This is a genomic window from Microcoleus sp. Pol12A5, from assembly GCF_036701435.1.
Classification (GTDB): domain Bacteria; phylum Cyanobacteriota; class Cyanobacteriia; order Cyanobacteriales; family Microcoleaceae; genus Microcoleus.
The window spans coordinates 1-57,671 of record NZ_JAUBQU010000029.1 but is presented as its reverse complement, the minus strand read 5'-3'; the positions used below and the strand labels follow the sequence as shown (position 1 = coordinate 57,671).

The 57,671-nt window shown below is 45.1% G+C and carries 48 protein-coding genes and 1 tRNA gene (1 of these 49 running past the window's edge); 25 read left to right on the top strand and 24 right to left on the bottom strand.

Annotation, left to right across the window (positions count from 1 at the left end):
• Window positions 1-158, top strand: the 3' end of a protein-coding gene (locus tag QUA45_RS10695; protein WP_190663350.1) for a Dps family protein. The gene continues 382 nt to the left of window position 1, outside the view; the window shows 158 of its 540 coding nt (coding positions 383-540); its start codon lies off the left edge, out of view; it ends in the stop codon at window positions 156-158.
• Window positions 159-304: 146 nt separating this feature from the next.
• Here QUA45_RS10695 and QUA45_RS10690 read toward each other — a convergent pair whose 3' ends face one another.
• Window positions 305-1,417: a glycosyltransferase family A protein gene (locus tag QUA45_RS10690; RefSeq protein WP_333100263.1), complete on the bottom strand. Its 1,113-nt coding sequence runs from the start codon at window positions 1,415-1,417 to the stop codon at window positions 305-307.
• Window positions 1,418-2,022: 605 nt separating this feature from the next.
• Here QUA45_RS10690 and QUA45_RS10685 point away from each other — a divergent pair.
• From QUA45_RS10685 to QUA45_RS10670, 4 genes are all read left to right on the top strand, one after another.
• Entirely contained in the window at window positions 2,023-3,054 is a 1,032-nt protein-coding gene (locus QUA45_RS10685) for a glycosyltransferase family 2 protein (protein WP_333220637.1), read from the top strand.
• A 128-nt stretch (window positions 3,055-3,182) separates the two neighbouring features.
• Entirely contained in the window at window positions 3,183-4,634 is a 1,452-nt protein-coding gene (locus QUA45_RS10680) for an NAD(P)/FAD-dependent oxidoreductase (RefSeq protein ID WP_333100265.1), read from the top strand.
• A gap of 281 nt (window positions 4,635-4,915) precedes the next feature.
• Window positions 4,916-6,310, top strand: a complete 1,395-nt coding sequence (locus tag QUA45_RS10675) for a branched-chain amino acid ABC transporter substrate-binding protein (RefSeq protein ID WP_333220635.1) — start codon at window positions 4,916-4,918, stop codon at window positions 6,308-6,310.
• A gap of 127 nt (window positions 6,311-6,437) precedes the next feature.
• Window positions 6,438-7,514 (top strand): branched-chain amino acid ABC transporter permease, encoded by a 1,077-nt coding sequence (locus QUA45_RS10670; RefSeq protein ID WP_333220633.1) that lies wholly within the window; start codon window positions 6,438-6,440, stop codon window positions 7,512-7,514.
• Between the two features lie 133 nt (window positions 7,515-7,647).
• On the opposite strand, the gene QUA45_RS10665 is transcribed toward QUA45_RS10670, so the two are convergent.
• Window positions 7,648-8,220: a Uma2 family endonuclease gene (locus QUA45_RS10665; protein WP_333220631.1), complete on the bottom strand. Its 573-nt coding sequence runs from the start codon at window positions 8,218-8,220 to the stop codon at window positions 7,648-7,650.
• A gap of 266 nt (window positions 8,221-8,486) precedes the next feature.
• On the opposite strand from QUA45_RS10665, the gene QUA45_RS10660 reads away from it, so the two are divergent.
• The 3 genes from QUA45_RS10660 (at window position 8,487) to QUA45_RS10650 (ending at window position 11,860) form a co-directional block, all read left to right on the top strand.
• Window positions 8,487-10,052 carry an ABC transporter permease subunit gene (locus tag QUA45_RS10660; RefSeq protein ID WP_333100269.1) on the top strand — a complete coding sequence of 522 codons (1,566 nt, stop codon included), beginning with the start codon at window positions 8,487-8,489 and terminating at the stop codon, window positions 10,050-10,052.
• Window positions 10,053-10,196: 144 nt separating this feature from the next.
• A complete protein-coding gene (locus QUA45_RS10655) occupies window positions 10,197-11,012 on the top strand; it encodes a class I SAM-dependent methyltransferase (protein ID WP_333100270.1) in 816 nt (271 codons plus the stop codon).
• Between the two features lie 68 nt (window positions 11,013-11,080).
• Entirely contained in the window at window positions 11,081-11,860 is a 780-nt protein-coding gene (locus QUA45_RS10650) for an ABC transporter ATP-binding protein (protein WP_333100271.1), read from the top strand.
• Window positions 11,861-12,096: 236 nt separating this feature from the next.
• Here the strand turns inward: QUA45_RS10650 and QUA45_RS10645 are convergent, their stop codons facing one another.
• Window positions 12,097-12,927: a PEP-CTERM sorting domain-containing protein gene (locus QUA45_RS10645; RefSeq protein WP_333220629.1), complete on the bottom strand. Its 831-nt coding sequence runs from the start codon at window positions 12,925-12,927 to the stop codon at window positions 12,097-12,099.
• A 316-nt stretch (window positions 12,928-13,243) separates the two neighbouring features.
• On the opposite strand from QUA45_RS10645, the gene QUA45_RS10640 reads away from it, so the two are divergent.
• Window positions 13,244-13,951, top strand: coding sequence for an ABC transporter ATP-binding protein (locus QUA45_RS10640; protein WP_333100273.1), 708 nt, complete (start codon window positions 13,244-13,246; stop codon window positions 13,949-13,951).
• 180 nt (window positions 13,952-14,131) lie between these two features.
• Here QUA45_RS10640 and QUA45_RS10635 read toward each other — a convergent pair whose 3' ends face one another.
• The 3 genes from QUA45_RS10635 to QUA45_RS10625 all read right to left on the bottom strand — a co-directional run bounded on the left by QUA45_RS10635 (window position 14,132) and on the right by QUA45_RS10625 (window position 22,876).
• Window positions 14,132-19,630, bottom strand: a complete 5,499-nt coding sequence (locus QUA45_RS10635; RefSeq protein WP_333220627.1) for a response regulator — start codon at window positions 19,628-19,630, stop codon at window positions 14,132-14,134.
• Window positions 19,631-20,179: 549 nt separating this feature from the next.
• Complete coding sequence (locus QUA45_RS10630; protein WP_333100275.1) at window positions 20,180-21,622, bottom strand: hypothetical protein; 1,443 nt, start codon at window positions 21,620-21,622, stop codon at window positions 20,180-20,182.
• A gap of 24 nt (window positions 21,623-21,646) precedes the next feature.
• Window positions 21,647-22,876 (bottom strand): acyltransferase family protein, encoded by a 1,230-nt coding sequence (locus tag QUA45_RS10625; protein WP_333220625.1) that lies wholly within the window; start codon window positions 22,874-22,876, stop codon window positions 21,647-21,649.
• Window positions 22,877-23,776: 900 nt separating this feature from the next.
• On the opposite strand from QUA45_RS10625, the gene QUA45_RS10620 reads away from it, so the two are divergent.
• Complete coding sequence (locus QUA45_RS10620) at window positions 23,777-24,196, top strand: pyridoxamine 5'-phosphate oxidase family protein (RefSeq protein ID WP_333100277.1); 420 nt, start codon at window positions 23,777-23,779, stop codon at window positions 24,194-24,196.
• 130 nt (window positions 24,197-24,326) lie between these two features.
• Here QUA45_RS10620 and QUA45_RS10615 read toward each other — a convergent pair whose 3' ends face one another.
• A complete protein-coding gene (locus tag QUA45_RS10615; protein WP_333100278.1) occupies window positions 24,327-25,199 on the bottom strand; it encodes an alpha/beta hydrolase in 873 nt (290 codons plus the stop codon).
• Between the two features lie 387 nt (window positions 25,200-25,586).
• Here QUA45_RS10615 and QUA45_RS10610 point away from each other — a divergent pair, with 387 nt between their 5' ends.
• The gene (locus QUA45_RS10610; RefSeq protein ID WP_333100280.1) at window positions 25,587-26,081 is read left to right on the top strand and encodes a GAF domain-containing protein; all 495 of its coding nucleotides are present in this window, start codon (window positions 25,587-25,589) and stop codon (window positions 26,079-26,081) included.
• Window positions 26,082-26,118: 37 nt separating this feature from the next.
• Here the strand turns inward: QUA45_RS10610 and QUA45_RS10605 are convergent, their stop codons facing one another.
• On the bottom strand, window positions 26,119-26,256 hold the full coding sequence (locus tag QUA45_RS10605) for a hypothetical protein (protein WP_333100281.1): 138 nt from the start codon (window positions 26,254-26,256) through the stop codon (window positions 26,119-26,121).
• Window positions 26,257-26,576: 320 nt separating this feature from the next.
• Here QUA45_RS10605 and QUA45_RS10600 point away from each other — a divergent pair.
• A protein-coding gene (locus QUA45_RS10600) for an ISKra4 family transposase (RefSeq protein ID WP_445305002.1) occupies window positions 26,577-27,634 on the top strand; the annotation gives its coding sequence in 2 pieces (ribosomal slippage) (window positions 26,577-26,733 and window positions 26,733-27,634; 1,059 coding nt in all).
• A gap of 139 nt (window positions 27,635-27,773) precedes the next feature.
• On the opposite strand, the gene QUA45_RS10595 is transcribed toward QUA45_RS10600, so the two are convergent.
• Window positions 27,774-28,031 carry an element excision factor XisI family protein gene (locus QUA45_RS10595; protein ID WP_333100435.1) on the bottom strand — a complete coding sequence of 86 codons (258 nt, stop codon included), beginning with the start codon at window positions 28,029-28,031 and terminating at the stop codon, window positions 27,774-27,776.
• Between the two features lie 47 nt (window positions 28,032-28,078).
• A complete protein-coding gene (locus tag QUA45_RS10590; RefSeq protein WP_333100434.1) occupies window positions 28,079-28,435 on the bottom strand; it encodes an element excision factor XisH family protein in 357 nt (118 codons plus the stop codon).
• Between QUA45_RS10590 and QUA45_RS10585 the strand changes: the two genes are divergently transcribed.
• On the top strand, window positions 28,429-28,596 hold the full coding sequence (locus QUA45_RS10585; RefSeq protein ID WP_333100433.1) for a hypothetical protein: 168 nt from the start codon (window positions 28,429-28,431) through the stop codon (window positions 28,594-28,596). The genes QUA45_RS10590 and QUA45_RS10585 overlap by 7 nt on opposite strands.
• A 952-nt stretch (window positions 28,597-29,548) precedes the next feature.
• Here QUA45_RS10585 and uvrA read toward each other — a convergent pair.
• The 4 genes from uvrA to QUA45_RS10565 all read right to left on the bottom strand — a co-directional run bounded on the left by uvrA (window position 29,549) and on the right by QUA45_RS10565 (window position 34,664).
• On the bottom strand, window positions 29,549-32,509 hold the full coding sequence (uvrA, locus tag QUA45_RS10580; RefSeq protein ID WP_333220623.1) for an excinuclease ABC subunit UvrA: 2,961 nt from the start codon (window positions 32,507-32,509) through the stop codon (window positions 29,549-29,551).
• Window positions 32,510-32,582: 73 nt separating this feature from the next.
• Window positions 32,583-33,026: an aspartyl protease family protein gene (locus QUA45_RS10575; protein WP_333220621.1), complete on the bottom strand. Its 444-nt coding sequence runs from the start codon at window positions 33,024-33,026 to the stop codon at window positions 32,583-32,585.
• Window positions 33,027-33,147: 121 nt separating this feature from the next.
• Window positions 33,148-33,780, bottom strand: a complete 633-nt coding sequence (locus QUA45_RS10570) for a 7-carboxy-7-deazaguanine synthase QueE (protein ID WP_333220620.1) — start codon at window positions 33,778-33,780, stop codon at window positions 33,148-33,150.
• Between the two features lie 185 nt (window positions 33,781-33,965).
• Entirely contained in the window at window positions 33,966-34,664 is a 699-nt protein-coding gene (locus QUA45_RS10565) for a class I SAM-dependent methyltransferase (protein ID WP_333100428.1), read from the bottom strand.
• 952 nt (window positions 34,665-35,616) lie between these two features.
• On the opposite strand from QUA45_RS10565, the gene QUA45_RS10560 reads away from it, so the two are divergent.
• Entirely contained in the window at window positions 35,617-36,387 is a 771-nt protein-coding gene (locus QUA45_RS10560; protein ID WP_333100427.1) for a hypothetical protein, read from the top strand.
• Between the two features lie 366 nt (window positions 36,388-36,753).
• A complete protein-coding gene (locus QUA45_RS10555; protein ID WP_333100425.1) occupies window positions 36,754-37,200 on the top strand; it encodes a hypothetical protein in 447 nt (148 codons plus the stop codon).
• 225 nt (window positions 37,201-37,425) lie between these two features.
• Here the strand turns inward: QUA45_RS10555 and QUA45_RS10550 are convergent, their stop codons facing one another.
• Both QUA45_RS10550 and QUA45_RS10545 read right to left on the bottom strand, forming a co-directional pair.
• Window positions 37,426-37,980 carry a cyclic nucleotide-binding domain-containing protein gene (locus tag QUA45_RS10550; protein WP_333100424.1) on the bottom strand — a complete coding sequence of 185 codons (555 nt, stop codon included), beginning with the start codon at window positions 37,978-37,980 and terminating at the stop codon, window positions 37,426-37,428.
• A 328-nt stretch (window positions 37,981-38,308) separates the two neighbouring features.
• Window positions 38,309-39,301, bottom strand: a complete 993-nt coding sequence (locus tag QUA45_RS10545) for a DUF1517 domain-containing protein (RefSeq protein ID WP_333100423.1) — start codon at window positions 39,299-39,301, stop codon at window positions 38,309-38,311.
• A 439-nt stretch (window positions 39,302-39,740) separates the two neighbouring features.
• Here QUA45_RS10545 and hemB point away from each other — a divergent pair, with 439 nt between their 5' ends.
• Together hemB and QUA45_RS10535 are read left to right on the top strand one after the other, a co-directional pair.
• Window positions 39,741-40,724, top strand: coding sequence for a porphobilinogen synthase (gene hemB, locus QUA45_RS10540; RefSeq protein ID WP_333068624.1), 984 nt, complete (start codon window positions 39,741-39,743; stop codon window positions 40,722-40,724).
• A gap of 513 nt (window positions 40,725-41,237) precedes the next feature.
• The gene (locus QUA45_RS10535) at window positions 41,238-41,726 is read left to right on the top strand and encodes a GNAT family N-acetyltransferase (protein ID WP_333100422.1); all 489 of its coding nucleotides are present in this window, start codon (window positions 41,238-41,240) and stop codon (window positions 41,724-41,726) included.
• 180 nt (window positions 41,727-41,906) lie between these two features.
• Here QUA45_RS10535 and QUA45_RS10530 read toward each other — a convergent pair whose 3' ends face one another.
• From QUA45_RS10530 to QUA45_RS10495, 8 genes are all read right to left on the bottom strand, one after another.
• Window positions 41,907-42,842, bottom strand: a complete 936-nt coding sequence (locus QUA45_RS10530) for a HAMP domain-containing sensor histidine kinase (RefSeq protein WP_333100421.1) — start codon at window positions 42,840-42,842, stop codon at window positions 41,907-41,909.
• 25 nt (window positions 42,843-42,867) lie between these two features.
• On the bottom strand, window positions 42,868-43,461 hold the full coding sequence (locus QUA45_RS10525) for an L-threonylcarbamoyladenylate synthase (RefSeq protein WP_333220617.1): 594 nt from the start codon (window positions 43,459-43,461) through the stop codon (window positions 42,868-42,870).
• 6 nt (window positions 43,462-43,467) lie between these two features.
• Entirely contained in the window at window positions 43,468-44,205 is a 738-nt protein-coding gene (locus tag QUA45_RS10520) for a YcxB family protein (RefSeq protein ID WP_445305302.1), read from the bottom strand.
• Between the two features lie 637 nt (window positions 44,206-44,842).
• Window positions 44,843-45,823 carry a HemK/PrmC family methyltransferase gene (locus tag QUA45_RS10515; RefSeq protein WP_333100418.1) on the bottom strand — a complete coding sequence of 327 codons (981 nt, stop codon included), beginning with the start codon at window positions 45,821-45,823 and terminating at the stop codon, window positions 44,843-44,845.
• Window positions 45,824-45,936: 113 nt separating this feature from the next.
• Window positions 45,937-46,773, bottom strand: coding sequence for a Tic22 family protein (locus tag QUA45_RS10510; RefSeq protein ID WP_333220615.1), 837 nt, complete (start codon window positions 46,771-46,773; stop codon window positions 45,937-45,939).
• Window positions 46,774-46,937: 164 nt separating this feature from the next.
• Window positions 46,938-47,011, bottom strand: a tRNA-Pro gene (locus QUA45_RS10505).
• Between the two features lie 270 nt (window positions 47,012-47,281).
• Window positions 47,282-47,503 carry a hypothetical protein gene (locus tag QUA45_RS10500; RefSeq protein WP_333100416.1) on the bottom strand — a complete coding sequence of 74 codons (222 nt, stop codon included), beginning with the start codon at window positions 47,501-47,503 and terminating at the stop codon, window positions 47,282-47,284.
• On the bottom strand, window positions 47,488-48,039 hold the full coding sequence (locus QUA45_RS10495; RefSeq protein ID WP_172187348.1) for a GNAT family N-acetyltransferase: 552 nt from the start codon (window positions 48,037-48,039) through the stop codon (window positions 47,488-47,490). Before QUA45_RS10495 ends, QUA45_RS10500 begins: the two co-directional genes overlap by 16 nt.
• A gap of 243 nt (window positions 48,040-48,282) precedes the next feature.
• On the opposite strand from QUA45_RS10495, the gene QUA45_RS10490 reads away from it, so the two are divergent.
• From QUA45_RS10490 to QUA45_RS10455, 8 genes are all read left to right on the top strand, one after another.
• Window positions 48,283-48,462, top strand: coding sequence for a hypothetical protein (locus QUA45_RS10490; protein WP_333220613.1), 180 nt, complete (start codon window positions 48,283-48,285; stop codon window positions 48,460-48,462).
• An 85-nt stretch (window positions 48,463-48,547) separates the two neighbouring features.
• Window positions 48,548-49,273 (top strand): hypothetical protein, encoded by a 726-nt coding sequence (locus QUA45_RS10485; RefSeq protein WP_006631881.1) that lies wholly within the window; start codon window positions 48,548-48,550, stop codon window positions 49,271-49,273.
• A 1,070-nt stretch (window positions 49,274-50,343) separates the two neighbouring features.
• Window positions 50,344-51,213, top strand: coding sequence for an alpha/beta hydrolase (locus QUA45_RS10480; protein ID WP_333100413.1), 870 nt, complete (start codon window positions 50,344-50,346; stop codon window positions 51,211-51,213).
• A 361-nt stretch (window positions 51,214-51,574) separates the two neighbouring features.
• Window positions 51,575-52,717, top strand: a complete 1,143-nt coding sequence (gene hrcA / locus QUA45_RS10475; RefSeq protein ID WP_445243266.1) for a heat-inducible transcriptional repressor HrcA — start codon at window positions 51,575-51,577, stop codon at window positions 52,715-52,717.
• Between the two features lie 834 nt (window positions 52,718-53,551).
• Window positions 53,552-55,144 carry a methionine--tRNA ligase gene (gene metG, locus QUA45_RS10470; RefSeq protein WP_333220612.1) on the top strand — a complete coding sequence of 531 codons (1,593 nt, stop codon included), beginning with the start codon at window positions 53,552-53,554 and terminating at the stop codon, window positions 55,142-55,144.
• 105 nt (window positions 55,145-55,249) lie between these two features.
• A complete protein-coding gene (locus QUA45_RS10465) occupies window positions 55,250-55,855 on the top strand; it encodes a LabA-like NYN domain-containing protein (protein WP_006631885.1) in 606 nt (201 codons plus the stop codon).
• A gap of 183 nt (window positions 55,856-56,038) precedes the next feature.
• The gene (gene lptC, locus QUA45_RS10460) at window positions 56,039-57,235 is read left to right on the top strand and encodes an LPS export ABC transporter periplasmic protein LptC (RefSeq protein ID WP_333100410.1); all 1,197 of its coding nucleotides are present in this window, start codon (window positions 56,039-56,041) and stop codon (window positions 57,233-57,235) included.
• 85 nt (window positions 57,236-57,320) lie between these two features.
• The gene (locus QUA45_RS10455) at window positions 57,321-57,482 is read left to right on the top strand and encodes a hypothetical protein (RefSeq protein WP_333100409.1); all 162 of its coding nucleotides are present in this window, start codon (window positions 57,321-57,323) and stop codon (window positions 57,480-57,482) included.
• The last annotated feature ends 189 nt before the right edge of the window (window positions 57,483-57,671 follow it).

The window sequence follows — 57,671 nt, the reverse complement described above, 5'->3', positions numbered from 1 at the left end:
AAGAGTTTAAGGATGACGGAACTGCAGACTTTTTGACGGGTTTGATGGAACAGCACGAACAAATGGCTTGGATGTTGCGCTCGTTTATTGAAGGGGAATCCCTTGCGCCAGACGGCCAACAGCCACAAGCTCAAACTCCTACAGCTTCTCACGCTTAGAGAAATTAAGTAGGAGGAACAAGGAAAAAGGGAAAATTTATATTTTTTATTTAACCCTCTTTCCTGATTCTCGATCGACCAATCAGGCAGAATTAAACGCTCTCTAGCTTCCTCAAAAACCCGGTTTCTTCAAAAAACCGGGTTTTTTAATGTCGGGTTGATGTAGATTTTCTATTTTCTAAACTATGAAATCGCATTCTTTCGTATACCTGCGATGGCAACATTCTGTGAGCTTTCGTCCGCGTCTCAATCCTGGCCAGTGTCGTCCCTTCACTCGATTCTGATGCTTGTTTTAACTCTAACCTTGATTCAGTTAGCGGTGTAACTATTATTTTTAATATACTTTCTATTAAGAGCAGGTACAAATTGTGGCGCAAAAGTGCCATTAATAAATCTTCTTTGAAAGCTCGATACAGCCAAGATAATGTACTCCGGTGATTGCCGCTGCGGTTGCTTTTGACAGCTAAGTAAATGTAAAAATTGCTGCTAGACCACCGATAAATGCTGCTGGGAATGTCGGGATGTTGCTGCAGGATATCTGCCATAATTAAAGAATGAGATTTTGCCATTGCTGCATAGTTGCTAGACATACTGCTGGCAATCTGCCGATAGCCAACTAAGTATTCTGGTACGACTTTAAATTGATAATGTTCGGCTATGCGGAGGTGAAGTTCCCAGTCTTCGCAGCCTTGAGCGTTTTCTAGTTTAAGTTTGCCGTTGTAACCGCCGACTTTTGCAAAACAAACGCGGCGGATTAGAGATGAGCTGGCATTGCCTATAAAATATTTATAAATTAATGATGTGTAAACTTCTCCTTCGATGGTGGAGTTATAAAATCCACCTGTGAGCAAGTCTTTTTCATTTATATCAACCGACCAGGAATAGACAACTCCGACAGAGGGTGGTGAGAAAGTCAGGCATTTTACTTGTTTTTCTAGGTTTTGCGGATACCAAATATCATCGGCATCGATGGGAGCAATATATTCGCCTTTGGATTTTTCAATTGCTAGGTTGCGGGCGACGGCGACGCCGGCATTTGATTGGTGGAATAAGCTGAGCCTGCTATCTTTTTGAGCAAAAGATTGGACTATTTCGGCTGTTGTATCTGTAGAGCCGTCATCAACTACTAAAACTTCTATGTTTTGATAAGTTTGAGATAAAACAGACTCTAAGGTTTTAGCAATAAAATTGTCAGCGTTGAAAGCTGGTATGATGACTGAAACTAATGGCTGATTTAAAGTGTTTTGTGAGGAATTCATGTAATGTAAAAAATGGTTTAGGTAAAACTTTTGGTTCACAGGGAGCTGGCTAAGGGTATGTTAGCAAATTACCAAAGCTCGATCGTACAACGTCGGAAATTTTAAGACGTATATTTAAAATATATTGCCAAAACTCATAAAATGTGCATTGAGTCCGCAGTCGCGATCGAGACTTGGTGCAGGAGTATCTCGCGGATGAGGTCTCTAAAATAAATTGTACCGCGCAAGTCCTGACAGCTTCCGGGTGTCCGTATAAACGATGTTTGATTTTATACGGTGTGCTTACTTATAAAATCAAAGTCTTGTGCATTGCAACACAGCGGCATCAAAATGCTGCTGGGGCTTTTTCCCAAGTTTACACAAACAATGATATATTTAAAGATTTTGTAAAGCTGTTGTCTACCTCAGGTCAGTCTCAGCAAGATATGGCGTAAAATAGAGGTAAGAATGGGGAAAATCAAATCGAAAATACCAAAAAAAATCTAGTTGAAGACAAACAGAAATCGAGTTATAAATAAAAAAGTAGAGCTGATTTTACCCTTCGTAAAGTAGCACCAATAAAATTCCAGCAAATTTTAGCCCCTGCAATTTAAACAATTTAGGTAATGATTTCTACCGCCGACCCCACTGTATCCGTTATTATCCCAGTCCACAACGGGGGCGCTTACTTCCGCACCTGTTTGTCAAAACTGGCTCAAGCTGTGCCCAGGCCGATCGAGATTATTGTAGTAGCAGATGGCGAAAGCGACGGTTCTTGGCGTCTGGCCAAGGAATTCGGCGCCAAAGTCATCAGGATTCCCGAGTGCGGGGGGCCAGCGCGGGCAAGGAATTTGGGTGCCCAAGCTGCAAAGGGAGATATTCTATTTTTTGTGGATGCTGATGTCGCTGTTTGTCCAGAAGCCGTGGGCTATGCGATTTCGGTGTTCAAAAATAATCCTTACTTAGCTGCTTTCATTGGTTCTTACGACGATGCTCCTGGAGATCCTGATTTTCTATCGCAGTACAGGAATTTGCTGCATCACTACGTACACCAAACAGGTAACGAAGAAGCTTCGACTTTTTGGGGCGCTTGCGGAGTGATTCGCCGGGAAATTTTTTTGCAAATGGGTGGCTTTAATGAGAGTTACCGCCAAGCTTCGATCGAAGATATTGAGTTCGGCTACCGTTTGAAACAAGCAGGTTATAACATTCGGCTGTGCAAAACCTTGCAGGTGAAGCATTTAAAGCGGTGGAAACCTATGGGTATGGTGAAAGCTGACTTTTTCTACCGAGCACTGCCTTGGACAGAACTGATTTGGCGCGATCGCAAATTGAATAACGACCTCAACTTGCAAGTTTCAAACCGCATCAGCGTGATTTTAATTTATGCAGTCCTGCTGGCAATTTTGGGAACCTGCTGGTCGCTGAGCTTTTTGCTACTGGCTGGTTTGCTGGCTATACCACTGGTAGCAATTAATGCACCACTTTACAGATTTTTTCACCGTAAACACGGTATCCTATTTGCCCTGAAAACTATTCCGTGGCACTGGCTTTTCTATTTTTACAGCGGACTGGCATTCGCGATCGGGACAGGTCGCTACTTATACCAAAAAAAGCCTGTGACTGGGAAAGTTAGGTTGCCGGTATCGGCTCAATAAATTAAGGCAAATTGTACTTAAACATCAAATCGATCGAGAGTTTCTCAGGGTATTCACGGGTGCATCTATCCCTTTGACAAGTTATAAATAACTGTATAGTTTTGATAAAAAAGCTGGAGGTAGGCTGAGTGAAACATTATCCTGTTGCGATCGTCGGTGCAGGTCCTGCGGGCTTGACTGCTGCCTACGAGCTAGTCAAGCAAGGCATTATCCCTGTTGTACTAGAAAAAGGTGATAAAGTTGGGGGAATAGCTCGCACCGAAAGCTACAAAGGCTATCGTTTCGACATTGGCGGCCACCGCTTTTATACTAAAGTTGAAGCCGTGCAGCAGTTGTGGCAAGAGGTGCTGGGAAATGAGTTTATTAAAGTGCCGCGATTGTCGCGAATTTTTTATCAAGGTAAATTTTTTAACTATCCTATCAGTGCCTTCAATACTCTCTTTAATTTGGGCATAATTGAGAGTACGCTGATTATTTTGAGTTATCTGAAAGTGAGAATTTGGCCGCTTCGGGAAGAAAAAACTTTTGAACAGTGGGTGATCAATCGTTTTGGCGAACGCTTGTATAAAACATTTTTTAAGACTTACACTGAAAAAGTTTGGGGCATTCCTTGTTCGGAAATTCAAGCAGATTGGGCGGCGCAGCGGATTAAAGGATTGTCGCTGACGACAGCAATTATTAATGCTTTGTTTGGCAGCAACGACACTAAAACATTAATCAAAGAGTTTGATTATCCGGCTTTGGGGCCGGGGATGATGTGGGAAAAGTTCGCGGAAGCTGTGGAGAATAAAGACGGCAAAGTTTATCTCGATACTAAAGTCATTAGCTTTGAGCGTGAAGGTAATAAGATTAAAAGTATTACTGCGGAGCAAAACGGAGAAGTAGTTCAATATTCGGCGGATAATTTCATTACGAGTATGCCGATATCGGCACTGGTAGCAAGACTGAAACCGCAGCCGCCAGAAGAGGTATTGCACGCCGCGCGATCGCTCAAATATCGAGATTTTTTGATTGTATCGCTGATTGTCAATCGCAAGGATTTGTTTCCTGACAACTGGATTTACATTCACTCCCCCGAAGTCAAAGTTGGACGAATTCAAAACTTTAAGAATTGGAGTGCCGCTTTAGTTCCCGACGCCAGCAAAAGTTGTTTAGGAATGGAATATTTCTGTAGCGTAGGCGACGACGTTTGGGAAATGTCGGATGCGGAACTTATCGAATTAGCAACTCGCGAGTTGGTTGGTTTGGGTTTAGCAACAACTGCCGAGGTGGAAGATGGAGTTGTCATACGCCAACCCAAAGCTTATCCAGTCTATGATGGCGAATATCGAGGACACTTGCAGGTACTTGAAGGTTTTGTGAAGGGAATTGAGAATTTGCAGACGATCGGGCGAAACGGTATGCACCGATACAACAACCAAGACCATTCCATGCTGACGGGAATGCTGGCTGTGAGAAATATTCTCGGCGAAAAGCACGATTTGTGGGATGTGAATACTGAGCGATCGTACTATGAAGATTTTAGTGTCGATCGATCAAAAGAAAAAAAAGATTCGTCTTTAATCTCGCAATCAACCTGATTTGACGCTGGAGGGTTGAGAAAGGGAAAGGAAATCTGTATTTTCCTTTCCCTTTTAGTTTTTAACTGATTTAACTGGTTTTAATTGGTTTTAACTGCTTCCCCGGAAGATCCTGGAAACCCATTGAGCGAGGCTCTGCCTCGTTTGCTGGCTCGGTACGCCTTCCCAGGAAGAGCACGGGAACGAGAGAAACAGCTTGTTGCAGTGGTGTGTCTGAATAGTTCAAGTAAAACTTGAAAATCTGTGCTAACTCTTGACTTACAGACTTACAGAGTGAAAATATGCTAAAACGCAAGCAACAAACAAACCAACCTATGAACTTTTCCCAGAAATCAGGGGGCAAAAGTGCCACACCCCCAAAAACCAACTCAACACAGAATCTCGGCGTCGCAGGATTGCGGAAATTACTTTTTGCCGCCGGAATAGCCTCTCTGTGCGCTAGCTGTCAAAATCCTCCAGCACCCACCGCCACAACTCCCGGAGGCAGCCCCGGAACCAGTCCCGCAGCCACTCCCGTCGCAGTCAGCAGCCCCGGAGACCCAAATACTGTCAAAATTGTCTCCATGCTGCCGATGACAGGCAGCGCCTTGGGCCAAGCTCAAACAATGGTCAACGGCATCCAACAAGCACTCGCCGAAACCGATTCCAAAGCTTGCGACGGCAAAATCAAAATCCAATACGAAGTTTACGATGACGCCACCGCCGCCGCCGGCAAATGGGACCCAGCCCAAGTAACGTCGAACTCCAACAAAGCCGTCGCTGACGGTTCGGTAGTTGCCGTCATCGGTCACTATAACTCCGGTGCCGCGAAACTTTCCATTCCCGTGCTCAACCAAGCTAACATCGTCATGATCAGTCCGGCCAACACTTATCCGGGACTGACTAAACCAGGAAAAGGCGAAGCCAAAGAACCCAACGTTTATTATCCCGCAGGCACTCGCAATTTCACCCGCGTTGTCCCCGCTGACGACCTTCAAGGGGCTGTAGCTGCCAACTGGGCGAAATCTTTGGGCGTGCAAAAAGTCTACATTCTCGACGACCAAGAACTCTACGGCAAAGGCATCGCTGATGTTTTTGAAGCAACTTCTAAAAAGTTGGGAATTCAAGTCCTCGGAAGAGAGGGAATTGATATTAAAGCTAGCGACTACAAGGCGTTAATGAATAAGATCAAAGCTTTAAATCCCGACCTGATTTACTTCGGTGGCACTACTCAGAGCAATGCCGGACAAATAATTAAAGACATGAGAAATGTCGGGATGGCGGCTGATGCAGTTAAGTTCATGGGACCCGACGGCATTAAAGAGCAAGCTTTAATTGACGCGGCGGGCAAAGATGCCGAAGGAATTTACGCTACTTTTGGCGGCTTGCCTCCTCAAGAATTGACTGGTGTCGGTGCGAAGTGGTACGAAAGTTACAAGGCAAAATATAATGCTGAACCGGAAGCTTATGCAGCTTACGCCTATGAAGCTGCTAAAGTTGCGATCGGCGCAATTAATAAAGTTTGCAAAAATGACCGCGCTGCTATCCGCGAAGCTGTATTAGCCACTAAAGATTTTAACGGGGTACTCGGCACTTGGAGTTTTGACACCAATGGCGACACGAGCTTGACTACAATGTCAGGAAATGTTGTTAAAGGTGGCAAGTGGGAGTTCGTGAATGCGCTCAAGACCGAATAATTAATCAGAAGGAAGAGGGAAGAAAGAAGAGGTAAGAAGGAAGAAAAATTTTTCAAGTTTTTTAATTTCCAAATTTCCAATTCCCAACTCCCAATTCCCAATTCCCAATTCCCAATCACTCAAAAATATGAAGAACTGGAAAAGTATTCTCTTATATCTAGCTGTAGTTTATATAATTTTGCTATTAGGTCCGATCGCAGGATTTGATTTGCCAAAAATTGTGGGGGAAATAGTCAGCAGTCCTGAAGTTTTGATTCAACAATTATTAGTTGGTCTTGTCAACGGCGCGCTGATTGCAATTATTGCTTTGGGTTACACTATGGTTTATGGCATTATTGAGTTAATCAATTTTGCTCACGGCGATTTGTATATGTTAGGTGCTTTTGCTTCCCTAACCATGTTCGGGGCTTTTGGGATGCAAGATGGCGCACCTTTAGGTATTGCTATACCGGTGATGTTACTCGCTTTAATTGTATGTTCGGTATTTTGTGCGGGGCTGAATATTGTTGTAGAAAAGTACGCTTACCGGCCTTTGCGAAATGCTCCTCGTTTAGCTCCTTTAATTTCAGCGATTGGAGTTTCTTTTATTTTCCAAAATATGGGCTTGTTTTGGGGAGGGTTGAAAGCTTTTATCCCGGTGATGGGTTCTAATTCTGCTGCGCCGAAAAGTTTTCCCGATTTGTTGCCGCGAGTTGATATTTTCAAAGCTTTGGGAATTCAAACGAGTATTGTATTTACTACGAAAGATTTAATTGTGTTGGTGGTGGCGGTGGTATTGATGGTTTTGCTTCATGTGTTTGTCCAGTACACTCGTCTGGGAAAGGCGATGCGGGCAACGGCTCAAAGCCGCGATGCTGCTAAAATTATGGGCATTAATGTGGATCAGATTATTGCTCTAACTTTTTTGATCGGGGGAGCTTTGGCGGGTTCTGCTGGGATTCTGGTTGGTCTGTACAATAATACTATTGTTTTTACGATGGGGTTTACGGCGGGCTTGAGGGCTTTTACGGCGGCGGTTTTGGGGGGTATTGGCAATATTGTGGGGGCGATGTTAGGAGGGGTTTTGATTGGGTTGCTTTCGTCTTTGAGCGATCAGTATTTGTCGAGCCGCTGGACTAATGCTTGGGTGTTTGGCGTTTTGGTGGTGATTTTGGCTTTTCGGCCAGGCGGTTTGTTGGGCGAGAATGTTCAGGAGAAGGTTTGAAGTTGCGCGGTTAAAATAATGGCAAGAGACATTTAAGTATATCAAAAAAAACATCGCACCCAAACCCCCGACTTCTTTAAGAAGTTGGGGAACTAAAAGCGATAGCGTTTTACGTTTTAGGTTATTTTACGTTTTAAATATTCCCAGGTTTGATCCAGGCAAAAACTTCGCCTAAAGTCAACTGCATTTCCGGCATAAAATTGGGGATCGGAAGTATATCTGTTGGTTCTTGCAAAGAAATAGGCTGCTGCCTTGCGGGATAGGCTAAAATGTTTTTTTCATCGGGATCGAGCAACCAACCCATCTGACAACCGGCATTCAAACAGTGCAAAATATTGTTTGTGACTTTGGTTTGGCTTTGGGCTGGGGACAATATTTCTATTGTCCAGTCTGGGTGAGCATTAAATGTATTGGCAATTTCGCCGTCAGCGTCTAGGGGAATGCGATTCCAAACAAAAATCGCGACATCGGGAACAATAGAACGTCCGCCAAAGGTGCAGCGAAGTTCTGGAAATGCCCAAACAATCCGCTGAGGTTTGCCCGCTGCATTAACCCTCGTGATGAGTTCTCCCTGAATTGTGCTGTGTTTTCCTTGCGGCATAGGTTTTTGTAAAATCGCACCTTTGATGTATTCGCTAGCGGGTTTGGTTTCTGGGAGTTGCAAAAACTCGTCGAGGGTGATAGTTTTTTGAGGTGCTTGTACCATATAGCGATCGCCCGTTTGAAGTGTGTTGCGGTAACAGTTCCAGTATATTTGAAGTTTCGATCGCTGTGGTGAAACAATCGCTCTCAAAAGACTCTAAACTGTAGCTAGCCCGCTCACCAGTTTCCCGAACCAGCCGTCGATCGAGTTGCTTGAGGCAGAAATTGGCACTGCCCGCGTCAGTCGCATCTATAAAACTGCGATTCCTAGCAATCTGGCATCTAACTACTGACTGCTGACTAATAACTAATGACTAATAATTTATTCCTATGTCAAAAAAAATAATTAATGCGATCAAATCGAGCGGTATTTTAGGGGCGATCGGCTCTTTGACTGTTCTGTTATTCGGGGGTTGGAGCGGCACCGTGATCGGCTGGCTGATGGGTACGGCGGCAGGGTTTATGAGTTGTCGGGTTCAGAAGGTTTACAGCCCGAAAATGGGTGCGACTATCGGCAGTTTAGCAGGATTGGGATTGGGAGTTTGGCTATTAGTTGCAAGTGTGGTAGAAGGGGTTTTGATTAGACCTTTGTCTGGTCAATCTGCTGTTGCTTTTCCGACGACGCTGCTGTACGGGATTTGCAGTTTGACAATCGCAATTTTGACAGCTACGTTAATGGGGGCTTTGCAGGGTTTACAAGGAGAACGCCAGCGGCTGGCAACTCTGGTGACATTAGCTTTTATTCTAATTCTGTTTCCGTTTATCGACATTCAAGCTCAGACTGGGTGGATAGCTACTGTAGTACAAATTCAAATCTTTATTATGTTGGCGCTGGGTTTGAATATTACTGTGGGTTTTGCGGGTTTGTTGGATTTGGGATATGCGGCGTTTTTTGCGATCGGCGCTTACACAACGGCTTTGCTATCTTCTGGGCAGTTAAATATTGCTTGGAACTTTTGGGTGGTACTGCCGATAGCGGCTGGTGTAGCTGCGATTGCGGGTGTAATCCTCGGTATTCCGACACTGCGGCTCAAGGGCGATTATTTGGCGATTGTTACCCTCGGTTTTGGCGAAATTATCCCGGTTGTCTTTAGGAATTTAACGGCGATTCGGATCGACGAACCAGTCTCGAAGATTGTTGCTTCCCTGTTGGGTAAACCTGAGTTGGTGCTGTGTCTGGTTGGGTGCGATCGACCTTTTAACCTCACCGGCGGCGAAGCGGGAATAAACCCGATCGGGCGTCCATCTCTCCCCATTGTCGGCACTTTCAGCACTGGCAACTACTTTCCCTGGTACTACCTAATTTTGCTGCTAGTTGTCTTCGCTTACTTCATGATTTCGCGGCTGCGAGATTCCCGCTTGGGGAGGGCGTGGAATGCCATGCGCGAAGATGAATTAGCGGCTAGTGCGATGGGGATTAACCTGGTCAAAACCAAACTTTCGGCTTTTGCGATGGGAGCGACGTTTTCGGGGTTTGCAGGCGCATTTTACGCCGCCTATATCAGCGCGATTTTTCCCAGCGTTTTCGATTTCTCGGTGTCGGTAATCATCCTGTGTATGGTGATTTTAGGCGGTTTGGGGAACATGACGGGGGTGATTTTGGGCGCTATCATTATCATGTCTGCCGATCGGCTTTATCTGCCACAATTAGCGCAAGTTCTCAAGGGTTTTCTGAATACTTTTGTACTCCCCAGGATTGCAATTCCCCAGTTGCAAGAGTTTCTCGCCACCAGTTTAGACCCGATTCAAATGCGCTTATTTCTCTTCGGCCTAACTCTTGTTGTCATGATGCTCGTGCGGCCGGAGGGGCTGATTCCTGATAAGATACACCAAGCTGAACTGCATTCGGATGCTGAAGCGAGCAATGAGTCTTTAGCAGATTCGAGAAGTCAATAGGTAGGTAAGGGCAAAAACCATAGTATTTTGTAGGCAGGTTTAGCTAAGAATCTAGGATGCAAGGGAGTTTAGGGGTATAAACACCCCCGTCCCCATCTAATGTTTATTTGTAACCAACTACTTAGTAAGGGTGAAAGATTAGCCATGAAAAATGTAACTGGTACTGCTTTTATCGTTGCGGAATTTAGAGCCGAAGAGAATGAAGAGGCAATTCCTCTCTATACTGATAATGTAGTCAAAATCTGGCTGAATGAGGAAACAAAAAAAGTAGCTAGCCAAATAGCTCAAAACTCTCCCGCCGCTAAAGAAATGATTAAGTTGCGGACTAAATATTTTGATGATGTTTTGTCCAATCAAATTTTAGGAGGTTGCAAACAAGTAGTTATTTTAGGTTCGGGTTTGGATACTCGCGCTGCTAGAATTAATGGAGAAGGAGTGATTTATTTTGAAATAGATGACCGCGCGACTCTTCAATTAAAAGAAGAAACTCTCAAAGCTAACAAAGTTACTGCTAATGTTCGCTACCTTCCCGGCGATTACGTAAAAGACGGTTTAATCTCCTTGCTGAAACAAAGTGAATTTGATTTCACTCGACCGACATATTTTTTGTGGGAAGGTAACACTACCTTGCTTGACAAAAAAGATGTAATATTTGTGTTAGAACAAATTCGCGACAATGTTAATAATTTTCGAGTGTCCTTTGATTATATGTCGGAAAAGGTAATTTTGAGAACTACGGGCTACCAAGATATCAATGATTACATAGATAAATACGAAAGTATGTATGCACCCTGGATTACTGGGTTTGAAAACATTGCAACTTTGGCTGATGAACTCACTCTCAAAGTTATTGAAGACTTTTCGACTGCAGATTTGCACGCACAATATCGCCCTCGCCGTTCTCTAGAATCTAATCTTTTTAAGTTTTATTGTGTTTGTACGTTAGAGAATCTGTCGTAAAATTTCCCAAATTGATTCGCGAGCTTTTACCCTTGCACTACTATAAAATTTTAGAAAACACAACCAAAATGTCATTATTAGAAGCACAGCAACTTACAATGCGATTCGGCGGTTTGACGGCAGTCAACCAGGTTAGTTTAACATTGGAAAAAGGCTCGATCGCCAGTTTGATCGGCCCCAACGGTGCCGGAAAAACCACATTTTTTAATATGCTTACCGGCATCTATAAACCGAGTGGAGGGCAGTTGGTACTTGAAAATAAAAATATCACGGGTTTGCCTCCCGATCGCCTGACAACTTTCGGAATTGCTAGAACTTTTCAAAATATCCGCTTGTTTAACAACATGACTGTGCTGGATAATGTTTTAGTAGGTAGACACTGCCGATTGAAAACAGGTTTGTTGGGTGCAATCCTCCGCCCTCCCGCTGCGAATCTGGAGGAGCGGGAAGCTAAAATAAAAGCGCTCACTATGCTTGATTTTGTCGGTTTAGGTGCTTCTAAAGCGCTGGAGTTGGCAAAAAACCTTTCCTACGGCGACCAGCGCAGATTGGAAATTGCGAGAGCCTTGGCTTCCGATCCGAAAGTGTTGCTTTTGGACGAACCGACTGCGGGGATGAACCCGAACGAAACTGCTGATTTAACTCGCTTTATTTACCGAATTCGCGATGAGTTGAATTTGAGTATTTTGCTGATTGAACATGATATGAAAGTGGTGATGGGAATTAGCGATCGCGTGAGTGTTATGGAGTACGGTACTAAAATTGCGGAGGGAACTCCAGATCAAGTTCGCGCCGATCCTCGCGTAATTGAGGCATATTTGGGAAAAGAAGAAGATGGACATGGATAATGGGTATTGTGTGCCGACAGATAAGTGAGGTGGGCAGTGTGTATCCTCGGAATAAGGGATATAATTTACGGCAAATTAACCCAATAAAATTAGGGCGGGTTTACCAAAAATCTGTCATGCAAACCGATAATATTTATCAACCCGCCTAGGAAGACAGCATTTTATAACGAGCAATTCAACAGCAACGATAGGAGGTGCGCCTTGCACACCCTACGGATTAATATTCGGGGGTTTACCTAAACTTTTGATGTGACTTCCGACATTTGTTTCTTGTTTTTTCTCTGCATGACAAACAATCCTAAAAATATTGCAGTAGCTAATACTGTGTTAGGTTCTGGAACTGCTTCTGCTTCTGCGATATTTTTTTTAAATTCTACCAATGTTAAGTTAGTAGCGCTGTTGAATGTCCGGGAATACACCCCAGAAGTATACAGGAGGCTGGTTGCTGTACTTCCTTGAGCCATTAAATTAAAGTTAATGTTTGTTGGCTTAAAGCTTTGGCTGGCGAACCCACTCAAATAAATTCCCCCAGAAGAGTCTAAATCGCTGGCAAATTGAAAAGAGTCTAACAAAATGTTAGTAACAGTGTTAATCACCCAGAAAGATATACTGCCATTCGCCCTGGCGCGTTCGGATTGAGGGTTGTCCACTGATGTTAAAAGAGCTAAAAATGTCTGAAAATTGAATGAAAAAGTTTCTTCGGCATCAATGAAGAAGTCGCCGATCACTGTTGCTTGACTTTGGGCTAAACCGGAATAGTTATTCCCGCTGCCTATGACTCCACTTTGCGAGAGATTTGCTGCCAGCAATTCGTGACAGTTAGATATAAAAACTGCATCAGCGTTCGCTTGGCTAATAACTGAACCGGTGTTAGCTATTGTCTGAGCGTTAGTATTAGTATACGTACCTGTGTCAGTCGGGGTATGGCTGAAGTTGTCAATCGTTACTGCTGCCGCAGTACCGGCTATTGTGGCAGCACTACTGGGCGCAATACCTACACTCAAGCTGGTTACTAAAGGAGTTGCTAATAAAAATGCAATCGCTCCACTAATGTGATTGAATTTCATGGTAGATTTCCTTAAATTTGAAAACTTTTAATTGCTGTTATTGGTAACTTGTAGCGGTTGGTTTCGCTTACGAATTAATACTACCTATTTACTGAGAGATTTTTGTAAAGCTACTGTCAAGAAATCTTCGGTTTGATTAAAATTTCTGTAAAGTTGGTCGCCCGACTACTAAAAATAGATGGTATGGCAGCTCAGGCTAAGTCTTCCTCTAAGTAAAATTACTGCTTACTCTAAAAAAGTTAATTTTCAATAAATGCAATAAAAATTTATAATTAGTCTGGATAATATAATAAAGCACAAAGCAGAAAGAGTAATTATGTTGGAAATTAAAGACATTCACACCTACTACGGAAATATCCACGCTCTCAAAGGAGTATCGCTAACAGTCTCACAGGGAGAAGTTGTGACATTAATCGGCAGCAACGGGGCGGGGAAAACGACCACTCTCCGCACGATTCAAGGACTGCTGCGGCCGCGCCAAGGCACTATATTATTTGAGGGAAAGCCTTTAGAAGCACTATCTACAGAGGCGATAGTCCGTTTGGGAATTTCTCAAAGTCCCGAAGGGCGATTGATTTTTCCGCGAATGACGGTGCAAGAAAACCTAGAAATGGGTGCTTATCTCCGCAACGATACTCTCGGTATCAAGTCCGATATGGAAAAAGCATTAAATTTATTTCCTCGTTTGCGAGAAAGAATTAGTCAAAAAGGGGGAACTCTCAGCGGCGGCGAACAGCAAATGTTGGCGATCGCCCGGGCTTTGATGTCGCGCCCCCGCTTGTTATTATTGGACGAGCCGAGTATGGGATTGGCACCGATGTTAGTCAGTCAAATTTTTGGTATCGTCCGCGATATTAATGCTGAAGGAACAACTATTTTACTGGTGGAACAAAACGCCCGCATGGCTTTAAGTGTAGCCCACCGCGGCTATGTTATCCAAACCGGTCAGGTTGTAGTCGCTGGTACTGCTAGCGATTTGCAGTCAAATGAAACTGTTCGCAAAGCATATTTAGGTGAAGGTTAAATATAGGCATTGGGCATTGGGCATTGGACATTGGTTATTGAAACTGACAACTAACAACCAAAAACCAACAAATAACAAATAATATCGTTTCCGGTTGCATCGGTATTGTTCAAACAGTCAACTGTCCACAGTCAACAGTCAACAATTCCGGAGGAGTGTAACCGGAATTGATATAACAAATTACCCTATTTGCGATCGCAACTTCCCCGTTTCCAATTCCGTCTCAAAAGCCGCCCGCACCTTTTCCCACTCCGCTTGAGCTTCCAACAGGCGATCGCGCGCCGTACTCACATCAAAAACCTGTTCCCCTCCAGACTCAACCGCCGCGCGACCCATATACTCCAATTCCTTGCAAACCGCAGAAAAAGACACGGCTCCTAAATTGGCGCTGCTCGACTTCAGCGTGTGAGAAGCCAGCTTCAAACTATCAGCATCGCCTAGAAAAATAGCCTCCTTAATAGTTTCTAAATGTTGCGGTGCGTCTACCAAATATATCTTAATCAGCTCCCCCAAAAAATCTGGGTCTTCATCATCGTCTAGCTCGCGGAGATTTTGCAAAATATGAAAATCAATCGGCGAATCGGCTGCCGGTTGAACGCTCGAAGAACCCGCAGCATCACTGTCAATGCGATCGGAAATATCTTGATTGTTTTGCTCAGTAACGGCATCCAATTCATCTCGATTCAGAGGTGAACACTTGCTCAAGGCGATCGCCAACTCTTCCCGGCGTACCGGCTTAGTAATATAATCGTCCATACCTGCTTCCAGACACTTTTCGCGATCGCCCTGCATCGCATTAGCAGTCATCGCAATAATTCTCGGCTTCTTGTTAGCAGGCCATTCCTGACAAATGCGGCGCGTCGCTTCCAACCCATCCATGTTCGGCATCTGCACATCCATCAGCACAACATCGTAAGATTGCCGCTTCAGCGCCTCCAAAACCTCCAACCCATTAGCTGCAATATCAGCCCGATATCCTATCCTGTCGAGTAAATGCGTAGCGACTTTTTGATTCACCACATTGTCCTCAGCCAGCAAAATCCGAATCTGACTAGAATTAGCTGCATCCTGTCCGGCAGAATTCGCCGCAACCTGCCTCAAAACAGCAGGCGTCCGCTGCACGCGGTGCTGTTCTTGAGAATTTTCAAAATACTTCAATCCCGAAGTCAAAGTCACCACATTTGAAACTTCTCCCCTACCGCTTCTGCCAGTAACATATCCAAAAACTTGCAACAACACATTATAAAACTGGGACTGTTTTAAAGGCTTAGTTAAAAAAGCAGAAAAATGTACTTCTGTAGTTTCAAGTTTTTTCCAAACTTCCGCCTTACTTAAATAAGTAAACAGCACCAAAGGTAGTGCTATTTTACGATGGTTTTTAACTTGGATGACATCCGGATTTAGACCCTCGTCGCGCGACAAATTGCTCAGCTCAAATTTCCGAATCTGCACAGCCAAAGCCACACCGTCCATATCTGGCAGATTCATCGCCAAAATAGCTAAATCGAGCGGCGAGTTTCCTTTGATGATTTCCAAAGCCTCAGCACCCGAAGTTACAGCCACGGGTATCATTCCCCAAGACTCTGCCTGCCGGATCAAAACTTGCCGGTTAATGGCATGATGCTCAACAATTAATAAGCGCTTACCAGCGGCAAATTCAGGCCTTTTTTCCTCAGCCCGGATGTCATTCGCTTCAGCAGTCACCGTGAAATAAAAAATCGAACCCGAACCCGATATTGACGGCGGAGTAAATTCTGCAGGCGACCTTCCAGCGATACTTTGTCCGATCGCAGAAACGGCCGGTTGAGACTTAGAACTTCCTGGAGTAACCTGGCTGACAACCCACATTGTACCGCCCATCATATCGCTCAAACGCTGGCTGATAGCCAGTCCCAAACCCGTCCCGCCGTAATGTCGCGTTGTCGAAGCATCCACCTGCGAAAAAGCTTTAAACAGGCGATCCATCCGGTCTGGCGGAATGCCAATTCCCGTATCTTGGACAGCAAATTGAATCTCGTATTGTCTGCTGCGTCCCAACTCTCCCTGGTTAATTGCTAGCGGTTGCGGCTCTAGAATATTAATTCTTTCCAGCAAACTATTAGTAGCTACCTGTTCAATTTGCCTAGCCGTACAGCACACCACAATTTCCCCAGATTCTGTAAACTTAACTGCATTGCCCAGCAGATTTACCAAAATTTGGCGCAACCTCGTGACATCTCCTAAAATGTTTTTCGGAACAGAATCATCAATAAAGTAAGCCAGCTCTAAACCTTTTTCTGAGGCTCTAGGAGCCAATAATTCCAGAGATTCTTCTATACAGTTTTGCAGCTCGAAGGGGCTGCGTTCCAAATCCAATTTTCCCGATTCAATCTTGGAAAAGTCTAGAATATCGTTAATAATAGTCAGCAAAGCATCGCCGCTGGTACGAATTGTCTCCACAAAATCCCGCTGTTCAGGAGTTAGTTCCATATCCAGCAGCAAGCCCGTCATCCCGATGACCGCATTCATCGGAGTGCGGATTTCGTGACTCATAGTCGCTAAAAATTCGCTCTTAGCTCTATTAGCAACTTCCGCCGCTTGTCGCGCTTGATCCAAAGCTTCATTTTGCTCGGCTAACTGTCGCTGTCGCTGAACTTCCGTTTCTAAAAGTTGTGCTTGAGCTAAGGTAATTCCAACTTGAGCGGCAACATCTTCTAATAGTTCAATTTCGTCGGGATTCCACTGGCGAGTTGCATCGCACTGGTGCAAAGTAATAATTCCATTCGGTTCTCCTTGATAGGAAGTGCGAACAGCCAACATAGATTTTAATCCGATGCGGCGGCACATCGGCCCCGAAGATTCCAGCAAAGGATCGGCAAACACATCGGGAGATGCCAGGGCTATATCTTCAGCGAGGAGTTTTTCTGTATAGGGGTTATAAGTGACAGAAAGTTCTAAATCTAAAGCCGATTCGTGACCGGGTTCTAAGTATTCCGCGACGCAAGGAAGGTGCGGATAAGGTTCGGAAAGATAGGTATGAATTGTACAGCGATTGACGCCAAACACGCGGCCGATTTGGGTGGCGGTAGTCTGAAAAATTTCTTGAGTATCTAAAGTCGATCGCACTTTTTGAGTAATTTGTTTGAGTAGTAAAACGCGCTGGTACTGACGTTGCAAAGTTCGCTCTCGCTCTTCGCGGGCAATTTCTGCGCCGATGTAATTGCCCATCAACTTTAAAATTTCAAAATTCAGCGGTTTAAAAGGAGATTTAGTGGTGCGAGAAGTAAAGCTCAAAGTTCCAAAAATTCGCCCTTGCACTATTACCCTCGTCCCCACAAAAGCCTCTAACTTGCGGACGCTGTAAGCGGGGTGGTTGCGCCACTGAGTAGTGCCGGCTGATTCGACAGAAATAGGTTCGCTCGATCGCAAAACCTCTCGCTCAAAGGTTCTGCTCAAAGCAAAACCGTCTCCTTTAGCAAACCCAAACGGAAAATCTTCTGGTACATAAGCAGCAATCACTTCGTAGCGATCGCCCAAAACCCTGCCCAACAGCCCGATATCCATCCCAAACTGACTGCAGCCCATTGCCAGCAACCGGATTGTTCGATCGTCAAAAGAGCCTTCCGAACTCACCATTACCTCGTAGAGCGATCGAATTGCCCGCTCGCTTTCCCGCAGTTCCTCAACTCCTTCGATGCGGTTGCAGACATCGTGCAAAGTTCCGAAAATTCCCGCTATTTCGCCTTGCGAATTCCGCCGGACTTGGCCAAATAGTTCCACGGAAACAAACCCGGAATTACTGTGAATTCCCAAGGAGTTTTTCCCCGAAACCGACTTGGACTTAAATCGCAGTTCTCGTCGTTCAAATTCCGAGTTCCCTGACAGCAAAGACTCCAATAAATTTGCACATTGCTCGCGGTCATCTGGATGCACCCACTCTAAAAAATTAGTTTGCAAACTTTCCGAAACCTCAAAATTCGTAATTTCCGTCCAAGCACGGTTGAGAAATTTCCAAACCCCCGCCGCATCTATCTGGAAAATTACTGTTGCTTTCAAAGAGTCAAATAGTTGGAATTGTTCTCGATCGTGCTCGCGGTTTTTGACTTCAAACTGCTTGTTTGGAGTAATATCTGTATGAGTTCCTACTACCCGCAGCGGTTTGCCGGTAGCGCTGCGTAAAACTTGACCTCGGTTCAGCACCCAGACAGTGCTGCCGTCTTTACAGTACATCCTATATTCTGCTGCAAAATCCGGTGTCTTTTGGGCGAAGTGTTCTTCTAAAGCTGCCTTTACCGAGTCAATATCATCTCTGTGGATGCGACTCCACCATTCCGATCGGCGATTCGAGATTTCCCCTTCTTGGTAGCCCAGCATTTCTTGCCACCGTGCCGAATAAAAAAACTCATCTGTTTCGAGATTCCAGTCCCAAATCCCCTGATTGTTGACTGCAGGGGAGAGATTTGGCCGCTCTACGAAACTGTGGTGAGAAATTTCAGCAGCCACCTCGTGGCTATTTGCGGCTGTCCGCTGTATTTCTGCGGAGAGTTTTTTGTATTGAGCGTTGCTAGATTCTAGCTGCCTCTGCAAAGCAATTAAGCCAGAATGCAGAGATTTTGAATCCAGAGCTTGTAAAAGAATAGTTTTAGGATTGATTATCCCGATCGGGTGATTTGTTTCGTTGATGACTAATAAAGGCAACTGGCAGTAGTGTTTTTTCAGCAGCGCGACGGCTGCTTCGAGGGTAGAGTGCGATCGCACCAGCGGTGGCGAACTGCTGCAAATTGCTCCGGCTTTAATTTTGTTAGAGTCTCTTCCCAGCGCCTGCAACTGCACAATATCCCGCGAACTTACCACCCCAACCAGTTTGTGAAGGTTGGGATTTGTAAATTTGGAATTTTGAGCCGCACCAGTCGATTGTTGATCGGGTGTTTCAGTGATTAATACATAACTAACATTGTGTCTAAACATCAGTTGCGCCAAATAGCGAACCGAAGAATTAGAAGGAGCGTGAATTATTCGCGAGCCTGCGATTTGAGGGATTTGATAAAGTTTAATTAAACTTGCGGGTAGCTCTAATTTCTGATTCAGAATTGGCAGCGGCGGGGGGAACGCGAAAGCCGCAGGTGGCGAAGCGGTGCTAATTGCTTTTGGTGTGGATTCCCCAATTCCCTGCAACATTTGCACCAAGCTTTGAGAGCTAATTAAACCGACAAGTTCTTCAGCGTCGCTGACTACGGGCAAATGGCCGATCTGATTTTTCTCCAGCAGATTAGCTAAGGCAAAAAAGTCGGGAATTTCCGATTCTCGGGCTACAGTTACGGTTCTGATCATGATTTGCTCGATCGCAAATCCCCTCAAAGCAGCGCCGATCGAATTTAGCTGTACGATATCTCGCGCTGTAAAAATCCCCAGCACTGTCTGCCCACCCGCATAGGGAGCCTTTGAGCCGTTGAGACGCAGCCCGTTGCCTCCTGCCTGTACCGCACGCGGTACACCGTTGTAGAAACCCGACTGTTCCCGCAATTGTGGGGAAGTCCCGTTCGTGGGATTTCCGAGTTGAGAACTCCCGCGCGGTTCTACCACGAGGACGTAACTGGCTCCTGTGCTACTCATCAGCTCGATCGCCTTTTCTACGGGCGTCTCAGGGGTGACGGTGAGGGGATTGCGGTTGATGACCTGACTGAGGGAGGGAATAAACATCAGGGGGCATAAAAGTGATATTTGTTGGAAAAACCCGATCGCAAGCAGCAGATTGATTGAGAGGCTTTGCCCGCGAGATTTCCAAGCGCGCTCAAAGTTTCTGTACGATTAAACTCACCCCTACTTCCAGCATCTTGGCATTTAAAATTAATTCCGTGCCATATCCTGATAATTAACGGCTTCTGACTTTCAGAACCAATGCTATCTGGCAGAGGGCCCAGATGAAGGCGGGCGGGTAATTCCTCGCCTAGCCTAACTGCTGAGGGTTTACGAGCAAGAATTTCTGCGATTGTCTAGACTGCACCCTACTTTCTGCCCCTCAACGGAACTCTCGCTCGGATTCTGTTTGAGGCAAGATACCTGCACGCTACCAATTTACCAGCGACAGGAGGGGAATCACAACACGACGACTTAGGTATGGCAACTGTGCAATTAGGGGTTCCAGGGTTCCAGGGTTTCAGGGTTCTAGGGCTAAACAGGCAGAAAATAAATAATTCTGAGTATAACTAATTCTATCTTATCCCAATTATGACCCAGAGGATTTGAGCTTCAATTCTGGCGATCGAACTTGATGAGAATAGCGCTGTTCCCCGCCAGTGCAAAACTCGCATTTCCGCCCTTTAGCCTTAAGTTACCAACAACCTCATCCATTGTTTTAGAACTGAACTCGCGCACCGTGCCATTACCAGTTTTTATCAGCTCCGAAATATCAGCATTAACAGTGTAAGATGTTGCTCGGTCATTGACAACCAGCAAGTAAACATTCTTCCTAGCATCAAGAGTTGCAACTGCCATTAAATCCGAACTGTTAGTGATAGGAAAAAATGTAGCTTTCCCGCCCTGCAAAGCCCTAATTCCCATGCGCAAAGCATAGTAGCCCGCGCGCCGTTTCCCTCCGTCGCCTAGCAAACCTTCCGCCAGTCCCTGCTTACCCCAGTCGTACAAACAGAATATGTGACTGCCGTCAATATAATTGTCCCCCGGTTGGGAGCCTCGAATCAGATTCTTAATCAAATTTAAAGCTAAAGATAAATCGCCGTAGCTAATCTCGTACGTTCCCCATTCTCCTACCCAAAGCTGCGAGTTAGCGCGGACAGTACCGTTCATCCAGCCGCGCACTTTGCGGGTGTAGTTAGAAATATCTGCATCGTAGTTGTGGACATTGACTGTATCGAAATAATTCGGTATTGCCTGCAAAGCACTAGCAGGCCAATTGCTGCCGCCTACGGTTTTCGGGCCGTGGATGCGATAAGTGCGCGAAGGCAAATAAGTTTGGTAAACAAAGTCGATCGCATCTTTTGCCACCTTAACCAATTCAAAATAGTCAGCCTTAGTTCCGCCCCAACCCTGATCGCGATTGTCCGGTTCGTTGTGAATTTCCCAATCATCAACGCGGTAATCATTGCGAACATTCAGCCAATAAACCGTAGCAAAAACGTGTTCCCACCACTCGTTCCAATCTTCTTCTGTGCGCGGCGGATTCAGTTGCAGCGCCCAACTGGGATTCCAGCTATTATCAACATTGCGAATGCTGACAACCGGGCGAATATTTGTTTGTTTGAGAGTATTAAAAATAGTCCTGGCATTGCCTTGCCAAACCGTACCGGGTTGTCCCGACCACCAATAATCGCTACCCTGGGGCGGATTAGTCATAATCCGATCCCAATGCGCCCAATTAATTATATTTGAATTTGTCTTAATTTCGTCAATAGATGGCCAACCGTATTTACCGTCGTCGTCTTCGGGTTCCCACCGGGACATCCCGCCGTAAATGCGGTAGGTATTAATTCCCAAATCTTGCAAATCTTTGATGTCGAAATTGATATTGCCCTCGACTGCACCGATGTAGCGAGTGCTGACACCCGCAGCAGTACCGGAAATTTTAATTGTTTCGATGTTTTGAGCAAAAGTTGTCGTTCCGATGAACAACTCTAGGCTGAGGGCAATTAAAAGACCTATAAACAAATTCAGAATTCTAGTTTTTGATAACACGTGATTATTAACTACTAATTTAGTTTATTTTAGACCAGAGGTAAAGAGACCCATCGCGAATCTAACTCGACGGGCGATCGAGTTTGTTAGCTGTTGTAATAAAAAAGCATTAACTATACCAATTTCAATAATTAATACATAAAGTAAAATAGCACGGGTAGCAGTCAAAAGTGAAGGTTCACCTCGCACCACCACAGTAAAAAATTTGGGTATTACAATTAACCCTATAAATTGCGTTAAATATAGTTCATAGGAAATATTAGAAATCCATGTTAAGAAGCTCGTTATTAAATAAGAAATTTTTATTAAACCTCTACAAATATTAAAAATGATTACAAATATGCCAAATCCAATAAAAGCATCATAAAAAGACAGTCCAAAAGGTAAAATCACGCCGAAAAATTTTATTGCATTTGAAAATGTGAAACAACCCATAATACCCAATATTTCAAAAAATATTGCTAGGGCTATTGTGACGGGCTTAGTTAGGTAATTTATTAATAAAGTAGGATTACTTGCATAAACCTTGGCCATGGCCATTCCTAAACAAAACTCAAATAACCTTGAAATTGCTAAATATCCTGGATAACTGAGATCGCCCAATATTGGCGAAAAGACGTTGTTAAAGCCTAAGATTAAAACTAAAAATGTATAGATAACTTTAATAACAAAAGTAGTTAAGAGAAACTGTTCAATAGAAAGTTTTTGTAAATATTTAAATAGCCAAAAAAAGCACAAACAAAATTGAATTAGTGGAAACATAAACCAAGAAAACGGTATGGCTTTATCGAGAATTATCCAACTTCTCCAAAATGACCACCAATCAAAATAGCCATAAAATAAATCCGCTCTTAACCGAGGAATTATAAACGATACAGCTAAAAGTATCCAGTAGGTAGGGTAGAGCCGGAAAAATTTTTTCCTGATAAAATTGATCCAGCTTTCATCAGGTTTTAAAATTCTTGAATAAGCCAGTCCAAAACCACTGAGAATGAAAAAAATATGAACTCCCTGATATCCAAGCAAGAAAAATATATTCACCAAATCCAAAACTATATTGCCTACACTATTAAAGGGTAGGGGAAAAAACTTAGCAATCGTCGAGGCTGGACCTACTACTTTTGCATACTCGAAAAAGTGGCTGTATCCAAAAAAAGGAGGCAAGAAATTGAAATACCAAAAATGAACCCCCACTACCCAGCAGGCAGCAAAGCCTCTCATCATATCTAATTCTTGAAATCGATGAGACTTCATAAATAAAAATATCCGTTTAACTCAAACTTATAGGAACAGCCAGGACGGGAAGCCTAGGATGTACTCGATCGCTCTTAGGATGTGGCAAAAAGTCTACTCTATGTTATAAGCGCCAGCCATGTCAAGGTGGTGAAGAAGACCCTCAAATCCTTGAAATATTGAAGGCTGCGATCGTTAAATCTGATTCTTTTAACAGGTGATTAAGAATAAACTAGGTTTATTGCCGATCGCCAGTCGGTAGGATGAGGTAAAGCCGATCGATCGCACCAATACGCTATGAGGGCAGTGTGCACCGACCAACTACGAGATTTTAAGCGTTTGAGAGAGTTATATACCAGGCTCGGCAGTCACGCCAGACAGGGCGGGTCATCAGCGTCAAGCAGATCGCATTTGTCGCATAACCGCAGCGTCAACCATCCCTAAATTGCGCGCTGCGGTTATGCGGCGATGTTTTTTGAGCACGGATTATATCTGGTGTCAGAGCATTCCAGGGGACGATCGCCTTTTGTTCGCTGGTAACAAGAAAACATGGAGGCCCAAGCTGCAGATAAAGCCAGTTTGGGCTTGATCGGGGCTGAAAATTTGTTGAAGTCCCGTTAGGAAAAAACGTTTTTATTTTTTATTAATTAGACGATCGCCATTTAATAAAAACAATAAATTCTCAGAAATTACCGAGGGTTTATTGTCAAAATTATACAAATTTTCCGCCAACAAATATCTCGGTATAAAGGTAGATGATATTTGTGGCTAACCTAGGTTATGTTTGCGAAAATTATCTACTTGTTTATAGCCACAAAACAGGCGCATCAAAAAGGCAATAATTAGACCAAAAGCCCCTATCGTGAAGCAACCTAAAACATCGATGGATTTCTCTAGAGTAAGTTTTAAAGGAGCATAACAATGTTAGATATTGATGAAATGAGTTCAAAAGAAATACAAGAACTTTTGCAGCAAGTAGGACACGGACACCTCGGCTGTGTATTTGAAGGGCATCCCTACGTTTTGCCAATGCACTATTATCTCCAAGATTCGGACATATATATTTTCACAACAGTGGGGATGAAAACGAAGTATATAGACAGCAATCCAGAAGTCTGCTTGCAAGTGGAAGAAGTCCGCGATTTCCAACACTGGCGCAGCGTTGTGGTGAAGGGGCGAGGAGAACGCCTCACGCAGCAGGAAGACATCGATCGCGCGATGCAATTGATCAAAGAACACAACCCCACACTTTCACCCGCCATCAATCGCACCTGGATTGACTCGCTGGGGCGTGCGGAGAGGAGACCATCGCAATCTACCGCATTCAGCCCTGGGAAATGAGCGGGCGCACGACGGAGGGAATCAGCAGTCGGTGAACGTCTCTGCTGGCATGGGAATAATAATTTTCTGAGTGAATCGCGATCGTCCTACTCGCCGGCTCAGTAGCATTCCGATCAAACTGGATATGATATTAAATAAACTTACTTGCCAAAAAATCTCTCATGTACCGATTCACTAACTGTGGCTGTTCCTGCTGCACCCAGTGGCTGCAATTAGGAATGTAATGAATCTGAAAATCCCGGACGTAATCTGCGGTTCCATAGGTTAACTCTTTGCCGAGGGCGGCATCATTTTCTCCCCAAATCATCAGCGTCGGAACTTGCAGCACGCTCCAATTCTGGCGATCGACAAATCCGCGAGCAATATTGCGGTAATAATTGATAGTAGCCGTCAGAGCGCCCCGTTTGGCAGCCGCATCTTTGTAAGCTTCGATATCTGATGGGCTAAAGGTGCTTTTGTCAACGGCCATACCTTCCAAAGCAGCAGCAATTGACTGATAGTCGCCCAACTGAATTAACAACTCCGGCAAAACTGGCAACTGAAACAAAAAGATGTACCAACTTCTCAGCAATTGTTGGGGAGTGCGTAACCCTTCAGCAAACTTGGCCGGATGCGGTAGATTCATCACAATTAATTTATCCACCATTTGGGGATAAGCATAAGCAAAATTCCAGGCGATCGCGCCTCCCCAGTCGTGACCAACTAAGACGCAACTTTCGTATCCTAAACCCTGAATAATGCCCTTGACATCTTGCACAAACTCTGCCATCACGTAAGCAGATTGATCGTGAGGTTTGTCGCTATCGTTGTAACCCCTGAGATCTACAGCGACGACTTTATAATCTGATGCAAATTCCGGGATTTGATGTCGCCAAGAATACCAAAATTCAGGAAATCCGTGCAGCATCAGCATCAGCGGCCCAGAACCTTGAGTGACATAGTGCAGTTTAATGCCGTTCGTAGCGATAAATTCGTGTTTCCAAGCAGCTTCTAGCACAGACATATTTGATGCTTCCTCTAGCTATCGAGATAGCCTAGCAGTTCCTGTCTTTAAGAGGAACCAACTTTAGGTATATCTAGCAATTCTCGCAGCACTTGTAAACTCTTCCTTTTCTCTTCATTTGTGGAACCGGCGTCCCGCCGGTGGTTCTTCGCGCAAAAAAAGCCGTAGCTTGCGGGGCCCGACGCCATCGCTCGTTGCCCAAAAAGATTGCTATCTCTGTCCAAATAATACTATAATGTTGCTGGCATCCAGACAACTGTTAAGCCAAAAATTACTCATTTTTGAGCGCGCGAAAATCCAGAGGCGCAATAATTTGAGGTCTTGTGATGGTGCCAGTTCAATAATTAATATCTGGCGAGTGTACTAGGAATTAAAGGAGTTAATACTATGTCGGGCGATCGGCTGCAAAACATTGTTAACCGCTTGACAGATCGTCTAAAGCGCGATGTATTAGTTGAAAAATCCCTCTACGACATTCGAGAAGTTTTGCAGAGCGATCGCGCCGTGCTGTACTATTTTTACAGACAGTGGCAAGGTCGAGTGACTTACGAGATGTTGAGTGCGATCGAACTCTCAATCTTGGGTTCAACGGGGCCAGATGAATGTTTTAACGACGAATACGCTGCTTTGTACGAAGCCGGCAGAGTTAAAGCAATTACAGATATTGAAGAAGAACCAATTAACCCATGCCACCGAGATTTTCTGCGTAGCCTGAAAGTTCGCGCTAATTTAGTCGTGCCAATTTTAACGAACAAAGGACTGTGGGGGCTGTTAATTGCTCATCAGTGCAGCGGGCCCCGCACTTGGTCGCGATCGGACATTGAATTCATGCAGCAACAAGCACAAAATATGGCACTTTCTCCCACAATTCAAGATAGTTAATATCTCATCTATTATTAGTACATAATATACCAGAATTTCACCCTCGAATTACTGTAATCGATCGCCCCATTGAAGTAATATGAATCTCTGTTTTCAACCGTTCTTCCAATTCCCGTGCATTCTCTCGGCGATCGAATATTAGCAACCAACCTGAATCCTCTCCCAATCGAGCCAAATATCCATCTAACTATTGAAAATCTTTCTCTCTAGCAAGAGTTGGCGGCAAGGATTTTTCGGATACTGGGGGAGCGAAACCCAAAAATGATATCTTGAGAAAACACACCGCGTTGAATCAGTTCTCGATCAATGTAGATTGGGAGCATCCCGATTTTGCAAGTAGGCAAAAGTATGATAAAATATATCGCTTTATGGAAAAACCTACACTTAGCTTCCCAAAAAAATCTGTTTTAGAGTCAAGGAGCCATTTTATAGCAATTGAAGAATAGATTATCTCAAGAGTTACAATAGTCAATAAATAATTTTGACGGACCCAACATGACGCCTGACGAACAAGCACGTTTACAAGCCCATACTGCTGAAATCGCCAAAATTTTATACAAAAACACTCCCCCCGAGGCATTAGAGAGCCTGGAAACAATAGAAGGGCACCTGAGAAAACAATGGATAGAGATAGTGGGACCCCAAGTTGCTTTTTTTTTATCAAAGAAAGAACGGGAACAGACAAAGGACGTCCCCGAACAGTAAAAAGCTGTGTGGGTGAGTTAAAAATTACCGAAAAACAAGCGGAACAATTAAACATCAAAAAATCGACTCGCTTGGCCCCTTTTTTCGAGAAATGCTGTCTGCGACAAGTGGCCGTGTTATCCTATTCCAAGGCATCTAAAGAAATTGAGGTACAGACGGGAGTCAAGATAGGTCATACCACTTTACATAGATTGGTAGAAAACCAAGAGTGGGTCGAACCAGTAGCCGAAGCCCCCGTTAAAGAAACCAGCGTAGACGGAGGGAAAGTGCGTATTAGAGGAGCAAAAGGGGAGGGTTCTCACTGGCTCGATTATAAAGCAGTTAGTCTACATGACAGCTTTTATGCTGCATATTTTATGGAAAATGAAGTGTTGATTGATTATGTCAATCGTCAGCCGTTAAGCTCCCTACTGACTTGTTTAGGCGATGGACACGATGGAATTTGGAATATCATCGGTAAATTAAATCCGGATGGCAATCGCCGAGAAATCTTAGACTGGTATCATTTAGTAGAAAATTTGCACAAAGTAGGAGGGTCTAACAAACGGCTGTATAGAGCCAAAAAATTGTTGTGGCAAGGTCGTGTAGATGAAACGATTAAGTTGTTTGAGTTGTGCGGTCGCCGTCAGATTACCAACTTTTGTAACTACATAACAAAACATCGGAATCGAATCGTTAACTATCAAGTGTTGTCCAGCCAAAATACTTGCTCTATCGGGTCGGGAGCCGTGGAATCATTAGTGAAACAGATTGATAGAAGATTAAAAATTTCCGGGGCTCAGTGGCGTCGTGAAAATATTAATCAAATGCTGAAACTTAGGTGTGCTTACTTGAATGAATTAATGTAAAATATAGACGCATCCTTTGAGAGCCATTTTCCTTCCAAACTCCCATACTTTAGATGCTCCTCAAAGCCAGTGCGCTTAGCACGCGGGCGAAACTTTTGCGTTCTATCATATAGCGCAGGGCGAAAACTTTTGGCTCTTATCATACTTTTAACCATTTACAAAACCGGGATGCTCCCATGTAGATTTCGGTACTGTTGTGTTGAATCCAGATTTGATTTTCGATGATATCGAGCTGCATGGCACACCCATAGATGCGATATTCATCGCGCCATTCGTTGTGCATAACGAGGTATCGATCGCGGGCGATATCGAAGATTAACTGAGCATTTGCGTCATTTTTAGAAAAGTCTTCGAGAAAGTCACAAACAATTTTGCGGTATTCGTTTAGTCTATCCATTGGTCGCTCGCCTCACGAGTTGGATTGTAAATAATTAGTCGAATTTCCTAACGTTCGATGACAGTTTTTGCGGGTTCAAATCTGAGACATATTTGGTAGGTATCGGTGGGCCCTGCCAGATACAGCATACGTTCTGGTTCGCTAGAGACTTCGATGGCAATGCGATAGTTGAGGAATTGACCGAGGGCGGTGTGGAATTCAGAAATGGTGGAGCCACCTGCAAAACTTTTGACTTCTACAGCTATTTTACGTCCTTCTTTTTCAGCGGCGATCGCTTCTTCGGCTGCAAGATCGATGTAGACATCCGCAACACCATAGCGTAACTGGTAGGGATCGTGGGTAATTTTCCAGCCATCTTTTTGTAGAGCGATTTTGACCGTGTTGTGGAAGATATCCTTTGCCATTTTTAGATTTTACCCCAGGATTTACATCGGAACTTAAGGGTGCACCGACTTCCACCGAAACCATGACGGCGGTGTATTGTCCGCTGTCGGTGAGTTGTTTGGCTAAAGCTAGCATGGCGGTGGTTTTACCGACTTGTCGGGGTGCATGGATGACGAAATAGTTGCGTTGAGCGATTAACCGTTCTAAGCCCGGTAAGCGCAGTGTTGGGAGTAGCACGTAATGAATGTCTGCTTGGCAGGGGCCTCGGTATTAAACCAGCGTGGCATAGGTTAATTGGGGTTAAAGGGGTTGCTCTCAGTTTACTGTGCTGTACCCGAATAGAAAGGATAAAAGTTACTCGGAGCGCCGTGAATTGATAAAGCCTTTGTCAAGAAGCCTGAGCTTCAAAACACGGGCTAACGATCGCTGTCATAAAACTTCAATCCAGCATCTTAAATACTCTTAAACGACGATATTATTAGTATTAATCATTTGAAAGCACTGAAATGTTAGACCCAGCCCCCAAACTGTAAAGATTAAAAGCTAGAGGCACTGTATAACTCCCACGAAAAACTCTGCCCCTCATGCAAATTTCAAAGCCTTTTCTAATCCCAGAACATCCTCGATGTTTCATCCTTAATCATCTTGGCATCACACTTTGGGCAAGGATGTTTACTAGGCCAGGGATAGAGCCGCGATCCCTCACATTTAGGACAAATATTGAGTCTCTTATCATAGTTAGGATCGCCAGTCGGGCCATCTTTGCCATAGCGCCCAATCAGAACGTCAACTACTGCTTCACAATCTTCACAGGTCATTGTTCTAACAACAGCGATCATTCCAACGTCCCGACGACCAGAAACCCATTTTGCTATGTACCCACAACCAGGACATACAAAGTTAAATTTTGCACCCATTGTTTTCCTTGATGAAGTTTGGCTAATTTGTACCAGTATACCTCTGTCCCAGAGCCGATCGGATTGCAGAGCAGAACTCTCTGACGACTAAGCAGACTAACTTGTAATAGTATTTTAATTGTAGGGTGCGTCAGGGGAGTTTCTTAAACGATTATTGAAGGTTTAAATATCTGACGCACCTTACTAATTATGAGAATTGCGTAATTCCTGTTAGTATTAACTAACAGCTACAGCCTCCCCTAAAGGATGCTGCTGCAAAACCGCTTGCAAATACTTGCCAGTATAAGACCTCTGATTTGCCGCCACATCCTCCGGCGTCCCCGCCACAATAATTTCGCCGCCCTTATCTCCCCCTTCAGGCCCCAAATCGATCGCCCAATCGCAGCACCGAATCACATCTAAATTGTGTTCGATTACCAAAATTGAATTCCCTTTATCCACCAATCTTTGCAGCACATTTAACAAATGGTGAACATCATAAAACGACAAACCCGTCGTCGGTTCATCGATTAAATAAAGCGTCTTCCCAGTAGCGCGGCGCGACAGTTCCGTTGCCAATTTTACCCGCTGCGCTTCCCCTCCAGAAAGCGTCGGCGCGGGCTGTCCCAACTGAATGTAACCCAAACCAACATCAACCAAAGTTTGCAGTCTGGCGCCCGCCCTGGGAATATTTTTAAACATCTCCAAAGATTCCTCTACGGTCATGTTCAAAACATCAGAAATCGACTTGCCTTTATACTTCACTTGCAGCGTTTCCCGGTTGTAGCGCGCACCCTTGCAAACCTCACACTGCACGTAAACATCCGGCAGAAAATTCATCGAAATCACGTTCACGCCTTGGCCGCCGCAAGCTTCGCACCTTCCCCCTTTCACATTAAAAGAAAACTGCCCCGCTTTGTAACCTCTTGCCTTCGCTTCAATGCTTTCGGCAAACAAATCCCGAATCACATCAAAGACTCCCGTGTAAGTAGCGGGATTAGAGCGCGGAGTACGACCGATGGGAGATTGGTCAATTACAATTACCTTATCAACCACATCCTCTAGAGAGCGTTCCCCTTTCGTTTTGAGGGCGTCCATATCGGGTGGTAAAGGCACTTTTTTGGTGATATAGTGTTGCAGCGACGGGTACAGCAATTCATTGATTAAAGTTGATTTTCCCGAACCGGAAACCCCCGTCACGCAGACAAGTTTTCCGAGGGGAATTTCTACATCAATATTTTTTAAATTGTTGCGCGTTGCATTTATGATTGAGAGAGCTTTGCCGTTGCCTTTTCTCCTTTCATTAGGGGTTTCAATTACTCGCTTTCCAGACAAATAAGCACCGGTCAAAGATTCCTCTGCCGTTAGCAAATTTTCTAAACTTCCTTGCGATATAATTTTGCCACCGTGAACGCCGGCACCGGGCCCGATATCGACAATATGGTCGGCCGCCCGCATGGTTTCTTCATCGTGTTCTACCACAATCAAAGTATTGCCTAAGTCGCGCAATTTTGTTAAGGTTTGCAGCAGGCGAAAGTTATCTCTTTGATGCAGTCCAATGCTGGGTTCGTCCAAAACGTAGAGCACGCCCGTCAAACCAGAACCGATTTGAGTCGCTAGCCGAATTCGCTGGGCTTCTCCGCCAGAAAGTGTCATTGCGGCGCGGTCTAAAGTCAGGTAATCTAACCCGACATCAAGCAAAAATTGCAGCCTTGCTTTGATTTCTCTCAGGGCTAAGTCGGATATTTGAAATTGCCGATCGCTCAATCCCAAATTATTTACTCGTTCGCGACATTCGCGAATCGAAATACTCGTTAAATCTACAATTCCGTACTGTCCCAACCGCACCGAAAGCGCCTCTGGTTTCAAGCGCTTGCCGTGACAAACCTCGCAAGAGCGATCGACCCGATACTGTTCCAGCTTCTGCTTGATCAGATCGGAACCAGTATCGTCGTACTGGCGCTGCAACATGGAAATTACGCCATTAAAATCTCTCCTAAAATCAGTGCTACCGTCGCGCTTTTTACTTTCTGCGCTGCGCTTTTGCTCATTGCCGTACAAAATTACCCGCTGGTGTTCGGGCTTTAATCTATACCAAGGAGTGTCGATATCAAACCCGCAAGTATCAGCAATACTGCAAAGCAGAGAGAGATAATAGGAATTGTCTTTGTCTGACCAAGGCGCGATCGCACAATAAAGAGGCGCTTTCTCGTCGGGAATTACCAACTCCGGCGCAAAAGTCCGCAAACTCCCCAAACCGTGGCAGTTCTGGCACGCGCCGTAAGGCGAGTTAAACGAAAATAACCGGGGGGAAAGTTCTTCCATTACTGCGCCGTGTTCGGGACAAGCAAAGTTTTCAGAAAATACGATCGGCCCCTGTGGTTGGGAATTTTCATCACTCGGTAACTCTTCAATTATCGCAATCCCCTCAGAATGGCGCAAACAAGTTGCCAGAGAATCAACTAAACGTTCTTCTAAACCGGGTTTTTTAATTAACCGATCGACAACTATCTCAATATTGTGCGTATGATTTTTATCTAATTCGATATTTTCCGAAAGTTCTAAAATTTCTCCGTCAACTTTGACGCGGATAAATCCTTCCGCAGCTAAACTCGACAATAATTTGCGGTGAGTGCCTTTTTTTCCGCGCACAACTGGTGCCAGAAGGTGAAAGCGAGTGCCGTCGGGAAGTGCCATGACTCGATCGCACATTTCATCAATTGTCTGCGGCGCAATGCAGCGATCGCAAATCGGACAGTGCGGTTCGCCGGCTCTGCCGTAGAGCAATCTGAGATAATCGTAAATTTCTGTAACTGTGCCCACAGTCGATCGCGGGTTATGAGAAGTTGACTTTTGGTCGATCGAAATAGCCGGACTCAAGCCTTCGATCGCGTCCACATCCGGTTTGTCCAACTGTCCCAAAAACTGGCGCGCGTAGGCGCTGAGAGACTCCACGTAGCGGCGCTGTCCCTCGGCAAAAATTGTATCGAAAGCGAGGGAAGATTTACCAGAACCGGAGACACCAGTAAAAACAATCAGTCGATCGCGCGGCAGTTCCAGATCGATATTTTTCAGGTTGTGCTGTCTCGCACCGCGAACCCGAATCGTATTTTGGTTGTTAGAGTGAGAATTCGTCACATTATGCCCGTTGCGGGATGCACTTGGCTGGCTGTTTGAGGTTTCGGCGCGTTGGGACATGAGAGTAGTGCAAAACAGTGCTTAACCATCTTAGCGCTGCCGATCGAATTGCTGGCATCCAAACTCAAGAATATCAAAGAATTGTCCAATAAGTTTCCGTCGGCCCGTCGGGCAAAACTTTCAATCTTTGATTTTTCAAATCCACTTCAATTCCCAGCGCTTCCATCGGAATCACCCCTAAAAGTGGAGTTTTCCCCTCTGGCAATTCCAAACACTCAAAAGTCCCTTCACGTCCGCACAGAGAAATCTTGGCATCTTGAAAAATCCTCGCCTCACTAATACCCGTGGCTGTTTCCACAACCACTTGCTTGAGAATTTTCAAACCCAGTCTGGCGAGAACATCTTTAGGCAAACACAAAGTTGTCGCGCCCCTATCCACCAAAACATTTTCTAGAGTAACAGACCTCACCTGCTCCATTGGAATCAGACCATCTTCGGCTTTCCCTTCATCCAGCCGATTCGTAATTACTAAGGTTGTGATAACTTTTCCCATTGGAGTTTCCGTAGTTGTTTCCATTACGTTCCAATTATCATAAATTGCTGTTTTAATTATAGCACATATTTGCACAGATTTTCAGGCAACGATGCACTCCCCATTCTGCACCGCCCTGACGAATATCTATGGCTAAATTATCAAATTATTGCACGCCAATAAACTTGTGAGTTTGCAAAGATAGCCTGTAACTAGGATTTTGTTTCAGCAATCCCAAAATAATGGAAAGCGCTAATTTTTGGGAGTTCCATTCTGGTTGCAAGAAAACCGGAATATTCACATTATTTTCCAAATGCTTGTGATAAAAATCAACTTCTTCGCCCGTGCTAATCACTAACTTAATTTCATTTGCTCTCGTCCAAAAAAGCTCTTGCACCGGATATTTAGGATTGACGTGTTCCTTCGGAGAAAGAGTAATCCAAGCCTGGGGGGAAACATCCTGCCAGCAAGCACCGGAAGTTTCAATACTCACCTGCTTGTCAGCTTCTAGCAAAGCTTCAACTAACTCAGGCAAATCGCGGTGAATGAAAGGTTCGCCACCAGTAATGACAACCCTTGGAGACTGCAATTGAGCGAGCAATTGTGCGAGCGACTGCGGTACAGACGGCAAACCTTTGCCCCCATTTGCGTAGCCCGTGTCACACCAAGGACAGCGCACAGGGCAACCGGCCAATCGGATAAAATCAACTAAAGTCCCCGTCCAATAACCTTCGCCTTGAACAGTACCTTGAAAAGTTTCGTGAATCGGTAATTTTACCTGCAAATTTGAACCCAGCATTTGCGCCTCTGATTAACTGAAAAATAAATCATTCTCTAAGGTACGCATTGCACACCTTATTCTATACTTTTGAGTTTCTAGGGTGCGCATTGCGCACTTTACTCTATATAAAACCGACTTGTATATTCTTGAATAATTAGCAGCTTGTGGCAATTTAAAATGAACCGCAAACCGCAAATAACTCTTTAATTATCCTGTTCCGGTTCCATCATGGTAGCCCAACGGCGTTTCAATGCCAAAGTCAGTCCGTCAGCAATGGGGACAACACTGAGAGTAACTCTGGGATCGTTACGCAATTTGTCGTTAAAAGTACGAATGGCGGTGGTGCTTTCGTCTTGTACTTGAGGGTCAGCAACTCGTCCAGACCACAGAACATTGTCAATAACAATTAAACCGCCATTGCGGACAAGTTGCAGCGATCGCTCAAAATAAGCCTCATAATTTTCTTTATCAGCGTCGATGAAGGCAAAATCAAAGGTTCCGGCTTGTCCCTCGGCTATTAGTTTGTCGAGAGTATTTATTGCTGGGCCCAACTGCAACGAAATCTTATTAGCCACGCCCGCAGCTTCCCAATAGCGTCGTGCGATCGCAGTATATTCCTCGCTGACATCGCAGGCAATAATCTGACCGTTTGAAGGCAGCGCCAAAGCTACGCACAGCGAGCTATAACCAGTAAAAACGCCAATTTCTAAGGTTTTTGTCGCTCCCATAAGCTGCACCACGAGCTCCATAAACTGACCTTGTTCGGGAGCAATCTGCATCTGGGCCATAGGATGTTTAGCAGTTTCTTCCCGTAGTGAAGCGAGAATATCGGGTTCCCGCAGAGAAATAGATAACAGATAATCGTAAAGTTGATTTTCTAAGCCAAGAGTTGAGTTCGCCATCGGTTTGTCCTTGCTGCTGACTTTTGATTTTAGATTATAGATGCGCTGTTAATGGAAATCGGAAACTGTAGAGTTAATTTTGGCACCTATTTTGCTGTGGCTGATGACAGGTTGCAGTAGCAGTGTCTCGGTTACACAGAGGCAAATTGCAAAACGCGCGATCTACTTCCAAATCAGTTTATCTCAGCTACAGGTGATTTAGCAGCTCTGGAAAAGAAAAATGGAAGAGGGGAGCGTTTTGAGATTCCTGCTTTTCTAGCACCGTGTAACGCCGTTAGCGATACGAGTTCAAAAGATTAATGCAACGGTAGACAAGCTGCAAACCCATACACAATAAGCTATTGCCATCTCACATCTCAAATAAATCTCAAATGGTATGAGTTGGGGAGAAAGTGACTTCATTCCGATCGCGAAGTAGACAAACTGCGAAAAACATAAGTATGTCATTGCCAGTGGAATGAAGCAATCCCAGAGGTTGTGATTCGTTTACATTTTGTTACATTTTTAAGTTTTTTCGTGTCGCTCTACTTAACCCGGAATGACTAATTATTGAAGACTTACGCACTCCCAAAAAACAAACCGTTTCCTTTAAGCCTTATGTATGGGTTAAAGCCGATTTATTTTCCTGAAACAAACCAGGAGTCGAGAAATCCGGGTGTCTCAGAGTATTACTATTCACTAACAAACTGAGTTTAATAGGACGATTACTTAACTGTCACAGCTTATTCCTCCACACCTAAAAAAACTACCCACAATCAACATAACATTTCACGATTGAGGTAGAGCAAGTATTTGTGGGCAAAAGCCCGGCTTGTAGCAACCTTTGAGCCGCACTATTACTCATAACTTAGAAACCGGGATTAATAGGACGATTACTTAACTGTCACAGCTTATTCCTCTATACCGAAATAAGCTACCCAAAATCAAAACAACATTCCACCAAGGCATCGCTATGTATTACACTTTCGCAGGTTTTGGTGCCGTCACAGGCATATTTTTGCTGCTAGTTTTTGCCATTCTCCAATGGCTGCACGTCCCTGCCGGCAGTTTTATTGATTGGGTAATTGCCATTGCTATTTTTGAATGGCTGTTGCTGATAGTTACAGTTCCCTGGAATATTCATTTTGAAGCAAAAGAAGTTTTAGCGCAAGCCGCAGAATCGACTAAAAAAAACATTGCTGTCGATCGGGAACAAGTCAAATACGTTACTGTATTAGTTAGCCGATCGCTCTTTGCGGCGATCGCACTTCACCTGTTTAGCGCGATCGCACTTTACGCCCTAGCCGCCACCGGAATTAGTGCTATTGGCTATCTCAGTTCCGGTGCTGCACTGCTGTTAACTGTACTGCGTCCAGCTATCCGAGGTTATCAATATTTAGCCCAACGGCTGACAACTATCCGCAGCCAATTTTTGTACCCCCGCGAAGATATTGTCGAACTCCGCAGCCGCTTTGCAGGGTTAGAATCTACAGTTAGAGACTTGACCAATCAATTAAGTTCAGACAATCCGAATTCGTGGGTGGCTGTCCAAAATCGGGAACAGGAAGCTATCAGAAGAGAATTAACTACGGTATCCGCATCTCTACAATCTTTGCAAGCGACAAATCAGGCAGAACACACTAAGCTCAGAAGAGATGCAGAAAGTGCGATCGCCCAACTCACCGATGACGGACAATTTCTCAACCACGTCCGCGAAATTATCCGCTTCTTTAAAGAATCGTAAACTCAGATGATTTTAGATTAAAGAATTGAATAATTGGGAATGACTGATGACTATCTGGCTTGAGAGCTGGCCTACCGTAAAACTCTGGCTCTAAACTGCTATCATTAGTCATTAGTCCAATTCCCAATCCTCAACATCCACTTGTCAATTACCTATCTTTAGATGGATGACAAATAGTCACAGGTAGTTAAAATTTTAATAAAAACCGAAATTTATCACTCTTCAGGAAGACTCAATTAAGGGATTTTCCCTAACAGCAATTTTTCGTAAACTATAACCAAAGATAGTTTGTGAATGAGCTAGCTTTGACCTAGTATTTAAATATAGCGCAAAGACCTTTTTGAAAAGATAACCCAGGAATAAATCATGACTAATCGCCAACCAATACCCCCCAAAGAAGAAGTTAGCAAATCAACACCGGCAGACGAACAAATCGAAGCCAATATGGAAGCACCCCACTACGACAGGGGCATTACTCCTGCGGAGACAGCAGCACGGCAAGAACGGGAAGGCGCTAACTTTATGCACACCACCACCGAAGGGAAGCAGAAAAGTGCCAAAACTGATGACCAAACCGATGACGAAAGCATTCACACCACAGATGGTTATACAGTAGACAAAGAAGGTCTCGTTAACAATTACGCGATCGAACCGGAAATGTACATCAACGAACCGGGCGATTTGAGAGCAAAAGAAGAAGCTGAAGCCGCAGAACGCGCTCGAATTCTAGCAGAAGTTAAAGATAAAAAAGGCGAGGAAGGAAAACTGACAACGGATGCAGACACCCGTGGCAAAGGGCCGGGCATTATCTAGATTGTGTGGTTGGTAGTTGCGTTTCAGCGCGCGAAATTGCAACTGCAAACCCAAGGGGCAGGTTTTTATAGTTCCGGCACTTATAGATCGATATTTCCGGTACAGCCCGCCCCTATTTTGTTTTGCATATCGGTTTTTTGAGTTGAGAGGTTACATCATACATCTCTCAATTACCGTATCAATCGGCCAGTTTTCACAGCCTGCTCAAAAACGCCTTAAAATTCCTCAAGCTTTAACATTTTCCCTAAGCCAATTAAACTTAGCCTCAGCTAGCGCCAAATTTTCCAGAACGTTAGGATTGATATCCTCTCGTTCAAATTCTGGTTGATCTAATTCAATATTGCGACCGTATTCTATATGTCTGATCGTACCGCGCATCCTGTCTGCCAGACACAGTGAAATTCCATAATAAAACCGGGAAGCAAAGCCCATATCCTGTTGAAGTTTGATTACTAACTGTCGCCGGGGAATTGCCAGCAAGTGAGTTTCTTCCATTGCCTTCACCGTTGCCAAAGGAGGGCGAGCATCAATGAAAGAGACTTCTCCCACAAGTTCTCCGCTGGCTATTTTAGCTAGTTCTCTAGTCCGTTCAGCCTCGATCAAAACGCTCAAACTCCCCTTCAAAACAATGTAGAGCGCATCTATCTGTCTCCCTTCATGGATTAAAATCCCGCCCGGATCGAGAACTTCCTTTTTGCCTTTTTGGACGATCCAGTTGATATCGTCATTATTTAACTGGCTCAAAATAAAAAGTGCTTTTTTTCTGCTGCTGTCGGCCATAAGTTTTCGCTCTCGATCGCTTCTTCTTTCATATAAAATTTAGATGGCACGCGATCGCCACTTCTTCCGAAGCAGTCCTCGCTCAATACAGTTTTTTATCCTGCCTAACTTCTTTGCAAAACCCCTATGAGGTAGGCTTGGCCCATAGCAGATGAATCACGCTGAATCATAATCTCTAAATACTAGCATTTGTTAAACAATCTTCTTTAACTCGATCGGCCTCCCCAACATCCCGCCAAATGCCCTCTCCAAAGCCATCGGGTTCGTCCACACAGCTTTGGTACGGGATGGGGCGCGACAGACAATGCTCCGCGCCCAGTCTTGCTCACTAAATCGATCGCAAATCAGGATAGCCGGCCAACATATCGTCCGCGGTCAGAGTGTCCCCGCTGGCTTGAGGAGTCCACAGCACCTCAACCGCCAGCAACTGCTCGCTCGATACTCCCCCAATCTGGCGCAAAGCTTGGCGCAAATCTTCAGAATTTTTCACGGCTGGCAATTGCAATTTACCTTGAGAACCGACAATCACCGTCACCACAATATATTCTCCGGGATCTGAATTCAAATCAGAAGCAACCAGCGCACCATTTTCCTGCAAACCAGGCAGGATCTTGCTGCTCCCTGCTTGTCGGAGCTGGTTGTTATAATTCGAGAGCGTTTCTTCAGTAAATTTGCTGCGTTCTGCCAAAGAAAATTGATTAAACTTAGCTTCGGCTGCTTCTAAGCGAGTTTGCACAGATTCAGCGCCCGCGTAAGCCCAGTATTCAGGATGCCGCAGCAGCGCCAGGGTAGATTCTTGCAGCACTTGAGCGCGACCCGTAGCGGTATCGGTATCCGCTTTTAGCGCTAGGGCGTCGAGTTCGGCTTGCAAACCGCGGGCCTCTGCTAGCAAACCGACTTGCAAGCGGGCGACAGATACGGTGGTAGTAGGGGCGCTGTTGCCGAGTTCGTCAGTTCCACCCCCGGCGCGGCGGAAGCTTTGGACGAGGAAATTAGCAATCGAGATAAAAATCAAAATCGAGAACAGGCCGCCAAACCCGCCCCCAAAGCCAAAAAACGGCAGCAAGAACGGGAAACCGAAGCCGCCGCCAAACCCGCCACCATAGCCGCCGGGGTAGTAGCCTCCTCCCGACGGCGCGTAAGTGCGACTAGGAGACGAGTAACTGCGCGCCGGAGCACTAAAAGATCCGCCGCCGATGCGTCCTCCGCTGCGGGCCGCCAGAGCTCCATCAGCGTTACCGAGGGCTAGCGTCAGTACCAGACCGATCGCAAATAGTGATTTCAAAAGCGGTTTGATCTTTGAAATTAGTTGCTTGTACATAAGACCGTTACTATTCGATACATTTATAATTTACCGTCTATCCTCGCTTCTGGGCAGCCTGGTTATAGGTATGAAGCCAGCGAGATATCCGTACCAACCGATCCAACCACAGTTAGGCCTGAGTTTGCAAACGAGAAAAGCTGTAAAGAACTTGCATTCCTTACTAATTCATTCTTGCACCATTCTCAAGAGCCGGCTTTCGGGCCTGTTCCACAAAGACTGAATTTCCTGTGGCGATTACGGGTTGGGATATTCTAGCCCGCCCATAAAATGGTTATTGACAATAGTGCAACATCTCAGTTACTACAAACAATCGACCTCCTGGCTTTTACAGAACTTTACTTAAGTACAGGTCGATCGGCCAACAAGAAGCTTTAGACTTTTAAATAAACGCCGCCAGTCCTAGAAAGCAGGACTTAATCTACCGTAAACAAACATAATGTTTCCAACTCACCGCCCCCGCCGCCTCCGCAACCATCCCCAACTCCGCCGGATGGTACGGGAAAATATCTTGACAACCAGCGATTTAATTTACCCCTTATTTGCCGTACCGGGGGAAGCTTTTGCTAAAGAAGTCACATCGATGCCCGGAGTTTACCAGCTATCGGTAGATAAAATAGTAGAAGAAGCAAAAGAAGTCTACGACCTAGGCATTCCGGCTATTATTTTATTCGGCATTCCCGCAGATAAAGACACAGATGCTACAGGTGCTTGGCACGACTGCGGCATCGTCCAACAAGCGACGGAAGCAGTTAAAAAAGCCGTACCAGATTTAATCGTCATGGTCGATACTTGTCTGTGCGAATATACCAGTCACGGTCACTGCGGCTATTTGGAAGTCGGAGATTTAAGCGGCCGCGTCTTGAACGATCCCACCCTAGAATTGCTCAAGAAAACCGCAGTTGCTCAAGCTAAAGCCGGTGCAGATATTATCGCACCATCGGGAATGATGGACGGTTTTGTCGGAGCAATTCGTGAAGGATTGGACTCCGCTGGATTTGAAGATATTCCCATCATGTCTTACGCGGCAAAATACGCCTCAGCTTATTATGGCCCGTTCCGGGATGCTGCAGATTCTGCTCCGCAATTTGGCGATCGGCGCACCTATCAAATGGACCCCGGAAACGGTCGCGAAGCTCTCAAAGAAATTGCTCTCGACATTGCCGAAGGCGCAGATATGCTCATGGTTAAACCGGCTTTAGCTTACATGGACATCATTTGGCGCGTGAAGGAAGCAACTAATCTGCCAGTTGCTGCTTACAACGTTTCTGGGGAATATGCGATGGTGAAAGCCGCCGCCCTCAACGGTTGGATAGATGAAGAAAGAGTAGTGATGGAAACTTTGACAGGATTCAAGCGTGCTGGTACTGATTTGATTTTGACTTATCACGCCAAAGACGCCGCCCGCTGGCTGCAAAACTGATTCACTCGATTAGAGATTAGAGATTAAATAATTGACTCCACAGCACAATCTTCGGGTGTTTTCGTGGAGTCAATACCTCTCTCGATAGATGATTTTTGAGCAATTAGGCAACACACTAGCTATGGCTTACGCTGACCGATAAACGACGCCTCGAAACCGGGTTTTTACAGTTTGGGTGGGCTGTAAGGAAATAGACGTGAGAAAAAACCCGGTTTCTCTGTAGACAAACTCCAAACCCCCTAAAAAATCAGTCATTCCCCATCTAAAATATCTAATCTAAAATCTCAAATCGTATGAGTTATAAGTGGGGAATTTTGACTCAAAGACTTTTTTACAAAATTCACCCCAAAAAGTATTAATAATCACCGAAATTAGTTAGAAAATATGTATAACTAAAAATAGTTTTGTAAATCGGGAATTAAATCATTGATTGTTCCCAAGCAAAATCAACTTTCACTCCTGTAAAACAGTAAAAGTAACACACTTTAGATACCACTTGAAGGCAGATTGAGCATGACATCAACGACTAGGGATTCCAGTCACATTCAATTTTGTATAGGTCGCGATCGCGCAGACATCGTACAGATCCAAGAACTATTTAAAGCCGCCGCCTTTTGGGCGAGGGAACGCAAGATAGAAGATTGGGAAATTGCGATCGCCAACAGCGAACCCGTGGTTACAGTTTGGGACGGCTCACGGGCGATCGGCTTTGCCAGAGCCACCTCAGATGGGATCTATCGAGCTACCATCTGGGATGTCGCCATTCACCCGGATTACCAAGGTGCAGGACTCGGCCGTAAATTAGTGCAAACCGTCTTGAGTCACCCTCGGATGTGCCGAGTAGAGCGAGTTTACCTGATGACAACTTACAAACAAAGCTTCTACGAGCGCATCGGTTTTCAGAAAAACGCTAGCACCACCATGGTACTTGAAAATCAGCTTCTAGAAGAGAATCTCGAATTAGAAATTAGCAACGGCGAATTGCTAACTGCTAATTGTTAAATAAGCAGAAAACTTGCATCCAAATTGCCTCAAAATTTCTTAAATGTAGGGTGCGCAGCGCGCACCTTACTCCCGATAAATAATTTCCCTCTTCCTTCCTTCTTCACTCTTTCATCTTGACGCTTGACTTCTTCCCTCCATCCCTCAATCCGTTAAACAATCCATTCCCTTCTTCGTTCTTCACGAATTTGCCAAAGGAATAGAACACTGAGTTCGGTTAAAATTGCACTCTTCGGACTCAGAAGGCACGGCCAGAACCTCCAACTTGCCGCTCATCAAACTTAAAAGAGTCTGATTCATCAATAACCTCATTCCTGAAGACACCTGAGAATTATCGCTGCTCTTGGTAACATCACACTCCAAATCGTGCTTCAGCAAATCCCAAGACTCGCTCCAAGCACTCACTGAACGCTGATCGTCCACCCAAATGTGAACGTACCCAGATTCCGGTGAAGCGTGGGCAGACACAGAAATACTCCCCTCCTCCATCTGAGCAACAGCAGTATCTACCAAATTTACTAAAACTTGTCTAAACCTCGGCAAATCTGCCAATACATAAATCCCCGGATCGGGTGGCAATATCTCCAAACGAATGCCGCGATTAGCAGCTTGCAAGTAAGTTAAATCATCAACCTCGTCAAAAACTTTAGCTAACTGAATCGGCTCAATATCCATCCTTTCAGTGCCGTGTTCAGTTTTAGCAACAGAGATAATTTCATCTATTAATTTCACCAACTTGAGTGCCGCGGCGTGAGCTTGCTCGACAAACTCTCGTTCCTCAGCAGGATCGTCGCACAAATCCGAGAGAATTAATTGCAGCGTACCAATCATAGTGCTCAGGGGCGATCGCAACTCGTGAGAAGTTCGAGCCAAAAAACCAGCCTTAAATTGGCTCATCTCCGATGCCATCTGATAAGCCAATTGAGTTTGCTTAAGTTGCTCGGAAAGGGCATCAAACTTCTCTAAGTGAATTTCTTGAGGAGGAGGTGCCACTTTGGGAGCAGGCTCGGGCTGTTGCGAGCTTTTTTGCCGCAGGCGCCAAATCAAACTGCTTCCCAAACCCAGCCCCAGTCCCATACCTAAATATATAAAGTCGCTCCAGCCGATCGGCGCCATATTGCTTTGCCTTGGAGTTTAGCTTTTAGCATTCTAACTCGATAGTGCCTTGTCGCAAGATTTCCCAATCGCTGCCAGTCCATTTAGCCACAGTCGAAGGCAAACTCGAAGCTGTCGTCGCTGTTGCTAATTCAGAAGGAACTAATGTCAAGACTTCCGGAAACTGAGCCTCAATTTCTGCCACCGATTCCAGAGGCGGCTGGCCGGATACATTAGCACTGGTAGTAGCCAAAGGGCCTGTCTGCTCTAGAATCTTGAGCGCAAGGGGAAAGTTAGGAACTCGTACTCCGATTGTAGTCGGATCGATGGGATTCATGGCCGCCGGGACTTTTGGCGAAGCCGGCAGCACCAAAGTTAACGCCCCCGGCCAATAGGATTCGGCTACTTGCTGCCACAATTTTAACTCTGCTGGGCTTCCCTGCACGTAAGGCCACAAAGCCCTCGCCGATGCTGCCATCAAAATCAGCGGTTTGTCTTGACTGCGGCGTTTAGCTGCAAAAATCAACTCCGAGCGATCGGGACGCGCAGCCAAAGCGGGTACAGTATCTGTAGGAAAACTGACGATATGATTACCAGAAATTGCCCCTTGAATCAAGGAGTCGATCGAAACTTGCGCCATTCGATTTTAGATTTTAGATTTTAGATTGAGGAATTGCGCCTGCATTTTCTTGAAATAATTATAGCCGCTTTTCCCGATATTGTTGTGTAGCAATTCTCGGAAATCTGACAATTGCTCTTCACCGCTGAATGCACGCTTGGGAACTATAAAGTACGATTTTCTTGACATCGGATAGAGAGACGGTACAGGATAAATCAATAATAAATTTTGGGTTTCAATAAAGACTTTAAAAGCTTCCCATTTAAAGTTTCCTTCCCAACTCGGAGTTTTAAGTGCCAGCCGCTCTCCTATCACTTCCACAGTCGTAGGTTCCCCCCAGTTCATCTCCATCAAGCCCCTAGGCATCTCTATGTTTATGTCGCGGGGGTTCACCAAAAAAATATCTACAATTTTAGCCAATAAGACTAGCAGGGCTACAAAAACAACGCCCACCACTAACAAGTAGATTTCTTTGAATATAATTGATATCACAATAAAGGAGACTCCTATTAGTAATTCCCTTTTAACGAATTTTCTATTAAGAGATTTTGAGGTTTGTTCTGTATCCCCATCAAGAGCTTCCATGGAATCTTGAAAATTCAGTTGAAACTCAAAATTTCTGGCTTGCATATCAACAACGTGAGGAACTGGCGGAATATTGCTGTATAGCAATTCTCTAAACCCTTGAAGCTGCTCTTGATTAAATGATTTTTTTGGAAAAAAATGCGGTATGTTGGAAAACTCGTCAAAATAGATAACGAACAAACTTTTTGTCTCTAACCAGTGCGAGTAAAATAGCCACTTGAGTTTGAGGCTAATCTTTGCAGTTTCTAACTCCAGTCCACATTCAGTCATTTTTAGAGTAACAAGTTCGTGCCAAATATTAGTTTTCTGTCTCCAGGGAGAGAGTAAATGAAGTCCCAAAAATTGAAATAGCCAATGAAGAAGTTGTAAAATTGCCCATATTAACAAAAAAGGTCCAACTGAAATTCCCGGTTCGATGCCAAATTTTATCGTCGGAAAGAAAAGCATATACCAAAAGAAAAACCGATTGAAGGAGCTGATATTGCACCACCCTAGGAACTTGACAAGAGGGAGGTAGCAGATGCCAAAACCTAGAATGAAATAACCCCAGAGGGGATGTTGGCCAGCAATAATATTGACAATTCCCCACCCCACAAGAACGACAGGAAGACTCCACAACTCGACTGTCTCGAAAGGATTCAATTTCCGGGAAATTCTATTAGCTTCTAAATATTCTTTGAAAGTAAACTGGTATTCCAACTTCACAGTGATACCTCTTGGGTGCTGAGTGCGATCGCAGTTTTTACCCCAACTATAATCTCTCAAAATCAAGCAAGTATACAGAGTTGAAAAATTCTCTCTTTGCTAGCCTTGCTTCCTACCGCCGATAGGCTAAAGCAAACCGATCAATTCCTGCTAAATCAGAAAATATCTGAACTTCACGGTAACTCCCGTGACTTTGCAGCATATCAGCTACCGCCTCAGCTTGTCCCGCCATCATCTCCACCAACCAAACTCCCCCGGATTCTAAATAATCGGGAGCCGTTTCTACCAAATGCCTGATGCAATCTAACCCGTCCAAACCGCCATCTAACGCCAAATGAGGTTCGTGCTTCAAAACTTCCGGTTGCAGAGTCAGCACGGTGCTGCTGGGAATGTAAGGCGGGTTAGAGACCATGCCACTAACGCAACCTTTAAGAAAGGTTAGCGGTTCCCACCACAAACCTTGATAAAAATTAATTCGCGATGCAAAACCCAAATTCTCAGCATTCAGTTGAGCAACTGCCAAAGCTTCCGAACTGCAATCTACTGCATAAACCCTAGCATTTGTCAACGCAGAAGCCAAGCCGATCGCGATCGCCCCGCTGCCCGTCCCCAAATCCACCCAATGCGATTTGGCAAATTCTCCCCCCCGAAGCTCCCAGAAGTTTAAATCTTCTCCCCCCCTTAGTAAGGGGGGGTTGGGGGGGGTAGATTTTTGATTAATATTTTCTGCTTCTAAACGGCTTTTAACAGCTTCTACAGCCAAATCGATCAGCAATTCCGTTTCAGAACGCGGAATTAGCACCGCCGGCGTTACTTTGAGCGAAAAATGCCGCCAATGTGCAACTCCCATTAAATACTGCACCGGCACCCGTTCCTGCAAGCGCCGCTGCCACAATTGAGCAAGTTCAGATAAAGACAACTTTAATTCTATTTTTGGCAAATCTTTAAACGACTCCAAACGCAGAGCCAACCTATCCAAACCAGCCAGCTCTTGCAACAGCCAGTCGATTTCTGCTAGGGGAATGTCATAGGTAATCGCCTCGGTTTTAGCTTGATTCATCCACTGCCAAACCTCTAAACCCGAAACTAACATAAGACTTTGGTAATAATTGCTAATTGCTAATTTCTAATCCGTAAATAGTAGGTTGAGTCGAGAAACCCAACCTACTAATCAATGACTGATAACTGATGACTGCTGGCTAAGTATTAGCGAGCCGGTCGAGCTGGAGCCGGAGAGGCTGGAGCCGGCCGAGCTGGAGCCGGAGCCACCTGTTGATTTTGGCCCGCACCAGAAGGTTGGAGCGATCGCACAAATTCCAGCGACTCCCGCGACGGAATCAAAATCATTTGGGTCAAAAACGGGTCGTTCTCAGTACGCAAAGCTTCCAAAACGCTCTCCAAGTTCACCACCTCAATCTTAATTGTGGCGGTCACGTTCGGCTGCTGCTGCTTAAAACGATCGACCATGCCCTGTAAATCCTCCTTGTTAAAAAACAAGGGAATCACCTCTTGCTGACCCCGCTGAATCGTCAAATAACCATTTTCCGCACCGCCTCTGGCCAAAAACAGAGGTACACCGTTGAACTCGTTAACTTGTTGACCAGTCTGCTGAAGTACAGTTTTAGCCGACTGCACCTGCTGCGGAGCCGGAACGAAAGCAAATTGAACTTCCTCCGGCTTGCCTTTATTTGCTTGAGTGATCTGATAAATTTCGCCCAGGGAGACCGGCATCACGCGCACCGAGGCCGCCAACTGAGGATTTCTGGTTTTCAGTTGATCGACAAAAGCTTGAGCATCTTTTTGGCTGATGAAAATTCCCGCCACGGAAGCATTACCAGTTTGACCCTGACCCTGCTTGGGAACAGAAGCGATCAGGGGCGCACCCTGAGCGTCTGTAATCGTAAATACTGGCACCGATCGCAATTTTTCCAAAATTTGCGGCTCCGGCAGTGCCAGTGCAGACATCTTGCCAATTGGGGAGGGGCTCAGCAGAGTGCTGCCGACAATTCCCAATATTGCGCCCAAACGAACTAATGATTTCATGTTTTTTCCATCAGGAGCGATCCTGAAACACATTAACGCAAAGACTGGCGACTTAACACGATCGTCAAAAACTGCCTCAATTTGTTTTCATTTTGACGAAATGTAAACATCTGAGACAGTTCTGCTTAAATCTATTCTTAAATCTATTATTTAACATTGTGCGATCGGGATGACAGGATTTGAACCTGCGACATCCTGCTCCCAAAGCAGGCGCGCTACCAAGCTGCGCTACATCCCGGTGTTATAGTTAGCTAACCTCTAACCATTAACACACAAAACCGCTTGCTTGTCAAGCTTTATTAAATATTTAGCTCTAGATGCAGCTAAGGCAAAGTTTTTTTCAGGTTGTGCGGTTTGACCCCACCCAAAAACCGATACCAGCCCCTAACTCCTATCGTGATCTGCTCACAATTTTAGACCCTAGTTCAAGCTCCCAGATTCATCTGTGGAATAAATCTCAAATAGTTTCTTCAACTGAGGGCGACTCGACTGACGGGGACTTGACGGCTCAACTGAGCGCCGATCGTCTGGAATCACTCGCCGCAGTCTCAAATCTCAAATCGACTGACAATACTTGCACAGTTTCATAACTGGTATGCTGCCGAGATACATCCACGGGTAACTGACCGCAGCGCACAGGTGCAGTTGGTGTTGGCAGCGTCAATATTGTATTGTATTTCCTCAACAAATCAACGCCGACCTGCACCTCGCTCGCTAATCTGGATACCAAAACATACCTTTGATCCCCTCTGGATCGGACATAAAGCCCAAATTGCGGTAAAAGTCCACCACTTGAGGGTCAGCAAATAAGGTAATGTTGCTGATATCTTCACTGCGGAGTTTTTTAATTATGTATTTCATCAGCGCCTTGCCCATGCCCTTGCCCTGGTAGTCGGGATGAACTACCACATCCCAAAGCGTGGCATTAAAAGCATGGTCTGAAGTCGCTCTGGCGAAACCCACCAGCCGTCGCTGGCTGCCCCGCATCTCCCACATAGAGACGACTAGGAAGCTGTGCTGAATAGCTTTTTTGACTTTACGCAGGGGACGGCGGGACCAACCCACTGCATTACAAAGTTCTTCGAGTTCGTAGAGGTCAATGTCCCGATCGCAACTGAAAAAGATGCGAGCGTTGCCGCTGGCGGGTTTGCGAAACGTTGGGGAAAGCGGATCGCCTAACCCAACAGCCACATCTTCCTCAAAATCCGCTGTTTGGGGTACAGAGGCAGACTCAGAACTACTAAATAAGTTTTTCCAAAAACCCATGCAGGCGCGGTTAAGGTAGTAGAAGTTGGACGACGAGAAAGAGAACCCGAAAGATAAATCCACTCCGATCGGCGTGGGATGAATTGCGGGTAACCTCTTGAGGAACAGTTTACGGTACACTCATCTTACGCCGAAAACAGGGATTTGTCGTCCAACATTGAGTCTGCGCTTTTTTGATTCTGTCAAGTTTGGTAGAACTGTTCTGCTAGCCAGTGCCCGGACAACCCGCTTTTAAGGTAAAATTTGTTGCCGAACCAGGACAGAGGCATTTTGGGAATTGCTTCTTTTGAGTGCCGCCGATCGCGTCGGAACTTATACCCTTGGTGGGAAATAGCACTGGAATGGCGCAACGGTGACATTCTCGTGATAAGTTCTCAGACAGATTTGACTTTTGCTTTTAGTGAGGAGACGGGCACAATTTAAGTCGAATCGTCGAATCGAAAATCCCATTGCCATAAGGCATGGAAGAGTCAATACCTCATATATCTCCCGCACCTTCTCCTCAATTATGGCTTCGGGTTTAAAACCATCTACACTAGAACTCCTCAAGCGCTTTAACCGAGCGTTTCCGCAGTTTTATGAGCAATTTGTCAGCAGCGAAATCCAGTTGCAAAACCTCAAATTAGCTTACCAGCTTTACAAAACTCGGCAAGCAGTCATCGAAATTCGAGCCGAAGGTAACAAAAGTGCCCTGCATTTTGCTTACCGGAACCAGTCTTTTCTACTGAGCGATATTTTTGGAGTGCTCGCGGCCTACGGACTGACAATTCACAGTCTGAGTCTGTACGGTCAAATTTACCCGCCCATGCTGGTATTTATCAAATTGGTCGTATCTCGCGGTGGCAAGGTATTGGCAGATAAAACAGCAGAAAACGTCTGTAGAGCCGTTCGAGAGGCCTTGGCGGGACATTTTGAGGTTGAAGAGATGTTGGCGGTGGAATTTAATTTAGACGCGGGTTTGGAAGATGTGGCAACTGAATTCTACGTCGATCCGGTTTTCCACTTGCCAGCTTTGCTGATTGAAGCAGATAATCAACCTGGACTTTTTTACAAAGTTATGTATGCCATCTGGCAAGAGGATTTGTTGGTCGTAAATGCTAATTTGCTGGTTTGGCGGGGGCGAACTCGCCTAATTCTCTACTTGTTGGGGCCCAATGAAAGTTTAATCCCCGAGTATTTGGGGCAGAAAATCGCTGAGGGGGTGCGACAAAGATTGCTGGGCGAGCGATTTTAGGGCAAGTTAGCGATGATATCTAAATAACTAGATTTCTCTAAGCAGACATTAGTTTACAGAAGTTTTCCAGTGAGATAGGGCAAAAAGATCGACACCATTACCATTGTTCGTACAAACGAGTCTAGATAGCGGTTATTATAAACACGGGAGACCCCGAAACGATGTTGTCAAGCTTTTTAAGCTTGATGGCGTACTTTATCTACAAAATAACCGCCTTAATAGAAAAGATGTGCCAAAGACATAGGGGAGTTTTACCAGCAATATAGCAATTCTTGCAGGAGTCGTAAATTTTTTACCCCACCCCAACCCACCCCGAACCCGATCTGAGTTTCTAATAAATTCACCAATGATGGAAGGATTGCTATATTGCTGACTTTTTTTAGTTCGTAAAATCAGCTTGCGGAACTACACGCAAAAGTCGTAAGTATTCGCAAAAATCCCCTAAAATTACGTATTACCTCTTTCAAAACTAGGTATAACTAAGGCTACTTAGCTATACCTAGTGATAGATTAAAGCAGTCTTGAATCATCACAATTTTTCTGGTTTAAAGTTAAATGTGGAAGGTACGAACTTAATTTTGGACTAGACTACCAAAATATTTGTAATCGAAATTGATACTGAGATTCCGAGGATTTACGATTTACAAATCGGCTAAAAATGGGAAAATTGTTGTCGAAAAAGGCGCTTCAAAAATCGCGCTGATGTATGTCATGCTTGCGAGTATCATACAGCAGACAGAAATTTGAATACTGCAAAAAACATATAACGCTGGGAGAGAAGGAATATTTATTCCAGGGCGATCGGATAAAAGGGCAAGTTAGGCCAAGATTGCCAGTGAAGTGGAGAAAAATCTTGTAGCGTTAACTTAAGACCGCGCGTTGCAGCAGGAAGTAAGAGGTAAATCGATAAAGTTGAGTCTTCTTGACTTACTTATAGCGCTTCTTGAGTAGATGAGGTAAGCAATTTCACTGAAAAAGCTTTAGAAAACAGGGTTTCGGCGTACTCTCTCTTTCTGAGAAAGGCTATACATAGGTTTACATAGGTCTTATGGAGCGGGTAGGATAAAAGTATGGCAACAATCGACATCCTAGGGGTTCGGCACGCTTACGATTTGACGGCTCCGACTGCTACTTCCCCGGTTCTGGTATTTGTCCATGGCTGGCTGTTAAGCCGCCACTACTGGCAACCTTTGACCGATCGCTTGGCATCAAACTATCAGTGCCTTACCTATGATTTACGGGGGTTTGGCGATTCTCAATCGGACGCAGGCGATGCTCGTCCATGTTCCAAACCGCTAAATTCCTGTTACACTCCCGCAGCTTACGCTCGCGATTTGGAACTTTTACTCGAAAAACTCGATATATCTTCTGCTTGGCTGGTGGGACACTCTCTGGGCGGTACGATCGCTCTATGGGGAGCCAGCCAATTGTCTGATCGTATTAAAGGTGTGGTCTGCATCAATGCAGGGGGTGGCATCTATCTTAAGGAAGAATTCGAGCGGTTTCGAGCGGTAGGCAAGCAGCTAGTAACAATGCGTCCCGCCTGGCTGCCTCGCTTGCCCTTAGCAGATTTCGTCTTTGCCCGCGATTCTGTAGCCCGCTCGATCGGAAGATCTTGGGGACGGCAGCGCTTAATAGATTTCGTGGGAGCTCATCCAGAGGCAGCTTTGGGGGCTTTGTTGGACTCGACCACAGAAGCGGAGATTCACCTCTTGCCACAAATTGTGTCCCAACTCAAGCAGCCTGTTTATTTTATTGCCGGTACTAAAGACAAAATTATGGAACCAAAATACGTGCTGCATTTGGCTAGCTTTCATTGGATGTTCCAAGGTTGCGGCGAGAATGTCCTTCAGCTTCCCGATTGTGGCCATTTGGCAATGGTGGAACAGCCGGATGCAGTGGTTAGTTACCTGCAAAATATTCTGAAACAACACACTTAAAGCGAATTGGGTCCAGGAAAGCCGACGAATCAGGCATTGGACTCAGATCCGGTTCGGGGAAACGAAGCTCCCAAATAGAAAGTTATAGCAGAAGGAAAAAGGAAGAAGGAAGAAGGCTTTAGTTGTTCTCTAGGAGAGAGGAAAGTAATTGGCCAGATGGGGAAAGTGCGATTAAGAACGTCCTAAGCGTCCGGGCGGTTGCTATACAAGTTACAAGTTAAAACATTCTTCCTTCTTGCCTGTTCCTTCTGCCTTTGCCTAAATCTGTTATCTTAAATAGATAAGTCTGCCCGCTCGCCCTCTTCGGACAGACGTTTCGATTAAATAGTGGCTTTCAACTCTAAATTCTAATTCTGCTTAAATATCTGTGCGCGTTAACCTCACCGATCGGCAACAACACATCCTTTGGGCAACGGTTCGCCACTACATAGCTACAGCGGAACCCGTTGGCTCAAAAGCTTTGGCTGACGAATTCAACCTCAGCGTCAGCCCAGCTACAATTCGCAATGCGATGGGGACTCTTGAAAAAGCTGGACTGCTTTATCAGCCCCACACTTCGGCAGGACGAGTCCCCTCTGACTCCGGCTACCGAATTTATGTAGACCAGTTGATTCAACCCTCTGATACGCTCGCCCGCAAGGTGGAACAGGTACTAGACCAACTCAATTGGTCGGATGGTCGCATGGACGCGGCACTCCGTGGCGCTGCTCAAATCCTGGCAACTATCAGCGGTTACATAGCCATGATCACCATACCGCAAACCAATATGGCTTGCTTGCGCCACTTGCAACTGGTGCAGCTAGAGCCGGGAAAGGTGATGCTGATCGTGGTGACGGATGCTTACGAAACTCAATCGGTTTTGGTGCAGTTGCCGAGGGACGCAGAAGGTAACACGCCTGATGCCGAAATCGTCGATCGCCAATTGCAGATTTTGTCGAATTTTTTGAACACCAAGTTGCGCGGACGATCGCTCTTGGAACTCTCGGCTGTAGACTGGAGCGAGTTAGACCGGGACTTTGAGCTGTACGCTGAGTGGGTGGGAACGATGCTGACTGCTTTGAGCAGCCGCCAAAGCAATCCAACCTACACGCGTATTCTAATCGGCGGTTTGGCAGAAGCGCTGCGCTTGCCTGAGTTTTCGCAGTTGCAGCAAGTTCAAACTTTGGTGCAATTGCTCGAACAAGAGCAGGAACTGCTTTGGCCTTTGATTTTTGAATCGCCTGAGTTAGACACCCCCGGCAAGCGGGTAACGGTGCGTATTGGTTCGGAAAATTCCTTAGAACCAATTCGTGGCTGTACTCTGATTTCTTCGACTTACCGCCGGGGATCGGTCCCGGTGGGTAGTGTTGGGGTTTTGGGACCGACGCGGATGGTTTACGAAAATGCGATCGCGGTGGTGGAAGCGGCAGCCGATTATTTGTCAGAAGCTATTGGTGGAAATCGAGTTAGTTTTCCTGATGGCGATCGAGGGCGATCGGATCATCCCTTGTTAGATGCACCCTAATGTGATATCCCCAAGCTTAACTGGCTTGGGGTTTGATTGTCTGTGGACGTACTCGCAACCTTTATAAACCGGGTTTTGTGACAAAAAACTTAGGCTTTTATCCCACATTCCGCACCTTGGGGTGTTACACAGCATATTTACGCAGAAAACTATATCTTTAAAGTAATAAATTATGCTTTTAAAAATTTTTTTATACGTTAATCTACGGTATTATAGTATAACTTATAGTTTTATTGCTGCATAAAAATAAGTAAAAACCGATAGTGACACTTGAGGGTGCGCAATGTGGTTTTATACTCTTTGTGGGGTAAGAAACTAAAGCTTCGCGCTTGACCAGAGAGTTTCGTAAACAACCCGGTTTCTGCGTCCATGAGCGACTCGGAAAGTGGCAGGAGTTGCGGGCGATCGACTTTCCAGCGATCGGGAGCAAGAGATGGCGATGGTGAGCGATCGCGCATTTAGAGAAAGTGGTCGCGGAGTGTTAGTCGAATGGGAGGTTTAGCAGCTTAACCGATGAGTTTTGTTGCAAACCGGGTGGGCGATCCCCCGCCCTAGGGATAGCGGCTGCGACAAATAAATTGAGGAGGCGCGAACCCCGTGATCGTCGATTCCCAAGGCAGCAGAATGTCAAAATATTAAGACATTTTAGAGAGTTCGTCAAAAACAACTAAAAAAGATTAGTGTGGAGATGAAAGCAATATTTCTTTTGGGAATAGCCCGGCTTAGACAATTGCAAATAACTTGCAGTGAATTTGGCTTGATTGCAATTCAAAAAAAAATTAACTGCTGAGTTAAGCTCGAAACTAAATTTAGGGAATTTTCTTTTAGCATTCAATGAAATCGACTGATAAAACTAAGAATACCTTTGCGATAACAACGCCTCTGTATTATGTAAACGATTTACCTCACGTTGGCAGTGCTTACACGACTATGGCTGCAGACGCCCTAGCCAGATTTGAGCGGCTGCGGGGTAAATCTGTTTTGCTGGTGACGGGGACCGACGAACACGGGCAGAAAATTCAGCGGACAGCCGAGAGTTTGGGACGATCGCCCCAAGCTCACTGCGATTCAGTGGTTCCGGCGTTTGAGGCGCTTTGGGAGCAACTCGACATCCAGTACGATCGCTTCATCCGCACAACTTCGCGGCGCCACGAGTACATTGTCAAAGAATTTTTCCAACGCGTCTGGAACTCCGGCGACATCTACTTGAACCAGCAACAAGGCTGGTACTGCGTCTCCTGTGAAGAATTTAAGGATGAAAGGGAATTGTTGCCGGGAAATCGGTGTTCCGTCCACACCAGCAAGGAAGTTGAGTGGCGCGACGAGGAAAATTACTTTTTCCGTCTCTCGCGGTATCAAGACCAACTGCTGGCATTGTACGCAGAACGTCCCGACTTCATCGCGCCGGAAAGCCGACGCAACGAAGTGCTCAGTTTCGTCAACTCTGGACTGCAAGACTTTTCGATTTCTAGAGTGAATCTCGAATGGGGTCTACCAATGCCAGTTGACCCCAGTCACAGCATCTACGTCTGGTTTGACGCTTTGCTGGGATACGTCACCGCCTTGCTAGATCCGGACAGCGACCCGCTGTTGGAGAATGCTTTATCTAAATGGTGGCCGGTTGACTTGCACTTGATCGGCAAAGATATTCTTCGCTTCCACGCAGTTTACTGGCCGGCAATGCTGATGTCAGCGGATCTGTCGGTGCCGGGCCGCGTCTTCGCACACGGGTTTTTGACCAAAGACGGCAAAAAAATGGGGAAAACGGAGGGTAATACTTTAAACCCTGTCGAATTGGTCAACAAATACGGCGCTGATGCAGTGCGTTACTATTTTCTCAAAGAAATTGAGTTCGGAGAGGACGGCGATTTTAACGAAACTCGGTTTATCAATATATTGAATGCTGAGCTAGCAAATGATTTGGGAAATTTGCTTAACCGTACCCTAAATATGGCTCGCAAATATTGCGGTGGTTGCGTACCGAATGTGTTGGGAGAAAACATTGACGGCGACAACCTTCTCAAGGCTATGAGCCTGGATTTGGGCGCTCAAGTAGCGGGTTTTTACGAAGAGTTGGCTTTTAGCAAGGCTTCCGAAGCCGTGCTTGCATTAGTGCGAGCCGGTAACAAGTTTATTGACGTGCAAGCACCTTGGAGTTTGTACAAGCAGGGACAGATCGAAAGTGTCGCACAAGTGCTATATTCTGTTCTGGAATCTGTTAGACTAGCATCTTACCTTTTATCGCCGATTATTCCAAATATCAGCAACGCTATCTATCAGCAGCTAGGTTTTTCAATTGACTTTAACGATCGAGTTACAGTTAACAGTTTAGCGAATTTTGCAGCTCATGCTGCCTGGGGCGCTTTGCCGGCAAACCAAACTCTGGGGGAACCCCAACCTGTTTTTAAGCGGCTCGAACTGCTGTAAACAGTACCTTCATAGTTGGCAGCCAGGGCTCTGGGTGTGATGACAGACTACGAATTAGCAGTTATTTCCTTACCAATCTTTCATAAAAATTGAGGCATAACAATCATGTTGAATAGAATAGAAAGCAACGATCTTTTTACGCCGGAACAGGTTCTAGAAAATAGGGGTAGAGTGGCAATTTTTATTGACGGTTCTAACCTTTTTTACGCGGCTTTGCAGCTAGGAATTGAAATTGATTACACTAAGCTGCTGTGCCGTTTAACTGCGGGCTCGCGGCTGCTGCGCTCTTTCTTCTACACGGGTGTCGATCGCACTAACGAGAAACAGCAGGGGTTTTTGCTGTGGATGCGCCGCAACGGCTACCGGGTGATTTCTAAGGATTTGGTACAGTTGCCCGATGGTTCTAAGAAGGCGAATTTGGATGTAGAAATCGCTGTGGATATGATGGCTTTAGTGGGGTCTTACGACACGGCGGTTCTGGTGAGCGGTGACGGCGATTTGGCTTATGCTGTAGATGCGGTGAGCTATCGCGGTGTGCGGGTGGAGGTGGTGAGTTTGCGATCGATGACGAGCGACAGTTTGATTAATGTAGCCGATCGCTATATCGATTTGGAAATGATTAAGGACGACATCCAAAAAACATCGCGCCCTAATTATGCTTACCGCCCTTTGTCTGGTCTGAGCTTGATGGAGGAACACGACGACAGATAGGGATTTGGTAATGGATAATGCGTAACGGGTAATGGGTGATGGTTAATGGTTTGAATAATGGAGAATTAGAAGTTAAAATTTTTAACAAAGCATGAAACTTTTTTAATTTTTGATTAAGTGTTTTTCAATACCCAATTATCAATTACCGATTCCCAATTACCGATTGCCAATTTTCAATGCCCAATGATTAATCTCACATCCCCACTTTCCCATTTCAAATCCCCAAAATGGAGGCTGCTATTTTTAGCAGCACTGCTTTTGGGGATTGATTCTTGTTCGGTTCCGCAAGAGACTCAAAAGAATAAATTAGCTGAGGATCTCCAAACTGCTCAACAGTCAAACAGCACTTTAACTTTAAACAAAGTAACTCTAGAACAAGCAAACGAAAAGGGCGAGACGTTCTGGAAAGTAAACTCGCAAAATGCCGTTTACAGCAAAGATAAAAAGATAGTTAACGTTGAGAAACCTGTAGGCAAATTGTTTCAGGACGGCAAAGAGATTTATGACATTCAGGGAGAAACCGGGCAGGTATTTCAGGAAGGAAATCAGGTTTTTCTCAAAGGTAACATAGTCGCTACAGACCTGAAAAATGGAGTGGTGTTACGCGGAAATGAGTTGGAGTGGCGACCAAAGGAGGATGTTTTAGTTGTCCGTAACAATTTGACGGGAGAGAACAAACAGGTGACGGCTTCAGCGAAGGAAGTGCGGGTTTTCAGCAGGGCTAAGAGGATGGAGTTATTCGGTTCTGTGGTGGCCAATGTTAAAGATCCGATTTTGCAATTGCGAACCGAGCACTTAGTGTGGTTTGTGGGGCAACAAAAGGTAAACAGCGACAAACCCACTCAAATAGACAGATACAAAGATAAAATAGTAACAGACAGCGGTTTTGCCGACCAAGTAGATGTAGACTTAAAGACCAAAATTGCGACGCTGACAAAAAATGCTCAGTTGATGCCATCAGACCCACCGCTGCAAATAGAAAGTAGTTTGATGAGTTGGAATTTTCCCGCGCAATATGTGATATCGCCCGGGCCTGTGAAGGTTTTGCACCGCGTGGAAAAGGTGACGATGACTGGCGATACGGGGCGCGGAGATTTAGAGAAAAAAATATTTTATTTGACGGGCAATGTGGTAGGAATTGGGGAAAAACGTCAAGCTCAATTAAATACCGATCGAGTAACGTGGTATTTAACTAACCAGACTTTCGACGCGGAAGGAAATGTGGTTTACAAGCAACTAAATCCGGTGTTTAATTTGACTGGGCCGAGGGCAGCGGGAGAGCTGAAAAATCAAACTGTGATTGTCAAAGGCGACGGTGGCGGTGGCCAAGTGGTTACGGAATTTGTACCGGACGAGTATAAGGGAAATTTGGGACAGTAGAGGGAGTTGCAACTGCAGATGTTGGCAGATGAACGCAGGGGAAAGCGGATATAATTAAGATTGGATTTAGTAAGGGGCGGTTGGGATGACAACAACTTTAGAAAAGTTAGAAGGACTCGATGAATCTATCTTAATTGATGGGTTCAGTTGTAGAGAGTTTAAGGCTGTTGAAAAGTTGCTCTCGCGTTCCGGGGTGAGACTGCAGTTTTTAGATAGGGTATTTGAGATTAAGCTGTTCAGCATCTAAAACGCATATTGTACTATAGCAATCCTGGCGGGGTGACAACCCCGCCGCAACCCAGATAGAGAGAGGTGTTAACCGACTTGTGGTAAAAAAAGATAGGTCAGAAGAAGGTTCCCAACGACCTATCAAAAAATATGCTACCCCTATTTTATCAGACACATCTCCAACAACACTTAACTCGCGCTCAGTTTT

Coding starts and splice junctions, on each gene's coding strand:
- QUA45_RS10690 (WP_333100263.1), bottom strand. CDS start 1,417: ATGAATTCCTCACAAAACACTTTAAATCAGCCATTAGTTTCAGTCATC.
- QUA45_RS10685 (WP_333220637.1), top strand. CDS start 2,023: ATGATTTCTACCGCCGACCCCACTGTATCCGTTATTATCCCAGTCCAC.
- QUA45_RS10675 (WP_333220635.1), top strand. CDS start 4,916: ATGCTAAAACGCAAGCAACAAACAAACCAACCTATGAACTTTTCCCAG.
- QUA45_RS10670 (WP_333220633.1), top strand. CDS start 6,438: ATGAAGAACTGGAAAAGTATTCTCTTATATCTAGCTGTAGTTTATATA.
- QUA45_RS10665 (WP_333220631.1), bottom strand. CDS start 8,220: ATGGTACAAGCACCTCAAAAAACTATCACCCTCGACGAGTTTTTGCAA.
- QUA45_RS10660 (WP_333100269.1), top strand. CDS start 8,487: ATGTCAAAAAAAATAATTAATGCGATCAAATCGAGCGGTATTTTAGGG.
- QUA45_RS10655 (WP_333100270.1), top strand. CDS start 10,197: ATGAAAAATGTAACTGGTACTGCTTTTATCGTTGCGGAATTTAGAGCC.
- QUA45_RS10650 (WP_333100271.1), top strand. CDS start 11,081: ATGTCATTATTAGAAGCACAGCAACTTACAATGCGATTCGGCGGTTTG.
- QUA45_RS10645 (WP_333220629.1), bottom strand. CDS start 12,927: ATGAAATTCAATCACATTAGTGGAGCGATTGCATTTTTATTAGCAACT.
- QUA45_RS10640 (WP_333100273.1), top strand. CDS start 13,244: ATGTTGGAAATTAAAGACATTCACACCTACTACGGAAATATCCACGCT.
- QUA45_RS10635 (WP_333220627.1), bottom strand. CDS start 19,630: ATGTTTATTCCCTCCCTCAGTCAGGTCATCAACCGCAATCCCCTCACC.
- QUA45_RS10625 (WP_333220625.1), bottom strand. CDS start 22,876: ATGAAGTCTCATCGATTTCAAGAATTAGATATGATGAGAGGCTTTGCT.
- QUA45_RS10620 (WP_333100277.1), top strand. CDS start 23,777: ATGTTAGATATTGATGAAATGAGTTCAAAAGAAATACAAGAACTTTTG.
- QUA45_RS10615 (WP_333100278.1), bottom strand. CDS start 25,199: ATGTCTGTGCTAGAAGCTGCTTGGAAACACGAATTTATCGCTACGAAC.
- QUA45_RS10610 (WP_333100280.1), top strand. CDS start 25,587: ATGTCGGGCGATCGGCTGCAAAACATTGTTAACCGCTTGACAGATCGT.
- QUA45_RS10595 (WP_333100435.1), bottom strand. CDS start 28,031: ATGGATAGACTAAACGAATACCGCAAAATTGTTTGTGACTTTCTCGAA.
- QUA45_RS10590 (WP_333100434.1), bottom strand. CDS start 28,435: ATGGCAAAGGATATCTTCCACAACACGGTCAAAATCGCTCTACAAAAA.
- uvrA (WP_333220623.1), bottom strand. CDS start 32,509: ATGTCCCAACGCGCCGAAACCTCAAACAGCCAGCCAAGTGCATCCCGC.
- QUA45_RS10575 (WP_333220621.1), bottom strand. CDS start 33,026: ATGGAAACAACTACGGAAACTCCAATGGGAAAAGTTATCACAACCTTA.
- QUA45_RS10570 (WP_333220620.1), bottom strand. CDS start 33,780: ATGCTGGGTTCAAATTTGCAGGTAAAATTACCGATTCACGAAACTTTT.
- QUA45_RS10565 (WP_333100428.1), bottom strand. CDS start 34,664: ATGGCGAACTCAACTCTTGGCTTAGAAAATCAACTTTACGATTATCTG.
- QUA45_RS10560 (WP_333100427.1), top strand. CDS start 35,617: ATGTATTACACTTTCGCAGGTTTTGGTGCCGTCACAGGCATATTTTTG.
- QUA45_RS10555 (WP_333100425.1), top strand. CDS start 36,754: ATGACTAATCGCCAACCAATACCCCCCAAAGAAGAAGTTAGCAAATCA.
- QUA45_RS10550 (WP_333100424.1), bottom strand. CDS start 37,980: ATGGCCGACAGCAGCAGAAAAAAAGCACTTTTTATTTTGAGCCAGTTA.
- QUA45_RS10545 (WP_333100423.1), bottom strand. CDS start 39,301: ATGTACAAGCAACTAATTTCAAAGATCAAACCGCTTTTGAAATCACTA.
- hemB (WP_333068624.1), top strand. CDS start 39,741: ATGTTTCCAACTCACCGCCCCCGCCGCCTCCGCAACCATCCCCAACTC.
- QUA45_RS10535 (WP_333100422.1), top strand. CDS start 41,238: ATGACATCAACGACTAGGGATTCCAGTCACATTCAATTTTGTATAGGT.
- QUA45_RS10530 (WP_333100421.1), bottom strand. CDS start 42,842: ATGGCGCCGATCGGCTGGAGCGACTTTATATATTTAGGTATGGGACTG.
- QUA45_RS10525 (WP_333220617.1), bottom strand. CDS start 43,461: ATGGCGCAAGTTTCGATCGACTCCTTGATTCAAGGGGCAATTTCTGGT.
- QUA45_RS10515 (WP_333100418.1), bottom strand. CDS start 45,823: ATGTTAGTTTCGGGTTTAGAGGTTTGGCAGTGGATGAATCAAGCTAAA.
- QUA45_RS10510 (WP_333220615.1), bottom strand. CDS start 46,773: ATGAAATCATTAGTTCGTTTGGGCGCAATATTGGGAATTGTCGGCAGC.
- QUA45_RS10495 (WP_172187348.1), bottom strand. CDS start 48,039: ATGGGTTTTTGGAAAAACTTATTTAGTAGTTCTGAGTCTGCCTCTGTA.
- QUA45_RS10485 (WP_006631881.1), top strand. CDS start 48,548: ATGGCTTCGGGTTTAAAACCATCTACACTAGAACTCCTCAAGCGCTTT.
- QUA45_RS10480 (WP_333100413.1), top strand. CDS start 50,344: ATGGCAACAATCGACATCCTAGGGGTTCGGCACGCTTACGATTTGACG.
- metG (WP_333220612.1), top strand. CDS start 53,552: ATGAAATCGACTGATAAAACTAAGAATACCTTTGCGATAACAACGCCT.
- QUA45_RS10465 (WP_006631885.1), top strand. CDS start 55,250: ATGTTGAATAGAATAGAAAGCAACGATCTTTTTACGCCGGAACAGGTT.
- lptC (WP_333100410.1), top strand. CDS start 56,039: ATGATTAATCTCACATCCCCACTTTCCCATTTCAAATCCCCAAAATGG.
- QUA45_RS10455 (WP_333100409.1), top strand. CDS start 57,321: ATGACAACAACTTTAGAAAAGTTAGAAGGACTCGATGAATCTATCTTA.